The sequence below is a fragment of the Vibrio sp. genome (assembly GCF_984391705.1).
The window spans coordinates 1-57,671 of sequence record NZ_CFHWOM010000013.1 but is presented as its reverse complement, the minus strand read 5'-3'; the positions used below and the strand labels follow the sequence as shown (position 1 = coordinate 57,671).

Here is a 57,671-nt window from a genome sequence, read left to right as displayed (position 1 = left end):
ATAAAAACTCACAACGTCAGGCTTGGCGGTTTTCACAAGCCGCCTTATACTTTCTCGCTCTATTTACTCAAAGATAAGAAAGCTTAATCATGTTTGATATCGCCCTTTACGAGCCCGAGATCGCCCCTAATACAGGAAATATAATTCGCCTTTGTGCTAACTGTGGTGCGAACTTACATTTGATTGAGCCACTAGGGTTTGATTTAGAAGAGAAGAAAGTGCGCCGAGCTGGATTGGATTACCATGACCTTGCGCGAGTGACTCGCCATAAAGACTACCAAGCCTTTGTTGAGTACCTAGAGAAAGAGCGTGGTGACTACCGCATCTTTGCTTGTACAACTAAAACAACAGGTCACCATGTAGATGCCAACTTCCAAAAAGGCGATGTGCTTTTGTTTGGCCCAGAAACACGCGGCTTACCTGCTGAACTGATCGAAAGCATGCCGATGGAGCAGCGCATTCGTATTCCAATGATGCCAGATGCTCGTAGCTTAAACCTATCTAACGCCGTAGCCATCATAGCATTTGAAGCGTGGCGCCAAATGGGCTTTGAAGGCGCTCAGTAACTGGGCTGATACACAAAAAAGCGGACTCCAATGAGTCCGCTTTTTATTAATCTAAATTGTTAACTCTATGGACGAGCCACAAAGCCAACCGCCTCGTATGCTTTCTTCAGCGTTTCTGCTGCGCGAGCTGATGCTTTCTCTGCACCTTGCTTCATCACTTGATCCATGTAGGCACGGTCAGCACGAATACGGTGGTATTCAGATTGAATTGGCTCAAGCATAGCAACCAGTGCTTCACCAACATCTTTCTTAAATGGACCGTACATTTCAACGCCTTTGTACTTCGCTTCAATCTCTTCGAAGCTCATACCCGTTGCCGCAGAGTAAAGACCCATTAGGTTAGAAATACCCGCTTTATTGTCCCAGTCGTGAGCAATACGCGGTGGAGTCTCTGCGTCAGTTTGAGCTTTGTTAATCTTCTTGATGATTGATTTCGGCTCTTCTAGCAGAGTAATCACGTTCTTACGGTTATCGTCAGACTTAGACATCTTCTTCGTTGCATCTTGCAGGCTCATTACACGAGCATTCACTGTCGGGATGTACGGCTCTGGTACTTGGAAGATTGGCTGCTCTGGTGAGTAGATGTTGTTGAAGCGGTTAGCGATATCACGCGCTAGCTCAAGGTGTTGCTTCTGGTCACTACCTACTGGCACTTGATGCGCACCGTATAGCAGGATATCTGCTGCCATCAACACTGGGTAATCGAACAGACCTACGTTTACATCACCAAATTGGCTAGATGAGTCTTTTGAGTAACGTGCTGACTTATCTTTAAACTGAGTCATACGGCCCAGTTCACCCATCTGGGTATAACAGTTAAGAAGCCAACCAAGTTGAGCATGCTCTGGTACATGTGACTGAACAAATAGCGTGCTCTTTTGCGGATCAACACCAACAGCCAGACAAATTGCTAACGCATCTAGAGTCGCTTCATGCAGGGCTTTCGGATCTTGACGAACCGTAATTGCGTGAAGGTCTACAACACAGTATTGGCAATCGTAATCGTCTTGCATCTGCTGCCATTGACGTAGAGCACCCAAGTAGTTACCGATACTTAGTTCACCTGATGGTTGAACACCACTCAATACGATGGGTTTGCTCATGGGAATAGTTCCTTTGACTTCTTAATCTAAAAAATGAAAAACCGTGTCGATTTAGGCACAAACCTGCCAGTGACACGGTTTACTCAGTGTACTCATTGACGAGTATTTTGGAAGATCTTTTGTTGCTGTTACGCTGAAACAGCGACCGCTTCGACCAAATCTGCGATGGTGTCCGCGACAAAATCTGGGTTAGAGGCCGCGATTGGCTCTCCATGGTTATAACCGTAAGTTAAACCAAACGAGTAACAGCCTGCATTTTTCGCCGCTTTGATGTCATTACTTGAATCCCCAACCATCAACATCTCTTGTGGCTGACAATTGTGTTTCTCAAGCAACCAGTTCAACGCCATTGGATTTGGCTTCTTCTCAGGGAAAGTATCGCCGCCAATCACATCAACAAAATACTTATCGATACCATGCTTGGCTAAAACTTCTGGAACAAACTTCGATGGCTTGTTGGTCACAAGCGCCATGGTAAAGCCAGCCTTATGTAACTCAGCTAAAGTCTCTTTTACCGCGGGGTAAAGATGACTCAGTTTATGGCCGCTTTGCTCATAGTAGTCGTCAAACAAAACACGGGCTTTGGCATGTAGCTCAGGATCAAGATCAGGAGAAACCGTCAAACTGCGGCTCAATGAACGACCGATAAGCACATCAGCACCGTTACCGACATAGTCGCGTACTTGCTCTTCAGTTACTGCTGGGTAGCCCAATGCTTGTACTGCTTGGTCCGCTGCAACCGCCAAATCTGGCACACTATCAAGCAGCGTACCATCTAAATCAAAAGCGATAAGTTTAATAGTGCTCATCGAATTACTTTACCTGTTCTAGCTCAGCGCGCATTTGATCGATCACTTCTTTGTAATCCGGCTGATTAAAGATAGCTGAGCCCGCTACGAACATATCCGCGCCCGCTTCTGCGATCTCTTTGATGTTCTCAACTTTAACACCGCCATCGATTTCCAAGCGGATATCGCGACCAGATTCATCAATCATCTTACGTACTGCACGTAGCTTATCGAGAGTCTTGGGAATAAACGACTGGCCACCAAAACCTGGGTTTACTGACATTAGAAGAATCAGATCCACTTTATCGATGATGTACTCAAGGTGAGACAGAGGCGTTGCCGGGTTCAGAACGACACCCGCTTTACACCCGTGCTCTTTGATAAGTTGAAGTGTGCGGTCAACGTGCTCAGAAGCTTCGATGTGGAACGTGATCATCGACGCACCCGCTTTCGCAAAATCAGGGATGATACGATCCACAGGTTTCACCATTAAGTGAACATCAATTGGCGCTGTAATGCCGTAGTCACGTAGTGCCTGACAGATTGGCGCACCGAAAGTCAGGTTGGGTACGTAGTGGTTATCCATTACGTCGAAGTGCACCACATCAGCACCGGCTGCGAGTACTTTTTCTACGTCTTCACCAAGACGAGCCATGTCTGCAGACAAAATTGATGGAGCGATAAGGAAATCTTTCATACCTGACCTCTAGGTTTAATTGGGCATCATTGCACACTGAAGAATCTTTGTGCGCAATTCTACCTAAGCTAAAGGTCAGAAGATAGGGAGGTGTGATGAAATGTGATTATTCGTTGTCTGTTGGCTTGAACAATGCCAGCAACTCATCGACTTTATTACGCCCTGCCCCATTGCGACTAATGGTTCGTTTCACTTTAACCACATTCAGCTCTGCGCCATGATACAAGCGGCGCGTTAAAGTTGTATCGTGGTTCGAGATCAGGACGGGGATGCCTCGCTCAGTAGCAGCTCGCTCAGCGACATCCGCCAATGCAGCTTGATCATCTAAAGTGAATCCATTACCCGCATAAGAAGTAAAATTGGCCGTCGTTGATAGCGGCGCATAAGGGGGATCGCAATAGACAACACTGCCTTTACGAGCACGTTTGAATGTATCGTGGTACCCCTCACAAACAAAGGTCGCCTTCTTTGCTTTTTCAGCAAAAAACTCTAACTCAGCTTCTGGGAAATAAGGCTTTTTGTATGAGCCAAATGGCACATTAAAACCACCTTTCTTGTTGTAACGGCATAGGCCATTAAAACCAAAGCGGTTCATGTATAAAAAGGCCAAGGAGCGGTACATTACATCGTCGGTTGCATTAAACTGCTCGCGAATATGCAAGTATGCCTCTTTACGATTATTCTCTGCACAGAACCAACGCTTCGCTTCAGAGATATACTCCGTTGGGTCCTCTTTGAGAAGATTGTAGAGATTGATAAGATCCGGGTTAATGTCCGCAAGCAGGTATTGATCGTAATCGGTATTGAGGAAAACGGAACCAGCACCAACGAACGGCTCCACCAGCTTACGTGCTTCTGGCAAGTGACGCTGGATATCTTCGACAAGTCCGTATTTTCCACCTGCCCATTTCAGGAAGGCACGCTGCTTCTTCATCTACTGCTCTATCTATCAACCACAAATCGAGGCTGCGGAATGTAACATATTTTGCGTCGAATCTCAGACTATTTTCCGCGTTCAATCTCTCGGTGAACTTGGCTGAGTGATTTTGCCCAAGGTTCGAGCTGTTGTAACTCTTCAGATAGCCCCGCAACAGCGTCACGAGCGACTTGAATGGTTGGAAAGTTATCGTAGGTGATAATAAACCACTCAACATCATTACGGACCGTTGGGTAGATGTAGACTTTCTGCTTGACCTGATAAGTATCGAGGAACTTCTGTACGTCCGATAACTGAGTAACTGCCGCTAATTGCAATGTGTAACTGCGCGGAGAAAACGCCTTCAACTCATCTTTAGTAAAGGAAAAGTTCACCACTGATTGAGGAGCGGATTCGGTTTCTGGCTCCACTTCAACTGCTGCATCATTAACCTCAGCAGGAATAGAGTCCTCAACCACCTGCTCTATCGCACTGGTATCAACGCTTTCCGGTTTATCATCAAGTAGCGCGTCCACAACTTCAGATGTAATCACAACACGTTGATGCCCATCGTCACTACTGCCAACACTGGTCACTTCGTTCGTGACCGCTGGTGGCAGTGATTGAGAATCATCTTCCGCCCCTGCTAGCATTGGGTCAATAACGGGATCTGGGACAATAATATCAGCGGAAGAGGTAGTGTCCGCCCCCGAAACGGTCTCAGGTAAAGTAGGAATGACCGTCTGCTCAATCGATTGAGTGATCTGCTGCGCTTTATCATCTGGTGAAGGCTGAGACATCATCCACCAATAGCCAGCCCCAATAACCACTAGCAAAATGAGAACAACCAAGGCGATATTAATAGGTGAGCCGATAATTGAACGGATAATGATCCTTTTTTCCACTTTGTGATCCCCTAATGCCATTATTTCGCCAGGACGGCGAGCAACTGAGCGATACGCATTACGTACACGCTTTTCCATGTCATCTTCGACATACCTAACCACCAATTGTTCAAAGAATCGCTCCGCTTCCTGCTCCGAAAGCGTTTCGATTTCTAAATCAATTGGTTTATGTTCTTGCCCATAACTCAAGCGCGTTAGAAGTGCATCCAATGAGTTCACTTGAGCAAACAGCAAAACATTGACGGTCCAAAGTGGGTTCTGCTGTGACTCCAGCACCAGCATCCACAGCTCGGATATAAATGATTCACTCAGCAAATGAGCATCATCTATAGTAATCACTATGTCACAAGCTTCGCCGTCCATTAGGCGAACGAAAGACTCAGCCAATGAGTCAGCCGGATTAAATAGAGGTTCCGACACTAATTGGGAAAGTATCGTCATTCGACGTTGTTCGTCATCTTGATTAGGAAAGCAAAGTAGCAACGCTTGGTTCTTTTCCAGTGCCCAAGCTTCCAAGTAACGCTGTGCAAGCCACGTTTTGCCTGCACCACTATCACCAGCAATCGTAACTAAGTTAGAACCAAAGTTGGTTAGAAGTTGCAAACGTTCAAGTAATTCAACTTGTGTATCCAACTCCAACACATGCGAATCATGCGCCATGCTCATTTCGCCATCCTAAAGACAATACTTAAAGATACCAACTCAGCGGCTTGAACAACGAATTGTTAACCCGTTTTCTGGGTTGGCATCACACCAAGATAAGATTAAATATCACGCCCAAAATCAATTGCTTGCTTGATGATGGATTCAGGCACGCCTTTGACAACGTCCGCCGTACCTATGCTAGTTGGAAGAACCAGTCTTAACTCACCTGCTAAGACTTTTTTGTCTCGCATCATGTGACGCATAAAGTCTTCGAAGCTCATTTGTTCTGGCGTATGAACAGGCAGTTGAGCTCTTTTCAGTATAGAAACAATTCGATCAACTTGCTGTTCTGAAATAAGGCCTTGTAGCTGGGCTGTTTTTGCTGCCATCACAGTTCCTGATGAGACCGCTTCACCATGAAGCCAATTGCCATAACCAAGCTCTGCTTCAATGGCATGACCAAAAGTATGGCCAAGATTTAACAACGCTCGGATACCGGATTCTTTCTCATCCTGTGCCACCACTTCTGCTTTGATTTCACAGCAACGAGCAATAGCGTAAGTTAGAGCCGCCTCGTCCAACGCGTACAACTTATCTAGATTGTCTTCTAACCAAACAAAGAAGTCCTGATCATAAATAATGCCATACTTGATCACTTCAGCAACCCCAGCGGCAAACTCACGTTCAGGTAAGCTCTTCAAGCAATCCGTATCAATCACTACCGCTTTTGGCTGGTAAAAAGCGCCAATCATGTTTTTACCTAACGGGTGGTTTACTGCCGTTTTTCCGCCAACCGATGAGTCAACCTGAGATAAAAGCGTTGTTGGGATTTGAATAAAATCCACACCGCGTTGGTAACAAGCCGCTGAAAAACCGACTAAATCTCCAATCACGCCACCGCCTAGTGCAATCACTACGACGTCACGTGCAAAGTTACCTTCAAGTAAGTAACTCATTACGGTATTGAACGTATCTAGAGATTTGTATTGCTCACCATCAGGTAGCTCTAGCAGTGATGCATCACAACCTAACTGGTCTAAAAGAGAGAGGATTTTATTAGCGTAGAGTGGTGCTACAGTGACATTAGAAATCACCACCACTTTTTGTTTTTCCGCTAAGAAAGAAAGGTGGGCCGGATCAGTAAATAATCCGGCACCAATTGAGATTGGATAGCTACGTTCGCCTAAGCTGACCGTAATCCGTTCCATGGGTATTCTCCAATTGCTAAAAGTCTTAACGTTCTTCTAGCATTTTTACGATCTGGTTGGCTACCACTTTTGCACTTTGATCGTCTGTACGTACTGTGTAATCCGCAATTTCTTCGTAAAGTGGGTTGCGCTCTTCAGATAAAGACTCTAGCACTTCACGTGGATTATCAGTTTGTAATAATGGGCGCTTCTTGTCGCGGTTAGTACGAGCAAGTTGTTTTTCAATCGTTGTTTCTAGGTACACAACGATGCCGCGTGCAGAAAGGCGATTGCGGTTTTCTTTGCTCTTGATTGAACCACCACCTGTAGCAAGTACGATACCTTGCTCTTCGGTTAGGTCGTTAATCACTTTTTCCTCGCGATCACGGAAGCCTTCTTCACCTTCTACGTCAAATACCCAAGCGATATCTGCGCCTGTACGTTCTTCAATAACGGTATCAGAATCAACAAACTCCATGTGAAGTTGTTGAGCTAGGTGTCTACCGATTGTGCTTTTGCCGGCACCCATTGGGCCAACAAGGAAAATATTGCGTTTCTCAGCCATGTTTAGCAGTAATTTACAACGTTAATTCAATGACATCGCCACAAGAAATGCCAGTATATAACTAGCGATGAAGATGCTTGTGGCACCGATTCCTCACAGATAATTCGTGATAAGACCCGAAATTATCTAGATATGGTGCCACTAATGCAAATTTATTTTTTTAAAGTCGCCAATTCTTACTGAATCACCACTTTTGGAGTGACGAAAATAAGCAGTTCACTTTTACCCATTTGCTGGTAAGAACGCCTAAATAGCGCCCCCAATAAAGGTAAATCTCCGAGTAAAGGCACTTTATCAACCGTATCCGTCACACTGTGCTGGAATATCCCGCCTAACACGACGGTTTCTCCATTATCCACCAGCACTTGAGTGCCAATTCGCTGAGTATTAATCGCTACCGCTTCCCCTGTTCCTGTTTTCACCACATCACCAGGTCGGTCTTGGGTAACATTTAAATCAAGAACTAAGCGATTATCAGGGGTAATCTGAGGGGTCACTTTCAAACTCAGTACCGCTTTTTTGAATGTCACCGTGGTCGCCCCACTAGACGAAGACTCCAAATAGGGAATCTCAGTACCTTGCTCAATATACGCCGGCTTCTTGTTGGTCGTAATTAAACGAGGGCTTGAAATGACCTCTGCTTTCGACTCACGCTGTAAAGCGGACAGCTCCAAATCTAACAGCATATCAGAGCCTAGCTTTGCGACCTGGAAAGCAATCGAGGAGGCATTCGCAGACGTCGCCGCTAAGTTAACGTTGAGAAAATCATCTACAGGTAAGTTATCTCCTTCCAGCAGCCCTGCTTGGAAAAGGTTACTCTCAATTGAACCACCAACTGTATTGTTACCATTGGTTGAGGTAAAGCCCCAACGCACACCCAGCTCATCAAGATTCCCTTCATTGACACTGACAATACGAGCTTCAATTTGAACCTGCTTTATCGGAATATCTAACGTATCAATGATGTCACGAATCACATCGATGTTTTCTTTAAGATCTCTAATTAACAACGCATTAGTTCGCTCATCAACGGTTAATGAGCCCCGCTCTGACAACATACTCGACGCACCATCGCCACCAATCATGTCTGCAATTTCAGATGCTTTAGCAAACTTAATTTTGATAATCTCAGAGCTAAGATCGCCAAGCTCTTCTTCAAGACGCGATTTTTCCAGCATCTGCTGTTCACGCAAATCCAATTCAGCCTTTGGAGCAACCAAAACCACATTGCCATCGATACGCTTATCTAAGCCTTTTACCTGAAGGATAATATCAAGTACCTGCTGCCAAGGCACCCCATCTAAACGAAGTGTTAAACTACCTTGAACCGAGTCAGAGACCACCAAATTGAAGTCGTTGTAGTCGGCAATTAACTGCAGCACGTTCCGAACAGGAATGTCTTGGAAATTGATTGATATCTTCTTGTCACTCTTTTCAAGAATACTCTTCTCTTTCGGCTTCTGTTTTGGGTGCGGCTTGGTCACCAACACTTCTAGATAATTGCCTGTTAGGTGATACTCATAGCCATACTCTCCTTCTACTGCGGTGAGCAAGATGACCCTATCGTTTTTCCGGAACACCTCGATAGAAGAGACATTGGTAGCGAAGTCTTTTACATCCAACAAATAAAGTTTGTCATCAGTTACTGACGTATCCATTAATTCAATGCTTAACCCTTCTTGAGCCTTATGGATATCTACCGCGACATGTGGCGTCGCTAACTCGACCACAATTTTGCCGTTGTGCTGAGAATCGACTCGGAAATCGATACTTTCCAATTGGTTCAGTGATTGTTCATCAGCAAAGCTAGTCGAAAGAAACAACCCTCCCCCAATAGCCAACACGGTTTGGAGCACAAAGCTCAATGACTGTATTAATCCTATCATTTCAAAAAGTGGTCCCTACTTAAGCGCCAACTTAACGCTACGTTTATTCCAACAACCTAATCCATCGGGAAGGGTTTCATTTATTTTTAGATAGCTTTCGGCCACATAAGCGACCTTACCGTTATTTAGACCAATGTACTGGCCAGAATTTACTTTCACGACATTACCCTCCGGCGTTTGCACCAGAGCAGAAACTCGACCGCCACTGCCCATGACACCTTTTAGGCGCAATTTACTAAGAGGAAAACGCTCCAGCTGCCCTGTTTTTTGGCGCTCGTTCGGCTGCCAACAATCTGCTTTTACGATAGGTTGATTGAGGACTAATGCCGCTTGGGGGAGTACAAAAGGTTCACGCTGCTGATGTGATTGATAATGAGACACCTCAAAGTCAAGTACTGGCTTAAGATCGACAACATCTTGCCTCGCTTTCTGCTCTACTTGCGTAATGAAACCGTCCAACGAATCTTCATTGGCTTGGCACCCCGCCAGAGCCGCAATCACTATCGGTACTAACCAATTATTTTTCATCTTCCACCTCCGGTTTAAACTGGTAGGTATAAGCTCTTACCCGGAAGTGGAGCGTACTGCTCTCTTGGCTGACCCGCTGCCAATCTATGTCGTCAAAATTAATGATGCGTGGCAACTCGGCGATAGCCTGACTAAAGTCACCAATACTGTGATAGTTTCCCGTGAGTTCGATATTAAGCGGCAAACGATAGAGGAACTCTTGATTCTGCTTTTGCCCCCAATCAATACGTGTAAAAGTGAGCGAATTTTTTAAGCCAACCTCATTGACAGAAGCCAGCATTGAAGCCAATTCCTTTTGCACTGGCAGTTGACGAGATAGGTAGTCATAGCGTTCGGAGAGCTCATCGAGTTGCGCTTGCAATTTAGGTAACGTCGCCACTTTGTTTGCCTTGATAGTGGCAGTGGACTTCAATGTTTGTTCTTGTTGACGCAGTGTCTCGATATGCTCCACTTTAGGCTTAAGATAAAACCAATAGCCCGCGGCTTGAACCAAACACCCTAGTAAAACAATCACCACTAACTGCGGCAATAAAGGCCACTCCGCCATTTCTTCAATGTCTAAGTCGTTGTAGTTAGCCATCCTGCTTATCTCCTTCTAAGTTCGCTAGAGGTCTTGGCACAACAAAAGAGAACGACACATTGAAGGTTTGGAACTTTTTACCAAAGCGCGGCTTATCGTGCACAATTGAGTGCATTTCGACGTTACGAATGTGAGTGGAACTTTCTAAGTTATCTAGCATGGTTGCTAATCTAGAGGTGGTATCACTGATTCCGGATACTCGAACTTGTAAACCATTCATTTTGATCTTATCGACGTACACACCTTCAGGAATAAGCAACGGAAGGGCATTCATAAAATCGGTGGTTTTATTACGGTGATTCTGTAACTTCTCAACCACGGAAAGCCGCGTTAGTAGAGCTTTGTGCTCTTGCTCTACCTGCTTAAGATCATTGATCCGTTTATCTAACTGAGCGATGTACGAATTAAGATAGTTGAGTCGGGCTTGTTGCGACTGAGTCTGCTGCTGAAGATAACTCGCAGCCGCCCATTGAATCCCGACAGCGATAATGATGCCGATCGCGAGCATACTAAGAAATCGATGTTTATGACGATCGCGCAATTGCTCTCGCCAAGGAAGTAAATTAACACTATGCAGCATGAGTTTGCTCCAGCCAGTCTAATCCTCGCAAAGCTAGTCCCGCAGCTGTGGTATAGACGTGACCACTCGAATAATTGGCTGCATTCTTAGCATTGCGCGCTTCAAATAAATTCAACGGATTGAACAGTTCACACTCGATACCAAGTCGCCTAGCAATCTCTTCAGCTAGCATTGGGGTAACTGCACCACCGCCAGAGAGCCAGATGCCCCGGACAGCAACTCCATGAACCGACGTTAGCAACTGAATACTGCGTTGCAACTTCTCGACCAACGCAAAAATGAAACGCTCGGTGCTACCATGAATGAGATGATCAAATTGAGCTTCAGAGTCAATCAACTGAGTACCTAAGGCGATATCTTTACAAAAAGGCGCTTTATCTTGTAAATCCATACAAACGGATGTCTGACTCAGTCCAACATCTACCAGCAACCAATCAAACTTATGTTGGGTTCGAGAAGCCATCTGCCAAATATGAACCAAACTATGGGCTTGAACATCAAGTAACACTGGTTGATAACCGGCTTTGGTCACCGCTTGAATACGGCTCTCTACGACCTCTCGTTTGGTCGCATAAACTTGGTAACTACTCATCGGTTGAGTCGAGCTAGATTGGTTCAAATGAACAAAATCGAGATTAAGTTCTTCAACCGGAAATGGGGACTGGTGGGCAAATGCCTGAAAGATTGCATACTCTCGCTCTTGAGCTTCTAGTTCGCTATCTATTTGTAAAACCTTACTTATTACAGCATTGTCTGGTATAGCTAACGCAACTTTGCGACTAAATAGCGGTAAGGACTTCCTTAGTTCTTTGAGTTTCTTTACAATTTTCTGATAATTTAACATATGGTTATCAGTGAAAATGTCGGCTTCGATTGGCAACTCTTGGTAACTCACAAGTGTAAATGTGCTTTTTGAGGGTTTGAGAGCGACCGCTTTAATACTGTGGTGACCGATATCAACGCCAATAACTAGAGATTTACCCATGCTTTGCTCCATGCTGTTGCTTAGCTCTATTTTCGTAAATTGATGGTTTCTACCGCACATTAACCAGACGAGCTAAGGTTTTAGCTTAAAGTACAAGGGTTTGCATATAGTGAACCTAATTAATCAGGGATTCTCCGGTGAAGTTCATAAAGCGATTGTTCATTTTCACACTGGTTTGCATGATTCTTGGAGTCGGTACAATTTTCGGCTTCTATTTGTATGTCAAACCAGAGCTACCAGATGTAGCGACCTTAAAAGACGTAAAGCTGCAAACGCCTATGCAGGTGTACAGCCAAGACGGCAAACTGATCTCACAGTTTGGTGAAAAACGTCGTATACCTGTTAGCTATGATGAGATTCCACAACATCTTGTTGAAGCCTTAATCGCGACTGAAGACAGCCGTTTCTATGATCACCCTGGTATCGACCCTATTGGTATTACCCGTGCAGCCGTCGTAGTTGCGATGTCAGGTTCGGCGAAACAAGGTGCCAGTACAATTACCCAGCAGCTTGCGCGTAACTTCTTCTTATCTAATGAGAAGAAAATCATGCGTAAGATTAAAGAGATCTTTATTGCTATCCATATTGAACAGCTGTTAAGCAAGCAAGAGATTATGGAGTTGTATGTCAACAAGATCTTTCTCGGCTACCGTTCTTACGGCTTCGGCGCAGCAGCGCAAACCTATTTTGGTAAGGAGCTTAACGATCTGACTTTGAGCGAGATTGCTACGCTAGCGGGGATGCCAAAAGCACCGTCTACCATGAACCCTATTTACTCTGTTGATCGTGCAACTAATCGTCGTAACGTCGTTTTGTTACGTATGCTAGACGAGAAGTACATTACTCAAGAGGAATATAACCAGGCTCGCGCTGAAGAGATTGTTTCCCGTTACCATGGTGCAGAAATCGAGTTGAGTGCGCCATATGTCGCTGAATTAGCACGAGCTTGGATGGTTGCTCGCTACGGTGAAGAGGAAGCATATACATCGGGGATGAACATCTACACTACGGTAGATTCAAAACTGCAAGCCGCGGCAAATAAGTCTGCGATTAGCAACCTTATCGCTTACGACGAACGACATGGTTACCGCGGTGCAGAGAAAGTCCTATGGAAAGCAGACCAACCTGCTTTCGACTTAGATGAAATCAACAAAACTCTACGTAAAGTGCCAAGCTACGGTCAGCTAGTTCCAGCAGTAGTTACCGACGTAACGACTAAGCAAGCTACGGTTGTCGTTAAAGGCCAAGGTAGCCAAACTTTAGCGTGGGATGGAATCAAATGGGCGCGAAAATTCATTAATGATGATCGCCAAGGCGCTGCTCCTAAATCCGCCTCTGACGTTCTAGCGGTCGGCGAACAGGTTTGGGTACGCCAAGTAGAACATGTCACAAAGGATGAAGAGTCAGTACTAACGTGGCAGTTAAGCCAAGTGCCAAACGCCAACACAGCATTCACTGCAATGAACCCAGAAAACGGTGCTGTTCTGGCGCTAGTGGGTGGTTTCAACTTTGTCCATAACAAGTTTAACCGTGCGACCCAATCTGTGCGTCAAGTTGGTTCAAGTATCAAACCATTCATTTACTCTGCAGCAATCGATAAGGGACTCACACTTGCAACCCTAATTAACGATGCACCAATTAACCAGTGGGATCAGAGTCAAGGTACTGCGTGGCGTCCGAAAAACTCACCACCGACATACGTCGGCCCAACACGTCTTCGTATTGGCTTAGCGCAATCTAAAAACGTTATGGCCGTTCGCGTTCTTCGTGAAGTGGGTCTGGATGAGACGCGCCAATATTTAACACGCTTTGGTTTTGATATGGACCAACTGCCTCGTTCTGAAACTATCGCCTTGGGTGCTGGCAGTTTAACACCAATGAAGATGGCGCAAGGTTACTCTGTGTTTGCTAATGGTGGCTACTATGTGGAACCTTTCTACATCAGTAAAGTGGAAGGGCCATTTGGTGATTTAGAGTTCGAAGCAACGCCAAAAGTTATTTGCCGCCAAGACTGTGAACTAACAGAGATTATCGCGGAAGAAAATGAGTTCCAAGAACAGGATGTCACCATTGATGCATCAGATGAACCTCAATACGCGCCTCAGGTCATCTCTGAGCAGACCGCTTTCTTGATGCGTGAAATGATGTATAGCAATATTTGGGGCGGTGGTAACTGGCGTGAAGGCACCGGATGGAACGGGACTGGCTGGCGAGCTCAGAAACTAGAACGTCGCGACATAGGTGGAAAAACCGGTACTACTAATGATTCGAAAGATGCGTGGTATAACGGGTATGGACCAGGCATGGTCGCGGTTGCTTGGGTAGGTTTCGACGATCACACTCGTAAGCTTGGCCGTACGACACCTAATAGCAACCTAGGTAAAGGCCAGACTTCCGGTGCTGAGGCGGGGGCAAAAACTGCGCAACCAGCTTGGGTTGACTTTATGCGTGATGCTCTAGATGGTACGCCTCAAGTCAGCAAGGTCATTCCACCTCATATTGTTCGCGTGCGCATTGATCGTGATTCAGGGCTACTTACTAATAAGTTTGATGGCAGCTCGATGTTTGAGTACTTTGCTGAAGGTACCGAACCAACCGAGTATATAACCAATGAGATCACTGACAGCATCTATACCTCTGAAGACGGTAGTGAAGAGCTGTTCTAATCATTAGGGTTATAACGCAAAGAGGCTGATGCAAAACATCAGCCTCTTTTCTTTTGTCTAATTGCCGCGTCTTAATACCAATCAGCTAGCTTTCGCCAAATCAATATTAGAAAGTTGCTGCTTAATCGCTTCTGCTAACTGTTCAAATCGAGCACGTAACGGAGAGCCTGGTCGATATACCAAAACGATGCTGCGCGATGGTACTGGGTTAATCGCACGAACGTAGCACACTCCATCTTTCTCTTTTTCTCTTGGCAGCGAAAGTTGTGGCAACAGTGTAATGCCCGCTCCAGCCGCAACCATATTGCGTAGCGTTTCTAAGCTGGTTGCTTTGAAACGCTCATCATCTTGTGCGCCTGCCGCAAAACAAAAGCCCAAAGCTTGGTCGCGTAAGCAGTGACCATCACCAAGTGCTAATACTGTTCGTCCATTCAACTCAAGCATCTCAATCTCTTCTAGACTTGCCCACTCGTGATCACATGGAACAGCGACGCTCATTGCTTCGTTGTACACTTCAATCTCTTTAAACGGCTCTGTTTCAGCAACAGACGCCAATACCAAACAATCAAGCTTGCCATCTTCAAGCTGCCTAACTAACTGATGGGTTTGCGCTTCATGTAAAAAAAGCTCCAACTCGGGAAACTGCTCTTTCATCATCGGCACTATTTTTGGCAGCAAGTAAGGGCCAACGGTGGGTATAAAACCAATATGCATCGGACCAACCATTTCTCCAGCTTGACCACTCGCCATATCTTTGAAGGTTTTCACTTCCGTTAAAATACGTTTTGCTTGATCCACCAACTGCAAGCCTGCGTCGGTAAACAAAACACGACGACTGCTTCGCTCCAACAATGCGGTCCCTAATTCATCTTCTAGTTTTCGAATCTGGCCACTTAGTGTCGGCTGACTTACAAAACACGCTTCAGCCGCTTTTCGGAAGTGCTTATGCTCTGCAAGCGCTACTAAGTATTCAAAGTCCCGAATATTCATTGTTGGTTATCTCCCACTGTAAGATAGAAAGAATCTATCAAAACCATAGCATTAAACGATTAGAGCTATCAAAGAATTTCTTTAATAATAACTTCATCGAAACAGAGCACAGTCAACTTACTGATAAGACTCACCAAAGAATTTAGTAAAATCATAAAGGAAACTATCATGTTCGTATCGAAAGAAGGTCAAAGCGTTCCACAAGTTACTTTCCCAACTCGCCAAGGTGACGCATGGGTTAATGTAACCACTGATGACTTGTTTAAAGACAAAACTGTGATTGTATTTAGCTTGCCAGGCGCGTTCACTCCGACGTGCTCTTCAAGTCACCTACCACGTTACAACGAATTATTCTCAGTGTTCAAAGAGCACGGTGTGGATTCAATCCTGTGTTTATCAGTCAATGACACATTTGTAATGAACGCGTGGAAAGCGGACCAAGAAGCAGAGAATATTACCTTTATTCCTGACGGTAACGGTGACTTTACTGACGGCATGGGCATGCTAGTTGATAAAAACGAATTAGGCTTTGGTAAACGTTCATGGCGCTACAGCATGTTAGTAAAAAACGGCGTGGTGGAGAAAATGTTCATTGAAGCAAACGAACCTGGTGACCCGTTTAAAGTGTCAGATGCGGACACCATGCTGAGCTACATTGCACCAGACTACAAAACGCAAGAGTCGATCACTGTATTCACTAAACCTGGCTGTCCTTTCTGCATGAAAGCGAAACAAAATCTCATTGACCACGGTCTTCAATACGAAGAAGTGATTTTGGGTAAAGATGCGACAACCGTCAGTCTACGAGCTGTAACAGGTCGAGCAACGGTTCCTCAAGTCTTCATCGGTGGCAAACACATCGGCGGTAGCGAAGAGCTAGAAGCGTACCTAGGCTAAACATCTAAACCCAACCCTCAGTCTCCCGGTGTCTTCGTGACCCGGGGGACACTTTAAACACTTCTGACTAGAGTCTAGATAAGTAGTGATCTCCAAACCGTCTCACCACTTATCTAGATTGATACTAAATTCACTTATCCAAGCGTTGCTCCCTCAGCTTGCTTGGCGAAAATAAGCGAGAACCCATTATGAAACAGTTAAATGTCGATGTTGCCATTATCGGTGGTGGTACTGCAGGTCTAGGCGCTTATCGCGCGGCAAAAGCTCACACAGACAGCGTTGTGATGATTGAAGGTGGCCCATACGGCACAACGTGTGCACGTGTCGGTTGTATGCCGTCAAAGCTACTCATAGCTGCAGCAGAAAGTGTACATCAAATTGAAAAAGCACCTGGTTTCGGTATTCACCCTCAAGGTGAGATTGTCATTGATGGCCGTGAAGTAATGGACAGAGTTAAACGCGAGCGTGATCGTTTCGTCGGCTTCGTGCTTGAGGGTGTTGATGAAATACCGTCTCAAGACAAAGTGTCTGGCTACGCAAAATTCATTGATAACAACACCTTGATAGTCGATGACCACACACAGATCCGTGCTAAACGCATTGTTATCGCGACAGGTTCTCGCCCTGCTTACCCTGGTATTTGGAATGAACTAGGCGATCGCCTTGTCATCAACGATGACGTGTTTGATTGGGATGACCTGCCAGAATCTGTTGCCGTTTTTGGCCCAGGTGTGATTGGTTTAGAACTTGGCCAGGCGCTGCACCGCCTAGGTGTAAAAGTGAAACTGTTTGGTCTTGGTGGTCAAGTAGGTCCACTGACTGATCCAGACGTCATGGCTTACGCAGATAAAGCATTCAAAGAAGAGTTCTACCTAGATGCCGACGTCAAGGTAGAGAGCATGAAACGCATCCCTTCACTGCAAGAAGGTGAGAACGATAAAGTCGAGATTCAGTTCATCAACCATGATGGCGAATTAGAAACGCTTGTCGTGGACTATGTATTGGCTGCAACAGGACGTCGCCCTAATGTCGATAAGCTAGGTCTTGAGAATACAACGCTTGAGTTGGATGAACGCGGTGTTCCGACAGCCGAGTACTACACGCTGCAAACGTCGGTTGAGAATATCTTTATCGCGGGTGATGCAAGCAACCAGATTCCATTACTGCATGAAGCTGCGGATCAGGCACGTATCGCAGGTGACAATGCAGGTCGATTCCCGGATATTCGCGCGGGCCTTCGTCGCTCAGTTATTTCTGCCGTTTTCTCTGATCCACAAATTGCTTTGGTTGGGGAAACTTACAAACAGTTAACGACACGTTTGGGTAACTGCGGCTGTTTTGCAACAGGAGAAGTTTCATTTGAAAACCAAGGTCGCTCTCGCGTGATGCTGCGTAACAAAGGTATTTTGCATGTCTACGGTGAACAAGGTACGGGTCGCTTCTTAGGCGCAGAGATGATGGGGCCAAACGCGGAGCATTTAGCCCACCTATTGGCTTGGGCACATCAAAATAAAATGACCGTGTCTGAAATGCTGGATATGCCTTTCTACCACCCTGTGATAGAGGAAGGAGTTCGTACTGCACTGCGTGATCTAAATGCGAAGCTGCATTTAGGCCCAGAAATGATCAAGCATTGCTTAGACTGTGGTCCTGGTTGTTAATAGGATTAAAAAGAAAAAACGAGCCAAGTGGCTCGTTTTTGTCTCTAGCATAAGATGATGAAATTATTTTTCAGCTGCAATCACTGAGATCTCAACCAATAGCGCTTCACGTGCCATATCACCCGTGACACAAGCTCGAGCTGGAGCATGTCCCTCTGGTACCCAAGCATCCCATACGGCATTCATCGCTTGGAAATCCTGCATATCTTTTAGGTAGATGGTCGCAGATAACATATGTTCTTTATCACTACCCGCTTCAATGAGCAGCTGTTCTACTTTATCTAGCATAGTTTGCGTCTGCTCTGTAATCCCTTGGGTCGCATCAGCGCAAACTTGGCCACACAAGTAGATAGTGCCGTTATGTTTCACAATTCGACTCATGCGTTGCTTAGTATGTTGGCGTTCGATCATTTTTCTCACTTTCTCATTGGTTTGCGATATTCTAATAGACACACAATGTTACCTAATTCGTACCATCATGACATGTCCCTACTGCAAAGATAATTGGTTTTGGCAAAAGATTGGCCGCTGTAAACGCTGTATGGATCAACTCACCGTCCTTTCCGTACTGTGTTGGATCGTATGGTGGTTTCTGTATAGAGATAACCCAAAAAGTATTGAGTCTATCGCGCTATTGATGGCAGGGTTTGCCTTTAATGCTTTATTGGCGCTTCACTTATGGATGCGCTTTGTCATCATTCCTTGGCAAAAACGCAATAAAAATAAACACTAGCGAAGCAAAGCAGAAGCATAAAAAAAGCCCCAAAGACATTTTGTCTTTGGGGCTCTCTTAGATTCTTCTAAGAAAAAGCAGTGGTACTTTAATAGACCGAGCTTTTTCCAAAAGGTTCCCAAACTAAACGATCTTTTTTGATCTTTTTTTGAACACCTTTCAAGTCAGTAACTTACGCCACATTAGATCGAGCGATCGATTTTTCAACAAGATTCACCTCTAACGCAACTTCATCACACGCATGCTGACGTGGGCATTGTTCGCAATCTTTTAGCACCTTTTCGGGCAATAGTGACTTAGATGTTGGTAAGAAGCTCTGCTTCATAAAGAACTCAGGAGTGCGGGTAAGAACAAACACTTTCTTAATCGCCATCTGACGTGCTTTCTCAACTAAATACTGCACAATCGCACTGCCTTGCCCTTGACCTTGCCATCCCGCTTCCACACCGAGTGAACGCACTTCCGCCAAGCCAGAGTCATACACATACAGTGACGCACAGCCAGTCACTTCTCCATGATGCTCCGCGACTGCAAACGAGCCAATATCACGCACCAGTTCATTCCGCGAGCGAGGTAGGTTTTCACCCATATTCGCCCAGTAAGTCACCATACCTTCAAGCGCTTCAATATCCGTCAAGCGTGCCGGGCGAACTTTCACAGTCGACGTATCACGCTGGGTCAAACGAGATTCAGCCTGTTCAACCGCATGCGCCACTTGCTTCGGTGACACACCACCTAATGCACTACGCTTCTCTAAACAGGACTCGATCGTCAAGATGTCATACACATCTTCCTCAATCACCTCTGAGAATTCTTTTAGCTCAGCGATAGACAATTCTTCCAGTGCACAACCTTTAGCAATTGCCCCCACTACAGCAACGCCAACAATATGGTGTGCCTCGCGGAATGGAATCCCCTTCGCAACTAGGTAGTCAGCCAATTCTGTTGCATTGGCATAGCCTTGTTTCGCCGCCTCAAGGGTACGCTCGCTATTTACTTTGATACCATCAAAACAAAGTGCGGCCATTTCCATACAGTCGTTCCATGTATCAAGCGCATCAAACAAACCTTCTTTGTCTTCTTGCATGTCTTTGTTGTAAGCAAGAGGCAGGGCTTTTACCGTCATCATCATGCCAGCAAGTGAACCGTAGACACGGCCAGTCTTACCACGAATAAGTTCTAGCGCATCTGGGTTTTTCTTTTGTGGCATCAATGACGAGCCGGACGTTACTGTATCTGCTAGTTCGATGAAGTTCGATTCGCCCGAGTTATAGAAAATCATATCTTCTGCAAGACGAGAGAGGTGCAGCATGGAGATCGACGCAATCGACATCAACTCCATCACATGGTCACGGTCAGACACCGAATCAAGAGAGTTACGAGTCGCACGACGGAAGCCAAGGCTATGCGCAAGCTCTTCACGATCCATTGGGTAAGCGGTGCCAGCTAAAGCTCCTGAGCCAAGAGGGCAGGTATCTAAACGATGAATCGCGTCACTTAAACGCGAGTAATCGCGCTCAAACATTTCAACATAAGCCAAGCACCAATGAGCGAAAGTAACAGGTTGAGCGCGCTGCAAGTGGGTATAACCTGGCAAAACTGTATCTTGATGAACTTTAGCAACAGAAACCATCTGCGACTGCAAACGATCGAGTGCCATAAGAAGTTGCTGCCCTTGCTGGCGACACCACAATTTTAGATCAGTAGCAACTTGGTCATTACGTGAACGGCCTGTATGAAGCTTCTTACCCAAGTCACCCACTTTTCCGATAAGCTGCTGCTCAACCCAAGAGTGAATATCTTCTGCATCAGAACGTAAAATCTGATGTGGATCTTCCATCACTTCAAGTTTGAGTTCGTTAAGGGCTAATTCGAGTTTTTGTTGCTCTTCTTCCGTTAGTACATTGACCGAAAGCAACGCCTTAGACCAAGCGATAGAGCCTACAATGTCTTGTTCAGCCAATCGGTAATCAAAGCGCAATGAGTCATTAAAGTCTTTGAATCTCGTATCTGCCGCTTGGGTAAATCTTCCGCCCCATAATGCCATCGCGTATCTCCTGATCACCAGTGCTCACTATTTGTACTAGTAGCTACATTGCTTAAAAAGACTCTGAATTTAATTCAGTATTTTATGATGGTTCAAAGTTACGGCAAATCAAATTAAAAATAAAGTATTAATTCATTATTTTTACATATTTATTCAAAGTAATTTTATCAATCACGATTCTTTACTCCAACAACAAGAAAGCCCACTTGCAAGCAAGTGGGCTTTTTGAATTCATACAATAAAGTGATTACTTTTTCTGACTGTTTAGTGCACGGATACGGCTTGATAGTGAGTAAAGACGGATAAAGCCTTCAGCATGGCTTTGATCATACACTTCATCTTCACCGAAGGTCGCAAACTGTTCACAGTACAAGCTGTTTTCTGAACGTTTTTGCGTCACTGTTGCTTGGCCTTTGTAAAGCTTAACCACAACTTCACCATTCACATCTTGAGCCAGCTCCTCTGAAGCGGCCAAGATAGATTTACATAGTGGCGTAAACCAACGGCCATCATAAACTAGGTGAGATGCTTTTACGCCAAGCTCTTCGCGGAACTCAAAGGCTGTTTTATCCAATACTAGCTGCTCTACGGCACGTAGTGCTTCCATCATGATGGTACCACCAGGAGTTTCGTAACAACCACGAGACTTCATGCCGACTAGACGGTTTTCTACGATATCGATACGGCCAATACCGTGCTTAGCGCCTTTCTCGTTCAGGTACACTAGCGCGTTGTATGGTGTCATTGCTTCACCATCAACACCAACCACTTCACCTTTCTCTACTTTCAGAGTGACGGTTTCCGCTTCATTTGGAGCTTGTTCTGGATCAACCGTCCAAGCCCAACAATCTTCATTAGGTGCATTCCAAGTATCTTCAAGCACGCCACCTTCCGTTGAGATGTGCCATGCGTTTGCATCACGCGAGTAGATCTTAGTTAGTGACGCGGTACATGGAATGTTACGCTCAGCAAGGTAATCTAGACACTCTTCACGGCTAACTAGATCCCATTCACGCCATGGCGCAATAACATGTAGGTCTGGTGCTAGGGCAGCAAAAGCGCCTTCGAAACGTACTTGGTCATTACCTTTACCTGTACAACCATGACAAAGAGCATCAGCCCCCACTTTACGCGCGACTTCAACCTGAGCTTTGGCAATGATAGGACGTGCCATTGACGTACCTAGCAGGTATTTGCCTTCGTAGTAAGCACCTGTTTTCAGCGTTGGGTAGATGTAATCTGCCACCATCTCTTCTTTTAGGTCTGCGATATAGCATTCAGATGCGCCAGACGCTTTCGCTTTTGCCTCAATACCTTCTAGCTCTTCTTCACCTTGGCCAACATCAGCAACGAATGCCACTACTTCACAATCATAGTTTTCTTTTAACCATGGAATGATTACTGATGTATCTAGACCGCCAGAGTATGCGACAACTACTTTATTTACTTGAACTTTGCTCATTTTCTTTCTCCAAATCCCGGCGCTGCGCTTGGCGGTCAGTGCTACGGGTTACATCCTAGTTATTCTGTCTATCGTGATGCTCTGTGCATCACAATCAATTCTTTATTACTGCTTTGGTAGGAACTGGGTTCCAATGCTTTTACCTGCGAACAGCTCCACCAGCTTGTCTGGGTAACGCCATGTCGCGACTTCAATTGGGCGTCCTAAATCGTTCGCGGCCTCCAGTGCGGCGTTCACTTTCACGATCATTCCATCTGTAATGACATGGCCTTGAATTAAGCTTTGCGCTTCTTGCTCATTTAAGCTCTTAATCAAATGTCCTTTACCGTCCAATACACCACTCACATCAGAGAGCAGTACAAGTTCCGCGTCGAGGGCACCTGCAACTGCCACTGCTGCTTGGTCCGCATTAACGTTCATCATCTGCCCTTGAGCCGTCAAACCAATTGAGCTGATGATAGGCAAAGATCCACTTTCTAGAATCGCTTGCAATACCATAGAATTTCCCGGAGTTGCCTTCCCTACCGCACCGAGCTCTGGGTCTAGCTCTTCCACATGACACAAACCACCATCGGCTAGACATAGCCCTACTGCGTTTAAGCCATCTTTAATCGCTTGACCTTGAAGCATCTTGTTTGCGGTTCCCGCCAAAGCACCTGCAATCACAGGGATCTGCTCATACGGCGTGACTCGCAAGCCATCTTTTTTAACCGTTTTAAGTTGCAGTTGAGCCATTAGATCGTCCACCAGATAACCTCCTCCGTGGACGATCACAATTCGTCGCTGAGCTTGCTTTTGGTAATTGGCTATCGCACCAAATACTTGGCTAAGAGTCTCAGTACAAGACAGTGCTGCACCGCCTAATTTGATCACTAATGGAGTTTGTTTGTTATCTGTCATACTCGTCCCTTTACCTACTTGCTTAAGCGTCTTCATGCCTAAATAAGGGCAGTTAACTCTGGAAATCCGTAGTGGATGTTTAAACACTGCATCGCTTGACTTGATGCACCTTTGAGTAAGTTATCAATCGCCGATACTACGATGACGTGCTCACCCTGAACCTTCCAGCCAATATCGCAGAAAGGTGAATTTTCAACATTTTGAATCGATGGCAATACCGATTCTAATAAACGTACCGCAGGTTTGTTTTCGTATGCTTCAGTAAACGCTTGTGCCACTTGCTGCTCTGTCACACCTTTTGCCAACTTCATTGTGATAGTCGCTAAAATACCGCGTTTGAAATTGCCCAGATGTGGTGTAAAAATCACATCACGGCCCAGATGGCTAGCAATTTCAGGTTGATGGCGATGATTAAACACTCCGTATGGTTGCAAACTCACTTCGCAGAAGCTGTTGACCAACGTCGCTTTTCTTCCTGCTCCTGAAACACCACTTGTCGCATTGATAATCGGCCACTGCACTGGGTCTAAGAGTTGCTTCTCGATCAATGGTTTGATCGCTAACTGAGACGCTGTTGGGTAGCAACCCGGCACAGCAACAAGCTGAGTTTGCTTGATCTCTGAGGCATTCCACTCCGCCAAACCGTATGAGGAGTTATCCAACAAATCTTCATACTTATGCTCAAAACCATAAAACTCGGTGTAAAAGCCCTCTTTCTTAACGCGAAATGCTCCTGAAAGATCAAATACCTGACAACCTTGCTCTAAAAACTGAGCAGCCAGATCGTGGCTCACTTCGTGTGCTGTAGCCAAAAAGACAACATCACACGCTTTTGCTGCGGACTCGACATCTTTAAGTGGCTGAACTGGCTCGTTAATCACTCCAGCAAGTTTACGATGTAGTTCGGAAATGCTTTTACCCGCATCAACACTATTGGCGGAAACATATAAACCTGTTAGCGTAAGTTGTGGGTGTTTTTGCACCATAAGCGCTAGCTCAGCTCCGGTATAACCGCTCGCGCCAATGATTGTGGTTTTCAGCATTTCGACATCCATTCCTTATAAAAACGCCACTTAGTGAGTGACTACAAATTTACCAAAACATGGCTTTTAATGGTTTTTTATTCATTAAAAGTGATTTATTATGTGTTTTACCTTCTAAATTGATTTATGTCAACAGGGAAAGCAAACTAAATATGCAATTGCCGAGTTTTAAAGAGGTCTATCAAGGCCTAATTTCTACCTCTTCTATTAGCTCGACCGACCCGAGTTGGGATGAAGGTAATGCGCAAGTTATTGAGAAACTTGCCGGATGGTTAAAGGATGTGGGCTTCCAAGTCGAACTCACAGAGGTTGAATCAGGAAAATACAATCTGATAGCTAAGAAGGGGTCTGGTGAAGGCGGCCTGTTGCTCGCTGGTCACAGCGACACCGTGCCATTTGACGAAGGGCAATGGAATTTCGACCCACACGCACTAACGGAAGCAAACAACCGATTCTACGGCTTGGGTACGGCGGATATGAAGGGCTACTTTGCTTTTATTATAGAAGCCGTCAAGAAAGTCGATTGGAGCAAGCAAACTAAACCTCTTTATGTCTTGGCCACCTGTGATGAAGAAACCACCATGCTTGGTGCTCGCCACTTTACTGAAAATGCACCATTTAAGCCGGATTACTGCATCATTGGAGAACCTACAAGCTTAGTGCCAATTCGTGGCCACAAAGGGCATGTTGCCAACGCTGTAAGAGTCACAGGGCGATCCGGACACTCATCCGATCCTGCACTGGGTGTCAATGCTATCGAAATCATGCATGAAGTGCTGTTTGCCTTAATGCAGCTACGTGACAAGTTAATCAAAGAGTATCATCACCCTGGTTTTGCGATTCCAAGTCCTACCCTCAACTTGGGCCATATTCACGGAGGTGACAGTGCTAACCGAATTTGTGGCTGCTGTGAATTGCACTACGACGTGCGCCCATTACCAGGCATTAGTTTAGATGGTTTAGACAATATGCTAAGAGGCGCGCTTAAGGAGGTTGAAGCGAAATGGCCGGGCCGTATTGACATCACTCCATTACATGAACCTATCCCGGGCTACGAATGTGAGCACAACCATCCGTTTATCGGCAGTGTAGAAGAGATATGCGGTACTGACTCAGAAACCGTCAACTACTGTACCGAAGCGCCTTTTCTACAGCAGCTTTGTCCTACACTCGTACTTGGCCCAGGGTCTATTGACCAAGCTCATCAACCCGATGAGTTCTTAGCGTTTGAATTTATTGATCCGACCATCGATGTTTTGTCTAAAGCTATGCATCGGTATTGTTTTAATTAAACACGAACAACCACAGGGCTAACATGACGATGTTAGCCCTTTTTGTAATAAATTTTCAGCACACTTCACATCAATCTGTTGCGTACTTGGGTTACATTCATTTTCATAATATTTGCAAACTTTGCATGCGATAATTGACTCCGGACGACATTTTTCGCTAGATTGTTTGCTTAACAAAAGAACATTGGATGTAATTTTTTTACAAGGCAGGATGACAATGAATGAGAAATACTCTGCTCTAAGAAGCAATGTGAGCATGCTAGGACACTTGCTCGGCAACACCATCAAGGATGCCCATGGTGAAGAACTTCTAGAGAAAGTAGAAACAATTCGTAAGCTTTCCAAGTCCGCCCTAGCTGGTAATCAAGCTGATCGTGACAGCCTGATTGAGGAAATCAAGAACCTACCTAATGAGCAACTCACTCCTGTTGCACATGCTTTTAACCAGTTCCTCAATCTGACCAATATGGCAGAGCAGTACCACACTATCTCTCGTCATTGTGATGCTCACGTCTGTGAACCAGATTCTCTGAACACGCTATTCTCTAAGCTTAGTCAGAATGACATTAGCAAGCTTGATACGGCCCAAGCTGTGCGTGAGCTCAATATTGAGCTAGTACTGACAGCACACCCAACTGAGATCACTCGCCGTACCATGATCAACAAGTTAGTTAAGATCAACGAGTGTCTTTCAAAGCTTGAATTAGGCGATCTCTCAGCTAAGGAACGCCAAAAAACAGAACGTCGCTTGGAGCAATTAATCGCTCAAAGCTGGCACTCAGATACCATCCGCAAACAGCGCCCAACGCCACTTGATGAAGCTAAATGGGGCTTTGCCGTGGTAGAGAATTCCCTATGGGAAGCAGTGCCTGACTTCCTACGTGAAATGGATGGTCGCCTAAAAGATTATTTAGGTGAAGGTCTCCCAATTGACGCTCGCCCAGTCCACTTCTCATCATGGATGGGTGGTGACCGCGATGGCAACCCATTTGTCACTCACACTGTAACACGTGAGGTTATGCTCCTTTCTCGCTGGAAAGCAGCAGACCTTTACCTCAACGATGTCAACGAACTAGTTAGCGAACTGTCGATGACGCAGTGTAACGATACAATTCGCGCGTTAGCAGGTGAAGACGAGCACGAACCTTATCGCGCAGTTCTAAAAGAGTTACGTAACCTACTTAACGAAACCAAAGAAATTCTCGACGCAAAAGTTCACGGTCAAAAACTGGCAGTTAAAGCGCCTCTACAACGTATAGAGCAACTTTGGGAGCCTCTATATGCGTGTTACCAATCACTGCATGAATGCGGTATGGGTATTATTGCCGATGGATCTCTATTGGATACATTGCGTCGCATCAAAGCGTTTGGCGTCCACCTAGTACGTTTAGACATTCGCCAAGAAAGCACTCGTCACTCAGATGTTCTCTCTGAGCTAACTCGCTACCTAGGTATTGGTGATTATGACCAATGGAGTGAGCAAGACAAAGTTGCCTTCCTAACTAATGAACTCGCGTCTAAACGCCCTCTGCTTCCTCGTGATTGGGAGCCGTCAGAAGCAGTCAAAGAGGTGCTAGACACTTGTAAGATTGTGGCAGCTCAACCTCGTGAAGCCTTTGGTGCTTACGTAATATCCATGGCTCGCACGGCTTCAGATGTACTCGCCGTTCACCTACTGCTCCAAGAATCTGGCTGCCCTTACCGCATGGACGTTTGTCCACTGTTCGAAACGCTAGACGACTTGAATAATGCAGAGTCAGTGATTAAGCAGCTGATGAGTATTGACCTTTACCGCGGGTTTATCCAAAACCATCAGATGGTTATGATTGGTTACTCTGACTCAGCAAAAGATGCAGGTGTAATGTCGGCAGGCTGGGCCCAGTACCACGCGATGGACTCACTGGTTAAGGTTGCTGAAGAAGAAGGTGTGGAATTAACGTTATTCCACGGCCGCGGCGGTACGATTGGCCGTGGTGGTGCACCAGCTCACGCTGCATTGCTATCTCAACCACCTAAGAGCTTAAAAGGTGGCCTGCGTGTGACTGAGCAAGGTGAAATGATCCGCTTTAAGCTTGGTTTACCAGATGTCGCAGTAAACAGCTTCAATCTATATGCTAGCGCCATCTTAGAAGCGAACCTTCTACCGCCACCAGAACCAAAACAAGAGTGGCGTGATCTGATGGATGTACTATCTGAAGTAAGCTGTGATGCCTACCGTAGTGTCGTACGCGGTGAACCTGACTTCGTTCCTTACTTCCGTCAAGCAACACCTGAGCTAGAGCTAGGTAAACTACCACTAGGCTCACGTCCAGCAAAACGTAATCCAAATGGCGGTGTAGAAAGCCTGCGTGCAATTCCATGGATCTTCTCTTGGAGCCAAAACCGTCTGGTTCTTCCTGCATGGTTAGGGGCTGGTGAAGCCATTCAATACTCTGTCGACAAAGGTCACCAAGCGTTGCTTGAAGAGATGTGTCGCGAGTGGCCGTTCTTCTCGACGCGCCTAGGTATGCTTGAGATGGTTTACACCAAATGCAACATGGAAATCTCTCGCTACTACGATGAACGTCTTGTAGAGAACAAGTTGCAACCACTGGGTGATCGTCTTCGTGAACAACTGCAACAAGACATCAAATCAGTTCTTAACGTAGAGAACAATGAGAACTTGATGCAGAGTGACCCATGGGGACAAGAATCAATTCGCTTACGTAATATCTACGTTGAGCCATTGAACATGCTGCAAGCCGAGCTACTTCACCGAACTCGTCAAAGTGAAGAATCATCAACAGAAGAGCTTGAAGAAGCGCTGATGGTGACTATTGCTGGCATCGCTGCAGGTATGCGTAACACCGGTTAATATTTCCAAAGACGGACGATAAAAGGGTTGGCTTTAAGCTAACCCTTTTTTATTCTCATCTACCGGTCAATTAATAAGCAGACAAAACAACCACCCAAAAGACAGGAATTACCACAATGCAGTTTTTAATACCAAAAAATACAATTATTGAGAAAATTATCAGTTTTTTGGTATATTTTGTCCTTCTATTCCACTTTATGCTTATTATTTAGATATACTACTCGTCCACTGTATGTATATAACAATTCCTACCATACAGTATCTTCGATTCCTTCGTGTTTCGATCTAGGTGATAAACGGCTTTTTTAAGGTGACATGGCCAGCATATGTTGGCGCTGCTTAAAGATTACCATTTCGGTATTCCACTGATCATTAAGTGCCATAGAAGCACAACAGTAACTAAGCAGTCGTATTTTGAGTTTATTGACCATTTGGATTGAAGACATGTCATTACCACACGTTATCCTGACAGTACTAAGCACACGCGATGCTACTGGCTATGATATCACCAAAGAATTTTCGGCAACTATCGGCTACTTCTGGAAAGCAAGCCACCAGCAAGTTTATCGTGAGCTAAACAAGATGGCTCAAAACGAGCTCGTTACTTGTGTTCTTGAACCTCAAGAAGGTAAGCCAGATCGTAAAGTTTACTCCATTACTGACGCAGGCCGTACAGCGCTTGGTGAATGGTTCGACCAACCAACAGCACACCCAACAGTACGTGATGAGTTCTCAGCTAAATTGATGGCTTGCGCAGTACAACCATCCGCACCTTACCGAGTGCAACTTGCAGAGCTTGTTGAAGAATCTCGCAAGCTTGTTACTCACTACCAAGAAATTGAAAGCGCGTACTATTCAACGCCTTCTACGCTAGATAAGCAGCAGCGTCTTGAGCGTTTGACTTTGCGTCGCAACCTTTTGGTTCGCCAGGCTTGGATTGAATGGGCGGATGAAGTCCTAACCGAGCTTGCAGAGTTAGGTTAAGTTTCAGTAGAAATAAAAAAAGGTTGGCCATCGCCAACCTTTTTTGTTTTTTGAAATCGGGCTCTAAATACCATCGCCACCAATAAAGCTTTGTGACTTGCCGTTAAACTGTTGATCCATATCCAAAGAGGGTTTGTCTGTTTTTGGACGGCCGACAATTTTAGCTGGCACACCAGCAACGGTTGTGTGAGCAGGCACAGGCTGTAGAACCACTGAACAAGAGCCAATCTTAGCGCCCTCACCGACTTCGATGTTACCGAGAATTTTAGCCCCAGCACCAATCATCACACCTTCGCGAATTTTCGGGTGACGATCGCCGCATTCTTTACCTGTACCACCTAGTGTTACATCCTGAAGAATCGAAACGTCGTTTTCCACCACTGCCGTTTCACCGATCACAATTCCTGTCGCATGGTCCAGCATGATCCCTCGACCAATACGCGCTGCTGGGTGGATATCTACCTGACACGCAACGGATATTTGGTTTTGTAGATAAGTAGCTAATGCTACTCGACCCTGCTTCCATAACCAGTTAGCGACACGATAGCCTTGCAGGGCGTGGTAACCTTTCAAGTAGAGTAACGGCATTGAGTACATTGCGACCGCTGGGTCTCGATTGACCGTCGCACAGATGTCACAAGCCGCAGCTTCCGTAATTTTCGGGTCTGCATTAAAGGCTTCCTCAACCACTTCACGCACCGCCATGGCTGGCATAGACGCGGTGTTAAGCTTATTGGCAAGAATATAGCTCAATGCTGAAGCAAGGCTATCATGCTTAATGATTGTCGCATGATAAAAGCTTGCTAACATTGGCTCTTGTTCCGAGAGCTCTCGCGCTTCTCTTACAATCGCTTGCCAAACGTTCTGTTTTTCGCAATGTTTCATGTGCTTTCCTAGTATCCAATCCTTGTCGCTAGATACGATCTTTCTTTACCAGTTTGACTCTTATGCTTCTGCTTTCTTATCGCGTGCAAGCAAATCTTTGGCCGCCAAACGTGCATCTTTTCCTTGATACAATACTTGATAAATTTGGTCAACAATTGGCATCTCAACGCCCATGCGTTCCGCCAGTAAAAAGACTTCTTTGGTATTACGATAGCCTTCGACAACCTGACCAATTTCTTCTTGTGCGGTATCCACATCCTTACCTTGCCCTAAGGCTAAGCCAAAGCGGCGGTTACGGGACTGGTTATCAGTACACGTCAGTACCAAATCACCTAAGCCGGCCATACCCATAAAGGTTTCCGCCTGTGCACCAAGGGCAGCCCCCAGTCGGCTCATTTCAGCGAGTCCACGAGTAATCAACGCCGTACGAGCATTGGCACCAAAACCCATACCATCTGACATGCCGGCACCAATCGCAATAACGTTCTTCACTGCACCGCCAAGTTGCATACCCGTAAAGTCACTGTTTGCGTAAACTCGGAATGTTTTACTACAGTGAATTTTTTCCTGCAGGTCCGCCACAAATTCAGCGTCAGGTGAAGCGACCGAGATAGCCGTTGGCATCCCCATCGCAAGCTCTTTGGCAAATGTCGGCCCAGACAATACTGCAAGTGAGTACCCCTCACCTAATGCGTCATAAGCAACATCTTTAAGCAAACGGCCTGTTTCTGGCTCTAAACCTTTCGTCGCCCAACATATGCGAGTATCGTCGCGCAAAAAGGGCTTAACATTATTCAATACAATACCGAACACATGGCTAGGTACAACCACCAATAGATCTCGACTTGCTTGTACCGCTTTCTCCAGATCAGATTCAACGATCAAGCTTTCTGGGAAATCAATGCCAGGTAAGAACTCATGATTAGCTCGATCAGCTTCTAAGCGAGCCATATGCTCCGGCTCGTGACCCCAAATCACTACGTTCGCACCATTACGAGCTAAAGAAATCGCCAGAGAGGTTCCGTAAGATCCGGCTCCAAGCACTGTCATTGAAATCTCTTTTCCGTAGGCATTGTTGGTATTTTTATCTGTCATTGTTCCGCCTGATTGTCATGTAAGTGACTAGAATCCAGTTGTCATCGCCTTAGTAAGTAAGACGCTGAAAGCTCAACTCTAGGCCTATTAAAACAAAAAATGCACAGTGCATCTAATTCAAGGATGCTCTGTGCATTTCATTACCGCTCTGCAAATACAGAGTCAGCTAATTACGCTTCTGCTTGGCCTTCAGCCTGAGCTTGCTGCTGTAGGTAGTTCATAAACAGTGCATCAAAGTTAACTGGTGCAAGGTTTAGTTGAGGGAACGTACCTTTAACAACTAGGCTAGAAATCGTTTCACGAGCATATGGGAATAGGATGTTTGGACAGAATGCACCTAGACAGTGTGCAAGTTGACCAGCTTCCATCTTATCAGCTGTGAAAATACCACCTTGCTGAACTTCACATAGGAAAGCTGTCTCTTCAGCGTTCTTCACAGTTACAGTTAGGCGTAAAACCACTTCGTATACGCCTTCACCTAGTTCACGGCTTTGAGTGTCTAGATCCAGTTTTACATCTGGGTTCCACTCTTTTTGGAACATGTCTGGTGAGTTTGGCGCTTCAAAAGATACGTCTTTTAGGAAGATACGTTGAATTGCGAAGTTTTGAGCTTCTTGTTGCGGTGCTGCTTCAGCCATTATAAAAATCCTTTAATCCTTGAATTACTAGTCTGTTTCGAGACTAACCGAGAGCGCTTACGCTGACTAGGTTTCCACGCAATTCCGTGGCAGTCTTCACATCTCTCGGCGTTAAACGCTGACTTTTCAATCAACGTTCCAAGTATTCGTTACGTAAATTACTTCTTACCTTTAACTAAAGGTAGGTTCGCTTCATTCCAAGCGATCAGACCATTCTTAAGCAAGTTCACTTTTTCAAAGCCTGCTTTCGCTAGAAGGTTTGCACTTTCTTGCGCTGTCTGACCTGTCTTGCATACTACGATGATTGGGTCTGATTTACGGTTTTCAAGGCTACCAAAGTTACCTGCTTTAATATCAGACGGCAAAATGTGAACTGCATCGGTAATATGCCCCTTGCGGAACTCATCTTTTGCGCGGATATCAACCACAACACCATTTTCACGGTTCATAAGTGTGGTTACTTCGTTAGCGGAGATCTCTTTGTAGGCTGCTGTCGCAGACTTAACGATGTTCATGATAAGGGCGACCAAAAGACCTACCCATACCAGAGATAGAATCATGTTCTCTTGAAAAAATGCGATGTACTCTTGCATGTCCTGTGCTCTTCGATGATAGAGCTGCCACTTCAGATATGAAGGATCTAGCAGCTCTAGACTAAAAATTCAGATTGGGAGTATAGCGAGGATACTGAGTCTAAGCGAGTCAAATGCTCTCACAATCAGCATCTGTTGCGCATTTCATCACGCTCTAGGGAACGGAAATGCGGTCACCTGATCAATATGATCACAACCGATCGCCAGCATGATGAGCCGATCAATACCTAAAGCAACACCAGCACACTCCGGAAGACCAGACTCCAAAGCGGCAATCAAATGATGATCAATAGGTTGCGGCTCTAACCCCATGCCAATGCGCTTAGCGTTGTCTGACTCGAAACGTTTCAGCTGCTCTTTTGGATTATCAAGTTCGTGGAAGCCATTAGCTAACTCAATCCCCTTGAAGTACACCTCAAAGCGATCAGCAACTCGTACATCATCTGGATTGATTTTCGCAAGTGCTGCTTGTGATGCAGGGAAGTCATAGACAAACGCTGGGGTTTGCTGACCAATTTTACCTTCCACCCCAATGCTAAACAGCAGCTGCAGCAAAATATCTCTGTCTTCTTCTGGTTCAGCGATATCACCTAAACCAAGGCTCCTTGCGACGACTTTCAACTCATCCATCGAGCCTTCTAGTGGGCATACCCCAAGCACATTGATAAACGCTTGCTGATAAGTCATTCGTTCCGCTTCGCCGCAACCAAGCACGAGTTGAAGAAGCTTGTTCATTTCATCCATCAGATCATGATGGTCAAAGCCAACTCGATACCATTCCAGCATGGTGAATTCTGGATTGTGATAACGGCCATTCTCTTCATTACGAAATGCTTTGTTAATCTGATAGATACAACCACTGCCCGCCGCAAGCAATCGCTTCATATGAAACTCAGGGCTCGTCATAAAATAGAGCTTACTACCATCAGCGTACCCAGGACCAACAAACTCAGTTTGGAACGTATGTAGATGAATATCGGTAACAGTTGCATGGCTCATCGCGGGTGTATCGACTTCCAATACATCACGCTCAGCAAAAAACTGACGAATCTGACTCAATAGTTTCGCACGCTGACGTAACTGCTCTATTGAAGCCGTTGGCTGCCAATCTTGGTTCATAGGAGGAATCTCTTACTTTTTTGTTGCCGGGAAAATATCAAGTTTGCCTAACTTTGCCTAGTCGATAGAAAAGATCTGCACTCCGTACTCAGAAAAATTGCCGTCATATAGCAGCATTTTTGAAGCAAGCATTTGTCGTAGTACAGCTCAAAAAACATCCGACATTAAGGCATTTATCAATGTCAGTAATGTTATGCAACAGCCACTTAACAAACTTGGTGTGTAGCTCAGAGAGCAAAACATTCCTTGCCGTGATTGCAGTCACATAACCTATAATTTTTATGCCCTTATATGCATTACCGGAGCAAAAACCTAATTACATCAATTTTTCTGAAAAAAAGCTCTTCTACACTAACCCTACCACTTTTGGGGAATTACCCCATGTAATTATAACAAGCGGATAATTCCGCAATTTCACACTGGAGGATAACTGTGCAAATTATCACCACAGATATCGCAGTGATCGGCGCAGGCGGCGCTGGTCTTCGCACTGCTATTGCAGCAGCTGAAGCAAACCCTGATTTAGAAGTAGCACTGATTTCTAAAGTTTACCCTATGCGTTCTCATACAGTCGCAGCGGAAGGTGGCTCAGCAGCAGTTATCAAGGATGAAGATAGCCTAGACAACCACTTCAACGACACTGTTGGCGGTGGCGACTGGCTATGTGAACAGGACGTTGTTGAATACTTTGTAGAAAACGCGACTCGCGAAATGATCCAAATGGAGCAATGGGGCTGCCCATGGAGTCGTAAAGAGAACGGTGAAGTCAACGTACGCCGCTTTGGCGGTATGAAAGTTGAGCGCACTTGGTTCGCAGCCGATAAAACCGGCTTCCACATGCTTCACACCCTATTCCAGACGTCGATGAAGTACGACAACATCAAACGTTTTGATGAGTACTTTGTTGTGGATCTGCTTGTTGATGAAGGTGAGGTCCAAGGCCTGATCGCGATTCACATGTCAGAAGGTGAATTAGTTACCATCAAAGCAAAATCAGTTGTTCTTGCAACCGGTGGCGCAGGTCGTGTTTACCACTGTAACACCAACGGCGGTATCGTAACGGGTGACGGCATGGCGATGGCTTACCGTCACGGCGTTCCTCTACGTGATATGGAATTCGTTCAATACCACCCAACAGGTCTTCCTGGTACTGGTATCTTGATGACTGAAGGTTGTCGTGGTGAAGGTGGTATCATCGTTAACAAGAATGGCTACCGTTACCTACAAGATTACGGTATGGGCCCTGAAACGCCAGTGGGTCAACCGAAGAACAAATACATGGAACTGGGTCCACGCGACAAAGTTTCACAAGCTTTCTGGCACGAGCAACAGAAAGGCAACACCATCAAGCACCCTCTTGGTGATGTGGTGCATCTAGACCTTCGCCACTTAGGTGAAGAGTACCTACAAGAGCGTCTACCGTTTATCTGTGAGCTAGCGAAAGCGTACGTGAACGTTGACCCGGCAAAAGAGCCGATTCCAATTCGTCCAACGGTGCACTACACCATGGGTGGTATTGAAACTAACGGCGAGTGTGAAACGCGCATTAAAGGTCTATTCGCGGTAGGCGAATGTGCTTCTGTTGGTCTTCACGGCGCTAACCGTCTAGGTTCTAACTCACTGGCAGAGTTCGTGGTATTCGGTCGCGTAGCGGGTGAGCAAGCGGTGAAACGCGCAGCAGAGTTCAAGGGCTGGAACGAAGAGTCTATCGCGGTTCAAGTGAAAGCAGTTGAAGAACGCATCGCAGCACTGATGAACCAAGAAGGTGATGAAAACTGGGCTGATATCCGCACTGAAATGGGTCACACCATGGAAGCAGGCTGTGGTATCTACCGCCAAGAAGATCTGATGCAAGCAACGATCGAGAAAATCACTGAACTGAAAGCACGTTACAAAAACATCAGCATCAAAGATAAAGGCAAGGTATTCAACACTGACCTTCTATACGCTATTGAAGTGGGCTATGGCCTTGAAGTTGCTGAAGCGATGGTTCACTCAGCAATCTTGCGTAAAGAGTCACGCGGTGCGCACCAACGTCTTGATGACAACTGCACTGAACGTGATGACGTGAACTTCCTGAAACACTCTCTGGCCTTCTTCAAAGAAGATTCAGCACCAACTATCGACTACAGCAACGTGAAGATTACTAAATCTCAACCAAAAGCGCGTCTATACGGTGAAGCAGCTGAAAAAGCGGCAGCAGAAGAAGCAGCGAAAGCGGCAGAGAAGAAAGCAGAGGAGCAAGCATAATGTCAGCGAATCGCATCCAAAAAGTAGAAGTTCTGCGTTACGATCCAGAGCACGACGCAGAGCCGCATTTTCAAACCTTTGAAGTGCCGTTTGATGAAACTATGTCAACGCTTGATGCACTAGGCTACATCAAAGATAACCTAGACAAAGACCTCTCTTACCGTTGGTCTTGTCGTATGGCGATCTGTGGTTCTTGCGGCATCATGGTTAATGGCGTACCTAAGCTTGCTTGTAAGAGCTTCCTACGTGATTACCCAAATGGCGTTAAAATTGAGCCACTAGCAAACTTCCCAATTGAAAAAGACTTAATCGTTGATATGACGCCGTTTATCGAGCGCCTAGAAGCGATCAAGCCTTACATTATTGGTAACGACCGCAAGCCTGAAGATGGCACTAACCTACAAACACCAGAGCAAATGGCTAAGTACAAGCAATTTGCTGGTTGTATCAACTGTGGTCTTTGCTACGCGGCATGTCCTCAGTTTGGTTTAAACCCTGAGTTTATCGGCCCTGCAGCACTCACGCTTGCTCACCGCTACAACTTAGATAGCCGCGATAATGGTAAAGCTGAGCGTATGTCACTGATCAACGGTGAAAACGGCGCTTGGGGCTGTACCTTCGTCGGTTACTGTTCTGATGTTTGTCCGAAGAACGTTGATCCAGCGGCCGCGGTTAACCAAGGTAAAGTTGAGTCTTCAATGGACTTCGTTATCTCAATGTTCAAGCCTGACGGCACACCAACGAAAACAGCAGAGGAGGCGTAAGATGAGTAACCGTAAACCTTACGTTCGTGAAGTAAAACGTACTTGGTGGAAAAATCATCCGTTTTACCGCTTCTACATGCTGCGTGAAGCAACCGTACTGCCACTGATCCTATTCACACTATTCCTAACCTTCGGCTTAGGCTCATTAGTCAAAGGACCAGAAGCGTGGCAAACCTGGCTAAACTTCATGGCCAACCCAGTGATCATCGCGATTAACATCGTGGCACTCGCTGGTAGCCTACTTCATGCTCAGACTTTCTTTAGCATGATGCCGCAAGTTATGCCGATCCGCCTTAAAGGTAAGCCAGTAGACAAAAAGATTATTGTGCTGACTCAATGGGCTGCTGTGGCATTTATTTCACTAATCGTCTTAGTCGTGGTGTAAGGAGCGTTAACGATGAAACCTAATTACTCTGTTGATAGAGCTCCGAAACGTTCTGATGAGCCAATCTGGTGGGGCCTATTTGGCGCTGGCGGAACTTGGTTTGCGATGATCACACCAATCACTATCTTAGTGCTTGGTGTACTAGCACCACTGGGCGTTATTAACGCTGAAGCGCTTAGCTACGAGCGTGTGTCTGAGTTTGCAACCAGCATCATTGGTGCGCTGTTTATCATTGGCACACTTGCACTACCAATGTGGCATGCAATGCACCGTGTTCACCATGGTATGCATGACCTTAAGTTCCATACTGGTGTCGTTGGCAAAGTGGCGTGTTACGCGTTTGCAGGTCTAATTTCTGCACTGGCTGTTATCTTTATCTTCATGATTTAAGACGCTGACGAAAATGAAAAAAGCTGGCAACTTGCCAGCTTTTTTATTGCCTGTTATTTGTATTTGTCGTCAGCACTATTCATTTCAGACACTATTCAATAAAGGTTGCGATTTCATCCAGTGACTTTTTGTGCATTGCATGTTCCGGAATGGTCGCATCTTCTTCCGGATAACCGGTCACAATCAACATATACGGACGGTCGACATCGTTGTCTCGCCCACAAATCTTACTCAAGAAACTCATCGGCTTTGGCGTGTGCGTCAAGGTACCCAAACCGGCGTTATGCAATGCTTGAAGCAAAAAGCCCGTCGCAATCCCGACTGACTCGTGCACGTAATAATTAGTTTGCTCCCCATCGTTACTCATACCGCCTTTCTTCTGTGAAAACACAGCGATCAGCCACGGCGCTTTTTCCAAATACGGCTTACTGGCATTCGTGCCAAGTGGTTTGAGTGCATCTAACCATTCTTGCCCTGCTCGACCTTCATAGAAAGAACGTTCTAGTTCTTCAGCGGCTTGACGGATCTGCCCTTTCACTTCTGCACTGTTAATCGCAACAAAATGCCAAGGTTGATGGTTTGCCCCACTAGGTGCCGTACCCGCTGCTCGAATGCAGTGCTCAATGACTTCTTTCGCCACTGGGCGATCAGAGAAACTTCGAATCGAATGACGGCGCTGAAGTTGCTCAAGGTTGTGTACAGCTCTTGCTGCCATTTCTTGCGGAGAGTATTCCACAAAATCATTGAGTGGATGGTGTTGCTCTTGAGTCGACATAGTGCTTCCTTGCGCTTGTTGGGTGTTAAATCACTATAGCCACAAACGCCTGACACCCCAGCCTATCTTTATGACGTCAATGCGATATTGAGATAGAGCGCAAATATTCATCAACGAATAACAAACAAAAAAAGAGGCTGATAGTACATATCAGCCTCTCTTTATCCTGACGTAGATAACATCCAGAGCTTTGGGTTACCTATGATCCTTTTACTTTTCAGCGTTTAACTATCGATGCGGTTACTGCTGGACTACCTTCTTGGTTTGATCCATTAGACCTAGAGCACCAAAGCCAGTAATCACATCCAAGTTAGTTTTTAGCCCAGTATCGTCACTGCCACCAATGTAGTTTTGAGGCATTTGAACTTGGAAGTTTTGCAGGTTGTTATACAAGGAGTTTGCCACTTCTCGATTCAATTCTGCTAGGTACACTTCGCGGTTGGCACCTAATGCCGCGTACTTCGCTTTCAAAACTTCAGCTTCTGCACGCCCCTTCTCTAATATCGCCTTAGCTTCAAACTCAGCAGACAAAGCATTCGCTTTTTGGATCGCTAAATTTGCTTCTGCAATCGCAAGCTCTTTCTCTTTTTCTACCTCTGCTAGGCGTTTCGTTTTCTCAACTTCAACAATTTCACGCTCTGCGATTTGTCTGGCTACTTCGACCTCTTTCTGCTGAGAAATGATCGCCAACTCTTTTTGTCGCTGAGCATCTTGAACTTCACGAGTTCGCTGAATTTCTTTACGTAACTGCTCTGTTTCTGCTTGCGCTTTAGAGGTTTCTTGCTCTTGAATCGCTCGAATACGATCGGCGACTAGACGCTTCTTATCCGCTAATAACTGATCGAGTTGCTTCTCCGGCTGAGGATCGCCAATCGTCACCTGAGTCACTTGGATGCCGTATTGTTGTAGTGGGTTATCTTGACGAATCGGTTGACCCGTTTCATCGACAACTGGGACCGTTTTCCATACAAGTTGATTGGTGCGTTGCAACTGGTTCGCATTCGACTGATCCACACCCACAGGCGCAAGGTCTAACTCTTCTACCTCGACCTGACGACGCTCCGTGGTATAGATACCATCACGTAGCTGATCACCCAGTTTTGACTTGAACTGATTCAAACCACCCTGGAAGAACTCTTCCCCCGTGTATTGAGTCGCAGTAATTACAGTCACATTCCGTGCATTCTTCACCAATAGAGCATCAATTAAGTTGCTGTTATTACGAAACTCCCGGTGCATTTTCTTCACCGCTTCGGGGTCGTTGCTAAGTTTGAAACGGAAGGTTACTGGGATTTGACCAATATAAGTATCAGCAAAACGCACTTGTACAGGATCAAGACGTTGATAGAAGTCTTCACCTTTACTATTGCCAAATGACACAGTGATCACTTGATCATATTGAGTAATCTTGGAAAGAAACGGCATTCGAAAATGAATTCCCGGCTCAGTAAATACATCCAACTCACCCGTAATATTATTTTGGTGCACATAGCTATAACCAGCATCGGTCATCAAGACTGAGCTATTGATCGTCAAGCCGAATGCGAGTAACGGCACACCAATGATTGCCGCTTTGATACCTCGGTGTAACATCTGACGACGCTGTTCCACCTTTGTAGTTTGTCCTAAGCCAATATCGTTCATTCTAATTCTCCTTTGTGTTGAATGAGGGTTCTCAAAACCAAATAAAAACAGACTGTTATAGAGAAGCTCATCAACATTTATAAATGTAACAAAACATTTAACTAAGGAATAATCGAAAGATTCACAATTTAGGTATATTTTTTCCGAAGTATATAGAGATTTTATAAGTGTATGACAGGTACAAAAAAGCCGACCATTGGGTCGGCTATATCTCGAAACTTGTCGATTAAAGAATAAAGCGGCTTAGATCTTCATCTTCAATCGTGTCACCCAATTTCGCTTTCACGTACTCGGCATCGATAGTCAGCTTAGAGCCTGCTTTGTCTGTCGCTTCGAATGAGATCTCATCCATTAAGCGTTCCATAACAGTATGCAGACGGCGCGCACCGATGTTTTCCGTTGTTTCGTTTACTGTCCACGCAGCCTCAGCGATTTGAGTAATGCCATCTTCGGTGAACTCAACATCCACCTCTTCCGTCTTCATTAGCGCAACGTATTGCTCAGTCAGAGAAGCTTTTGGCTCAGTCAGAATACGTTTGAAGTCATTGCTTGATAGTGCTTCTAGCTCAACACGAATTGGCAGACGACCTTGCAGTTCAGGGATCAAGTCAGATGGTTTCGCGATTTGGAATGCACCAGATGCAACAAACAAGATGTGATCTGTTTTCACCATACCGTGCTTAGTTGATACTGTACTACCTTCAATCAGAGGCAGTAAGTCACGCTGAACACCTTCACGAGATACGTCTGGACCCGAGCTTTCACCGCGCTTACAAATCTTGTCGATTTCATCGATGAATACAATGCCGTTGTTTTCAACGTTAAAGATTGCCTGCTCTTTCAGCTCTTCTTGATTAACCAGCTTCGCCGCTTCTTCTTCGGTCAATGCTTTGAATGCATCTTTGATTTTCAGCTTGCGCTTTTTCTTGGTGTCACCTGCTAGGTTTTGGAACATGCCTTGCAGTTGGTTGGTCATCTCTTCCATACCAGGAGGAGCCATGATTTCTACGCCCATTTGCGGCGCAGCAACATCGATTTCAATCTCTTTATCGTCTAGCTTGCCTTCACGTAGCTTCTTACGGAAAATTTGGCGAGTATTCGATGAGCTTTCATCTTGCTGTTCGTTCTGACCCCAAGCATCACGAGCTGGCGGCAGTAGTGCATCAAGAATGCGCTCTTCTGCTTGCTCTTCCGCGCGGAATTTCACTTTTTCCATCGCTTGCTGGTGCGTCATCTTAATCGCAACGTCTGTCAGGTCACGGATGATGGTTTCGACTTCCTTACCAACGTAGCCCACTTCGGTAAACTTAGTCGCTTCAACCTTAATAAAAGGTGCATTCGCTAGTTTAGCTAGGCGGCGAGCAATTTCAGTTTTACCAACACCCGTAGGACCAATCATTAGAATGTTCTTTGGCGTTACTTCAACACGCAAGCTCTCTTCAAGCTGCATACGGCGCCAGCGATTACGTAGCGCAATCGCGACAGAACGCTTTGCATTTTCTTGACCAATGATATGGCGGTTAAGTTCATGAACAATTTCGCGAGGTGTCATTTCAGACATAATCAATTTCCTTAAATTCTGTTAACACTATCTTTGCTTATTCAGCGCGTTTACTCGGCTTGAGTGGCTGGGATTTCTAGTTCTTCGATAGTGTGGTGATGGTTAGTGAACACACAGATATCACCAGCAATGGTTAGTGACTTCTCTGCAATTTCACGCGCATCTAATTCTGTATTTTCAAGCAATGCGGTTGCTGCCGCTTGAGCGAAGTTACCGCCTGAACCGATCGCAATCAGATCGTTCTCTGGTTGAACTACGTCACCGTTACCCGTGATGATCAAAGATGCCGTTTCATCGGCTACGGCTAATAGCGCTTCAAGCTTACGTAGCGCTCGGTCACTACGCCAGTCTTTCGCGAGTTCTACTGCAGCCTTGGTTAGGTGGCCTTGGTGCATTTGCAGCTTGCTCTCAAACTTTTCAAACAGAGTGAAAGCATCTGCTGTACCACCAGCAAAGCCTGCTAAAACTTTATTGTTGTAGAGGCGACGCACTTTGCGCGCATTGCCCTTCATTACTGTGTTACCCAGAGATACTTGTCCATCACCAGCGATGACGACTTTATTATTACGACGTACAGATACAATGGTAGTCACGAGTAGGGCCTCATAGTTGTTTTAATCTCAGTGTTAAAAACTATATGAGGCTCTGAATGGTGGAATTCAAGGGAAAAGGATAGAGATAGAAACGAAAAACGAACCCCGAAAGGTTCGTTTTGTTGTGATTATTGCGTTTCTTTCCAAATCGCACACGGCTCAATTTTCGCTCGCTGCAATTTGTGCTTATCACGCTCAGCATCACGCTTAAATTTGTATGGCCCTAGTACCACTCGGTACCAACTGCTGCCCTCTTTCTTCCGAATCTTACTGTTAATACCTTGGAAGGCAATATCCAGTTTACGAGCTTCCGCTTGCTGAGCATTCTTATACGCACCACACTGCATTATGTAAGGTATGTCAGATACGACTTGCTCTTTCGCTTTCACTTCCACTTCACGATTAGGCAAGCTTTCAACGTAATCCCACTTTTCCTCTGGAGGAGGTGGCAACGTTGCTTTTGGTTTAGGTTTTGGCTTAGGCTTGGTTTCAACAACAGGTGCTGGCGGCTCAGGATCCGTGCTTAGTATGTATAAGCCATACCCAAAGACACTAACCAATAGGATAGCGATCAATCCACTGCGCCATGGTTTTCGACTAGGAGCCGCTTGCTTACGCGTTGGTTTGCGCCCGCTATTGCCCCGACCACGTTTTACATAATCTCTGTTTGCCACTGTTGTACATCAATCATTTGTGAGCCACTGCCAGTATGTTAATGCAGAATGCCACGCGATGACAGAGGGGAAATGGAAGCGGTACATCAAAATGCACCGCCTATCACTATCCGCTATAGGACTCTTGGAGGTGCCGCACTCTCACGAATTACGAGCTTGGTTTCTAATAGTCTAGAACCAGCACGTACATCATGACCACGAAGCAGCTCCAACATCATTAACATAGCTTGACGACCAATCTCATAACGAGGCTGAGAAATAGTGGTCAACGGCGGATCGCAATATTGCGCAAACTGGATATCATCAAAACCAACCACTGATAGGTCTTGAGGGACTCGTAAACCCAATTTCTTCGCTTCTTGAATCGCACCGATAGCCATCGCGTCGTTATGACAAAAAACGGCAGTGGGGGCATCTGAGAGTGATAGCAGCTGTCGAATCGCTTTAGCACCCGCTTCAAAAGTGAAGTCACCATTGGTGCAATAATTTGGATTCATCGTAATACCTGCTCGACGCAGCGCTTGTTGATAACCCTGATGACGGAACTGACAAAGCACCGCAGACTCTGGACCTGAGATCTGAGCAACTCGCTTGTGCCCCATCTGAGTCAGGTAGTTAACCGCTTCAAACGCAGAAGTGAGGTTATCGATGTGTACCGTAGGTAATTCAAGCTCTGGAGCAAACTCACAAGCCATCACCATCGGTGGTAGATTTTTCTGTTCAGGCTTACTTACATCGAATGGAAGATCAGTGCCAAGCAGCAGCATTCCATCAGCTTGCTTAGTAAAGACTAGATTTACAAATGAGCTCTCACGCTTTTTCTGCTGACCGCTGTCACCCAGCAAAACAATGTAGCCATGCTCCATTGCTGCATCTTCGATGCCACGAATGATCTCGGTATAATAGGGATCACAGATATCAGGAATGATAGCAATGATGGTTTTTGACTCATTGCGACGCAAGTTACGCGCCAAAGAGTTTGGTGAATATCCAGCTTCTAGCACGGCATCTTCAACTCTCTTTCTTGTTGCTGAAGACACTTTTTCTGGGTTCATCAACGCGCGGGAAACCGTTGCTGTCGAAACTCCTGCTAGCTGGGCAACATCCTTCATTGTCGCCATAAAATTTTTACCCTCTTCAATTTCCAACATTGGTAGCGCGGTGCCACCTAAACCTTGCTGAATCACACACATATTTCTTGTGACTGTGTGTGTCGATGATGAGCTACAACTCATTCTTATCGTTCATTTGCACAAAGCAAACGTTTAACCTGCCGTTATTTAACGTGCAGAGTTAAGCAATACTTCGTCTAGTTTATTCATTTCACAACACAAAGTTACGGGAGATTTAACAAAACGGGCAGCCCAAACCAGATCTGAATCACAAATAAATGAAAAACATGCAACTCATTAATCTTGCGACAACTAATTCATTGCACTTCAATAACTCTCAGTGATGTGACCGATGAATCACTAGCTCAGATCCTGAGGCTCAATATCCAGTGTCCAGCGTACTTTTTTAGCGCTAGGCAACAGCTGGATTGCTGGTTTAGCACTCGACAGCAACTTTTGCATTGTGGAACGATGCTGGGTTTGCAACAACAAATGCCAACGATATTTGCCCGCACGCTTCGCCAAAGGTGCAGGTGTCGGTCCAAGAACTTGGCAGTAGTCGTCAAATAGAGGGTGCGCTTCTAATGTATGCCGAACTTGGCGCAAAAACTCTTCTACCTGTTCACTGCTGTTTGCCTCAGCTCGGAACAAGGTTAAGAAAGAATAAGGAGGTAACATCGCCAACTTACGCTCTTCAAGCGCCGTATCAGCAAAGTGACGATAGCTCTTGGTTAACAAAGCCTGCAATAAGCTATGATCAGGATGATGGGTTTGCAAGACCACCTCACCAGGCTTACTCGCTCGGCCTGCACGGCCGGCAACCTGAATAAAGAGTTGAGCCAGACGTTCAGAAGCTCGAAAATCGCTGCTATATAAAGAGCCATCGACATCTAACAAACCAACTAAGGTCACGTCAGGGAAATGGTGTCCTTTAGCTAGCATTTGGGTTCCAATCAGAATCTGATACTCACCGTTTCGAATTGACGAAAGTGCGGCTTCTAAGCTGCCCTTTCGGCGAGTACTGTCTCTGTCGATACGAATGGCTTTGTAATCTGGAAACAGTTGCGACAGTTGGGTTTCAAGCTGTTCGGTTCCGACACCAACCGTGACTAAATGGGTCGAACCACATCCTTGGCATTGGTGAATAATCGGTTGCTGAGAACCACAATGATGGCAACGAATCTCATTGTTGTACTGATGATAGGTATAATAGGCGTCACAACGCTTACATTCGGCAATCCATCCGCACTCATGACACATTAATGCTGGCGAGAAACCGCGGCGATTGAGAAACAGCATAACTTGATTCCCTGCCTGTAAGTGCTTGCGCATTTCGGCAATTAGGGGAGCCGAAAGACCACTCTCAAGGTAGAGTCCTTTAATATCCAAGACTTTATTGGTTGTTGGGGTCGCATTTCCGGCTCGCTTAGATAAGACTAAATGATGATATTTACCGACCAAGGCATTATGAAGTGTTTCTAATGCTGGAGTAGCTGAGCCAAGGATAATAGGAATTTGCTCTTTGTTAGCACGCATCACCGCCACATCACGAGCGTGATAACGCAAACTATCTTGCTGCTTATAAGAAGAATCATGCTCCTCGTCCACGATAATAATGCCCAGATCGTGGAAAGGTGTTAGTAATGCCGATCGCGTACCAATCACGATACCAGCCGCATTGTCTCGAGCAGAGAGCCAAGCATTAAGTCTTTCCGTATCATTTAAGCCCGAATGAATCACTTCGACAGGTACATTAAAGCGTTTTTTGAATCGATTGATAGTCTGTGGCGTTAATCCAATTTCAGGGACCAGAACTAGCGCCTGCCTTCCTTTCTCAAGAACGGGTTTTATCAAGTTAAGATACACTTCCGTTTTACCCGAGCCAGTCACCCCTTCCAACAAAAAGCACCCAAATTCCTGAGTACTATTAACCGTCGCAATAGCTACTGCTTGCTCGGTGTTGAGTTTCGGTTTCTCGACTTGGGCTTCAACTTCATGGCTCCAATCTCGGATGACAGGCTTTCTCTCTATCGACTCTATCCACCCTTTGTCATGCAGGGTTTTCAAGACACTCGAACTGATTTCTTGGTCAACGAACTCTTGGTGAGGTACAGGACCCGCTTCTAGCATATGCATTGCTTTTGCTTGCTGAACCGCTCGCCCAAAGCTTTGCATCAATTGATTACGGCCAGCCGTCGTCAACTGCCATTCCACCAGCGCCGCAAAATCCGCTGGTTTTCCTTTCCTTAATGCACTCGGCATCGCGTTCAACAGAGTATCGCCCAAAGGATACTGATAAAACTGACTACACCAATGGAGCAAAGAATAAAGCGTTTCTGGCCATACAGGCTGACTATCAAGCACTTGCTTAATCGGTTTGAGCTTATCAAGGCTAAATTCAGATTCATTGACCATAGCAGTCACGACACCAACCAGTGTCTGACGACCAAAAGGGACTGATACTCGTCCACCGATGATGGGAAACAAGTGTGATGGAATCTGGTAATCAAACTGTTTGTCCAGTGGAACAGGTAACGCTACTCGCGCAATCGTTGGTCGCATATAAGCCATTGAGAATGTGTAGATAGAGACCAAAACAGTGTAAGGGAAAAGGTGATAAGTAGGAAGGAAACGAATTTCTCCCTCGAAAATGCCTGTTCCATGCGCTCAATAACTCACTCGACTAAGTTAGGCTAAAAAAGTAGCAATTTTCTCTGCAAACTGGTTGATTCAGAGACATGGATTCATTACTATATCGCGCCTTAGAGATATGGCTCGCCTGATGGTAGCGGTATCCCTAAATACTATTTTTTAAACTACGTGTGGTGTCCGGCATAGAATCGGATGGCGACACGGCCCATATATTGAGGTTATCCCATGAAAGCTGGTATCCACCCAGAATACAAAGCTGTTAAAGCAACTTGTTCTTGTGGCAACTCTTTTGAGTTCAACTCAACTCTAGCTAAAGAGTCAATCCACCTAGACGTATGTGACAAATGTCACCCATTCTACACTGGTAAGCAACGTATCGTAGATACAGGCGGTCGTGTTGATCGCTTTAACAAGCGTTTCGGTGCTCTATCAAGCAAGAAGTAATTTCTGCTTAGCCGAATCTAAAAAGGACGCCAAGGCGTCCTTTTTTGTTGCCTGCAGTATATCCCTCAGCGCTCGCCCTAGCGTATTGTTTTAATAAAACAGAGTTTTTCTAGCGATATCTCTATTCATCTGGTCTTATCTCCAGTCATTTGCCACTTTTTGTCGTCATGGGTCGCATTCTGACCTTTGCAGCTTGACTTAGTTACTCTAGAATGGATTTCCCCTTTCCAATTATTATTAACGAGTACCTACACCTATGTCAGACGACAATCACCAAGAATTATCCCCTGAAGAGCAATTCCGTCAGCAAGCTCTGGATTACCATGCATACCCAACTGCAGGTAAAATTTCTGTCGAACTAACAAAACCTGCAGAAACAGCTAATGACCTTGCCCTAGCCTACAGCCCAGGCGTAGCGGAACCTGTTCGTGAAATCGCGCAAAACCCTGATAATGTTTATAAATACACCTCTAAAGGTAACATGGTTGCGGTGATTTCTAACGGCACAGCAATTCTTGGTCTTGGTAACTTAGGTCCACTAGCCTCAAAGCCTGTAATGGAAGGTAAATCGCTTCTATTCAAACGCTTTGCTGGTCTAGACTCGATTGATATTGAAGTGAAACATCGCACAATTGAAGAATTTGTTGATACCGTCGCCAACATTGCCGACACCTTTGGCGGTATCAACTTAGAAGACATCAAAGCTCCTGACTGTTTTGAAATTGAAAAACAACTTATCGAACGTTGTGATGTGCCAGTTTTCCACGATGACCAACACGGCACAGCGATTGTTACTGCTGCTGGTATGCTTAATGCGATCGAGCTGCAAGGCAAAAAGCTAGAAGATGCAACGATCGTTTGTTTAGGTGCAGGTGCTGCAGCCGTCGCTTGTATGGAGCTACTGATCAAGTGTGGTGCCATGCGTGAAAAGATCTACATGCTTGATCGCAAGGGTGTCATTCATACTCGCCGCGATGACTTAAATGAATACAAGCAACTGTTTGCTAACAATACTGACAAGCGTACTTTGGAAGATGTAATTGAAGGTGCAGATCTGTTCCTAGGCGTATCTGGTCCGAATCTACTGCCAGCAGAAGCGCTAAAACTGATGGCTGACAAACCAGTTGTGTTTGCGTGTTCAAACCCTGATCCAGAGATTAAACCAGAACTAGCCCATGAAGTTCGTGATGATCTTATTATGGGTACAGGTCGCAGCGACTACCCGAACCAAGTAAACAACGTACTCTGCTTCCCATTCATTTTCCGCGGCGCACTGGATGTCCGAGCAAGCGAAATCAACGATGAAATGAAGCTGGCAGCCGTTGATGCTATTCGCCAACTTGCAAAAGAAGACGTACCAGCAGAAGTATTAAAGGCAGCAGGCGTTGATCATTTGGAGTTTGGTCCTGGCTACATCATTCCAAAACCAATGGACTCTCGCTTACTACCTCGTGTAGCCAAAGCGGTAGCACAAGCCGCTGTAGACTCTGGCGTTGCGCGCATCGAAATGCCAGAAAACTACATGGAAGCCTAGTCGCTAGATTAGAACCAATAAAAAACCGCTGTTACTACACAGCGGTTTTTTTATAACGATGATCGGCTCTCAGCGAAAACTAGGTGCTTTATTGTTTTTGTTATTCTTCGTCAAACGCTTCGTATTCGATTCCCATCTCTTCCATCAATTTTTTAACTTCTGCTGGAATGTCGTCAGGGCGATCTTTTCTTAAATCTTCATCAGTTGGCAGTGGTTGCCCAGTGTAGGCATGCAAAAATGCTTCACACAATAGCTCGCTATTTGTTGCATGGCGCAGGTTATTAATCTGACGACGCGTGCGCTCATCGGTTAATACCTTTAATACTTTCAATGGAATAGAAACAGTAATCTTCTTTACTTGTTCGCTTTTCTTTCCATGCTCAGCGTATGGGCTAATGTATTCGCCATTCCAGTCTGCCATTGCGCACCTTTAATAATTCTTTGTGTTTAATTGAGTAAAGCGCAATTTTAGCGGTATTTATAGCCACAAGCAAAGACATATAGACGTCTAGAAGTGTTGACGTCTCAAAAAATGAGAAGTAAAGTGATGAGATATGGAGATGGAATAACATATATCTAACATCCAACAGGTATAACGTATTCCCTACAAGTTGTCATCACTGTTCGAAAGGAAACACTTATGAGCGCCCGTAAGCCAGCCACCATCGCCGTACGTACTGGTATTGAATCTGACACTCAACACCACGCCGTTGTGCCACCTATTTACCTCTCGACCAACTATGGATTTCCTGCATTTGGCGAAGTACCTCAGTATGACTACACTCGTTCGGGAAACCCAAACCGCGGCTTGCTCGAAACGGCGCTGTATGAACTAGAGTCCGGAAAGGGCGCTGTGGTAACGAATTGCGGGACCTCTGCGCTTAACCTGTGGGTGTCAGCATTCCTGGGCCCTGACGATCTCATCATTGCACCTCATGACTGTTACGGCGGTACGTATCGTCTATTTAATACACGCTCACAAAAAGGCGATTTCAAAGTGCAATTTGTCGATCAATCCGACGAGAAAGCACTCGATGCAGCCATTGCTCTTAAGCCAAAGCTGATTTTACTTGAAACACCATCCAACCCCTTGGTTCGCGTCGTCGATATCGCAAATGTATGTGACAAAGCAAAACAGGTCGGCGCACTAGTCGGTGTAGACAATACCTTTTTGACACCTGTGTTCCAAAAACCTCTTGAGCTAGGCGCTGACTTCGTTATTCACTCAACAACTAAGTACATCAATGGTCATTCCGACGTGATAGGTGGCGTGGTAATCACTAAAACCGAGCAGCATGCCGAAGATTTAGCTTGGTGGGGCAACTGTATCGGCGCAACAGGTACTCCATTCGATAGCTACATGACTTTACGCGGTATTCGCACTCTGGGTGCTCGAATGAAAGTACACGAAGAAAGCTCGGCGCAGATCCTTGAGTACCTCAAAACACAAGACTTAGTTGGCACCATCTACCACCCAAGCCTCCCTGAACACCCAGGGCATGAAATTGCCAAGAAACAGCAATCAGGCTTTGGCTCAATGCTCAGCTTTGAATTTGCCGGCAGCTTTGAACAACTAAAATTCTTCGTTGGCCAGCTTGAGCTTTTCTCACTGGCAGAATCTTTAGGCGGTGTCGAGAGTTTGATTTGTCACCCGGCATCGATGACTCATAGAGCAATGGGAGAAGAAGCGCTGGCAGAAGCTGGGGTTACCCATCAGCTATTGCGTCTTTCTGTAGGCCTAGAAGACGCCGACGATCTAATTGCAGACCTTGATAAGGCGTTCGCTGAAACTAAGGGGGCATGCTAATGACTATTTCTCGCCAACTGCATAAATTCGGTGGTAGTAGCTTAGCCGACCCGGAATGTTATCGCCGCGTAGTTAATATCTTAAAAGAGTACTCTGCCAGTGAAGACTTGATTGTCGTCTCAGCCGCAGGGAAGACCACTAACCGCTTAATAGAGTTTCTAGAGTCACTCAATAAAGATGGTCGCTTAGCACATGAAGTGTTGCAAAGCCTACGCCAATTTCAAACTACTCTTATCGAAGAGCTGATCTCTATAGAAGAACAACAAACATTACTTGCCAAGCTAAACGACGAATTTTCTACTTTGGGTGAGCTTACGGCACCGTTGACTGAAGCAGAAAAGGCCTCTGTGCTTGGTCATGGTGAGGTATGGTCGTCACGTCTATTGGCTGCTCTCCTCAACCAGAATAACCTTCAAGCCGTTGCTCAAGATGCGCGAGCTTTCCTTCGAGCAGAAATCGGTACTCAGCCAGAAGTTGATCGCGGAGCATCTTATCCGCTCGTCAAAGAAGTACTAGCTCAACATGCCCATCATCGAGTGGTGATTACCGGGTTTATGGCACAAGATGAACAAGGGCAAACCGTGTTACTGGGTCGGAATGGCTCAGACTATTCAGCAACGGTCATCGGTGCTTTAGCGGAAGTCAAACAAGTAACCATTTGGAGTGATGTAGCGGGTGTATACAGTGCAGATCCTCGTATTGTTAGCGATGCCTGCTTACTACCACTCCTCAGGCTTGATGAAGCGAGCGAACTGGCTCGTCTTGCCGCACCAGTTTTGCATAGCCGGACTCTACAGCCAGTTGCTCAAAGCACCATGGATTTGCATCTACGCTGCAGCTACGAACCCGAATCTGGCTCTACTCGAATCGAACGCGTATTGGCATCTGGTCGTGGAGCAAAGATCATTTCATCACTCAACGAAGTGCTGCTAATCCAACTTAACTTCTCTGCAGGTCACGACTTCGCAAGACTTGAGAAAGAAGTACTATCTAGCTTAAAACGCGCTCAGCTCGAACCTTTAACCTATGAAGTACAAGATGACCAAAATACGCTTCGCTTAGCTTACACGGCTGAAATTGCCGGTGGTGCGCTAGAATATCTGCAAGACGCAGCAATTGAAGCCGAAATTAAACTAAAAGAAGGCTACTCTCTCGTAGCGGCGGTCGGCGCTGGTGTAACGAAAAATGCTAATCACTGCTACGGTTTCTATCAAAAGCTCAAATCATCTCCCGTTGAATTTATCTCTGAATCTCAATCTGGATTGAGTTTAGTGGCGATACTGCGTAAAGCTGACACTACCCAATTGGTCAAAGCCATTCATAGCCAGTTATTCCAAGCTCAGAAACGTGTCGGCATCGCATTGTGTGGTAAAGGCAATATTGGATCGAGTTGGTTAACTCTCTTTGCAGAGCAAAAAGCCGATCTAGAAAAACGCCGTGGTATGAGTTTTGAGTTAGTAGCGGTTATCGATAGTCAAACTTATTGGTTCAATCCTCAGGGCATCGATGCATCTTCAGTGAGCGAGCATTTTGACGAAGAAGCCATCGAGTACCAGTCTGGTGAGTGGATTGACAAGTTAGGAGCTATCCAAGGATACGATGATGTCGTGGTGTTGGATGTGACGGCAAGTAAAGAGTTAGCTGGCCAATACTTGAACATTGCGGAACAAGGCATGCACCTTATCTCTGCCAATAAAGTAGCGGGCTCCGCTTCGAGTGATTATTACCATCAAGTCCAAAATGCTTTCGCCAAAATTAATCGTCACTGGCTATACAACGCCACCGTGGGCGCTGGGCTGCCTATCAACCACACAGTGCGTGATTTACGTGAAAGTGGTGATGATATTCAAGCATTATCTGGAATCTTCTCAGGTACGCTCTCATGGCTATTTCAACAATACGATGGTTCAGTCCCTTTTGCCGAGTTAGTCGATCTAGCTTGGCAACAGGGCCTCACTGAGCCAGATCCTCGCAATGACCTTGATGGTTCAGACGTGATGCGAAAACTAGTAATCCTAGCCCGTGAAGCTGGGCTAGACATTGAACCAGAAGCCGTAAAAGTAGAAAGTTTAGTGCCATCAGAGTTAGCTGACCTGTCGCTAGATGACTTTTTAGATAAGAGTCAGTTGTTAAGTCAGCTTCTTGCTGAGCGCTTAGAAAAAGCGCAGCGCGAAGACAAAGTCCTACGCTATGTAGCCCGTTTAGAGAAAGATGGCCAAGCGAGTGTCGGCGTTGAAGCTCTGAATAAGGAACATGCGCTAGCGAATTTACTACCTTGCGACAACATATTCGCGATTGAGAGCAAGTGGTACAAGGACAACCCACTCGTTATCCGTGGACCAGGAGCTGGACGAGAAGTCACTTCAGGTGCAATTCAATCGGATCTCAATTTACTTTCTAGCTTCCTCTAAACATCTAGGGCTGCTTTTTGCAGCCCTTTTTTATCCTGACTCGCAAACTCTGTCTAAAATCATAGACAGAACACTCCAGTAAAGTGAACTTCAATATCACTCATGATCAACTTGAATAAAATTCATAATTACACTGTTGACATTAAATCGTATTCAATACATTCTGTGGACATATAGACGTCTAAACGTCAATTCAAGGATTTGCAGTTTAGTGGGCAGAGTTACCACAGGGAGAGAGTAAGATGGGATACACACACGCAGGTCATATCGACGCCTTAAATCAAAATATCGCTGAACTTTCTGACAACATTAATGTGTCATTTGAATTTTTTCCACCGAGCAGTGAAAAAATGGAAGAGACACTTTGGAACTCTGTACATCGCCTAAAAACACTTAAGCCTAAGTTTGTCTCTGTAACCTATGGGGCAAATTCAGGTGAGCGAGACCGCACCCACTCAATCATCAAAGAGATCAAAGCTGAAACAGGACTGATCGCAGCGCCTCACTTGACTTGTATTGATGCTAGCCGTGAAGAACTGATCCAGATCGCTGACGACTACTGGAACAATGGTATTCAAAGCATTGTGGCTCTTCGTGGTGATATTCCTCCAGGTGGAGGTAAACCAGATATGTATGCATCGGATCTAGTGACTCTGCTAAAAGATCGCCATGATTTCGACATCTCCGTTGCTGCATTTCCTGAAGTACATCCTGAAGCGAAAAGCGCTCAAGCTGATTTGTTAAACCTTAAACGTAAAGTAGATGCTGGCGCAAACCGCGCCATTACCCAGTTCTTCTTTGATGTAGAGAGCTACTTACGATTCCGCGACCGTTGTGTTGCAGCAGGTATCGATGTTGAAATCGTTCCTGGTATTCTTCCAGTCTCAAACTTTAAGCAGGCATCACGCTTTGCTGCGCAGAACAATGTAAAAGTACCAAGCTGGATGGCAAAGCAGTTTGAAGGCTTAGATGACGACCCAACGACACGTCAATTGGTAGGTGCAAGCCAAGCGATCGACATGATTCGAGTACTGAGTCGTGAAGGCGTAAAAGACTTCCACTTCTACACACTTAACCGCGCAGAGATGACTTACGCTTTATGCCATACGCTAGGTGTTAGACCAAGTATTTAATGATGTTAAGAAATGCAAAAAGGTTGGCTTTCGCCAACCTTTTTATTTTGCTCTTAGGTAAGTTTATGAACTTACTCTACTTCATCCATCTTACCTAGAAGGTTACGGATACGATCTTGCCATGCAGCGTGCTCTTGTTGCATCTGCTGAGCTTTCTGCTCAAGTTCTTCGCGGCTTGAACGTAATTCATTGGCTTCAACTGCTAGCTTCTCTTTCTCTTCTTTTAGTTCTTCTACTTCCATCTGTAGCAGAGAAATAGTGTCAACAGCAGTTTGGATTTTTGCTTCTAGTTGTTCTAGTACTTCAAAAGACATCTTAGCCTACCTTTGGTTATTCATTTATGTGAAGGGCTCTCCACTCAATGCCTTCATTCTACTCAGCCCGAGAATGATAAACACGCCCTATATTCGATATTTTGCACCATTCGGTCAAAAAAACAGCACACACTGACAATCTCCTGACTGAAAGGGAAACACCAACTGATTTACATGGATTTCGACACTGTTTTGATCGAGTTCAATTCAAATCGCTCAAAATAGCAAACGTTTTCTTCCCATTGTGTTAGAATCCTGCCGATTTTCTCATTCCCCCTTACTTTGGAGTCATCATGAAACGCGATTTAGCAATGGCATTTTCTCGAGTAACAGAAGGCGCTGCTTTGGCAGGCTATAAATGGCTAGGCCGAGGCGATAAAAACGCAGCAGACGGCGCGGCTGTTGAAGTTATGCGTACCCTGCTTAATAAAACCGAGATTAGCGGTGAGATTGTTATTGGTGAGGGTGAAATCGATGATGCGCCAATGCTCTACATTGGTGAAAACGTCGGTATCGGTGGTGATGAAGTGGACATTGCTGTTGATCCTATCGAAGGTACTCGCATGACAGCTATGGGTCAATCAAACGCGCTGGCTGTGCTTGCTGCTGGTGAGAAAGGCAGCTTCCTCAAAGCTCCTGATATGTACATGGAAAAGCTGGTTGTCGGCCCTGGAGCGAAAGGTTGCATAGACTTGCACAAACCACTTAAAGAGAACCTAGAAAACATCGCTAAAGCGCTTAACAAATCTCTTGATACCCTAGTAGTCATTACTTTAGCAAAACCACGTCACGATGCAGTCATTGCAGAAATGCAATCAATGGGTGTACGTGTATTTGCGGTACCTGATGGTGATGTCGCTGCATCGATCCTAACTTGTATGCCTGACAGTGAAGTGGATGCTATGTACTGTGTAGGTGGAGCTCCTGAAGGAGTAGTCTCAGCCGCTGTCATCCGTGCATTGGACGGTGATATGAATGGACGACTACTGCCTCGCCATGAAGTTAAAGGGGACAGTGAAGAAAACCGCATCTACGGAGCTGCCGAACTCAAACGCTGCCAAGAGATGGGTGTAGAAGCGAATGTCGTCTTGAAGATGGAAGACATGGCTCGTAGCGATAATGTCGTCTTTTCTGCAACCGGTATTACCAAAGGTGATTTGTTAGAAGGCATCACGCGTCAAGGTAATATTGCAACTACCGAAACTCTATTGATTCGTGGACGTTGCCGTACAATTCGTCGTATAAAATCAATTCATTACTTGGAACGTAAAGATCCGGAAGTAAGAGATATTATTCTTTAATTAAAAAGGCCAGCGTCAGCTGGCCTTTTTATTGTTGCTCAATGACGATCCTATCTTTCCCGTTAGCCTTTGCTTGATACAACAACTGATCGGCACGACGGATCCCTTGATTAGACCATATGTGCATTGAACCTTCGAAATGGTTGCTCTTGTAAATAACCCCGCCTCCAGAGGCCGAGATAAATTTTTGATTCCCAGTTGGTAATCGATAAGGTTGTAGACTAATTTCTCTCTGTATACGCTCTAAAATAGAGCTGACCAATACGTCCGACTCCCCACTCACAGCAACAACAAACTCTTCACCACCAAAACGAGCAACAATGTCCTGTCGACGCACGCTATTAGTAATAGACTGACCAACATGCATGATAACGAGATCGCCTTCATCATGGCCATGTTCATCATTAATCCTTTTAAAGTTATCGATATCAAAAACTGCGATTGCGAAATACTGCGATTCCACCAGATTTTTAAGGCGGTGTTCAAAACCTCTCCGGTTCGCAAGCCCTGTAAGAGGATCTTTCATCGCAAGTTCATGCAAACGAGCGTGTTTGGTTTGGGTGTAGTTATACCATATGAAGGCCAGTCCAATAACATAGCCAAAAAACAGTAAGATAAGCGCGTCTTTATCGTGTTGAAGAATATGGAAAATGTGCTCCCTTTTCGGTTCATTAACATTCAAGTAAAGTCCAGTATACTGCTCACCGATTATTACTGGTGCCGAAAACGTAAAGCTAACCAAATCGCGATAATTGGGGCCCGGAGTGTCGGATAACTGATAGCCGGACATTGTGTCTTGAAGAAGATCATTGAGGTAACTATCGATTGCGAGTACCCCTTTAAACTCTCCGTCAATATAAACACCACGAGTTACGGTAACGACCTTTTCCCCCGTAAGATAGTCTTCATAGTTTCCGGTAAAGACCACTCTATCTTGTTGCTGAGTGAGGCCATAACGCACCGTGTTTATCCAGTAAGGGCGGTTCATCACAATACTATCGAAGGTGTCCCCTTTTATAGCTTGAGCAAATTCTTTTGGTGATGAAATGATGAACTTGTCTTTTGAAAGAAAATAGATGGATGAAATTTTTTCAAATGCGTTAGTAAAGTAAGCCATTGAAGGCGCGATAAATAATCGACGATACGCTTCTTGGTAAAGGCTAGATGAAGGGTCACACATAGATGCAGGGCCAGAGAATAGAAAGTCATAATCTTCACCTTGCTGGCTAACGCCACCAAAATTGCAAGTTATCCCCTGAAGATTAATTATATGAGGTAATACATACTGTTCATTATGTAAAGGATACAAAACCGATATGTTGTACTCGAGAGCATTCAGAACCTGGCTTAGTTCTTCGAGCCCTTTTTCGACGAATCGCTTTTCGTTGTAATACTCTAATTCAGACTCCTTTGCAGAATCTGAGGTCAATAGTATTACTGACAATGTAAAAAGTGCTGTAATCCCTAGAAGAGCTTTCTTTATCCCTATCTCATTATCTAAAGTCACTGACGACACTCAATATGAAAACAGGTGAGCATTGTAACAGGATGCTACACCTTATCAATATATCATTCCATATAATTCAACTAAGTTTAGTTTTTGACTTAATCAATCAGCATTGAACCTTTTGGAACCACTTGCTAGAAACATTATTTATACCTGGAATGACATAGGCAAAAAATTTGATTTTCCTTCTAGCATCATAGCAGGAGGCATTTGTCCTATTAGGAAAAACGAGATGCCAGTGACAATGTCAAACTAGGCTTTCTAAAAGTAGTGGTGAGACTCCAGTGAGTCCATGCAAAAACACTTTCTACACAAAGCTTTCGTATCAGGTTAACTAAGTGGCGAAATGGCTAAGGCACCCAGCTCGGGTTTGCGTTCAATTGGAGTCGCATACGAGCGAGAATCGATGGTCAGGTGTTCGGCCCATGAAATAAGCTCAGTACTTAAGAAGCGTTAAACGTAAACAAGCGCTGTCTTTCGTTGGGGACAACTAATCTGGAGCTATCCGGTAGAAGGACAGACATTCCAAATGATTCAAATACGAAAAAGCCCTGCTATTTCTAGCAGGGCTTTCGAAGAAGTGGCGGAGTGGACGGGACTCGAACCCGCGACCCCCGGCGTGACAGGCCG

At 45.4% G+C, this 57,671-nt stretch carries 52 protein-coding genes; 18 read left to right on the top strand and 34 right to left on the bottom strand.

Annotation, left to right across the window (positions count from 1 at the left end):
* Positions 1–89 precede the first annotated feature (89 nt).
* Positions 90–566, top strand: coding sequence for a tRNA (uridine(34)/cytosine(34)/5-carboxymethylaminomethyluridine(34)-2'-O)-methyltransferase TrmL (gene trmL, locus AC4MRV_RS10265; RefSeq protein WP_006881329.1), 477 nt, complete (start codon positions 90–92; stop codon positions 564–566).
* Positions 567–631: 65 nt separating this feature from the next.
* Here the strand turns inward: trmL and trpS are convergent, their stop codons facing one another.
* The 12 genes from trpS to pilM form a co-directional block, all read right to left on the bottom strand.
* Positions 632–1,669 carry a tryptophan--tRNA ligase gene (gene trpS, locus AC4MRV_RS10260; protein ID WP_491187249.1) on the bottom strand — a complete coding sequence of 346 codons (1,038 nt, stop codon included), beginning with the start codon at positions 1,667–1,669 and terminating at the stop codon, positions 632–634.
* A gap of 128 nt (positions 1,670–1,797) precedes the next feature.
* Positions 1,798–2,478: a phosphoglycolate phosphatase gene (locus AC4MRV_RS10255; protein ID WP_491187248.1), complete on the bottom strand. Its 681-nt coding sequence runs from the start codon at positions 2,476–2,478 to the stop codon at positions 1,798–1,800.
* A 4-nt stretch (positions 2,479–2,482) separates the two neighbouring features.
* Positions 2,483–3,154, bottom strand: coding sequence for a ribulose-phosphate 3-epimerase (gene rpe, locus AC4MRV_RS10250; RefSeq protein WP_491187247.1), 672 nt, complete (start codon positions 3,152–3,154; stop codon positions 2,483–2,485).
* A 106-nt stretch (positions 3,155–3,260) separates the two neighbouring features.
* Positions 3,261–4,088 (bottom strand): Dam family site-specific DNA-(adenine-N6)-methyltransferase, encoded by an 828-nt coding sequence (locus AC4MRV_RS10245; protein ID WP_491187246.1) that lies wholly within the window; start codon positions 4,086–4,088, stop codon positions 3,261–3,263.
* Between the two features lie 68 nt (positions 4,089–4,156).
* Positions 4,157–5,641: an SPOR domain-containing protein gene (locus tag AC4MRV_RS10240; RefSeq protein WP_491187245.1), complete on the bottom strand. Its 1,485-nt coding sequence runs from the start codon at positions 5,639–5,641 to the stop codon at positions 4,157–4,159.
* A 98-nt stretch (positions 5,642–5,739) separates the two neighbouring features.
* On the bottom strand, positions 5,740–6,828 hold the full coding sequence (gene aroB / locus AC4MRV_RS10235) for a 3-dehydroquinate synthase (RefSeq protein WP_491187244.1): 1,089 nt from the start codon (positions 6,826–6,828) through the stop codon (positions 5,740–5,742).
* Between the two features lie 25 nt (positions 6,829–6,853).
* Positions 6,854–7,372 (bottom strand): shikimate kinase AroK, encoded by a 519-nt coding sequence (aroK, locus tag AC4MRV_RS10230; protein ID WP_491187243.1) that lies wholly within the window; start codon positions 7,370–7,372, stop codon positions 6,854–6,856.
* 176 nt (positions 7,373–7,548) lie between these two features.
* On the bottom strand, positions 7,549–9,258 hold the full coding sequence (locus tag AC4MRV_RS10225) for a type IV pilus secretin PilQ (protein ID WP_491187242.1): 1,710 nt from the start codon (positions 9,256–9,258) through the stop codon (positions 7,549–7,551).
* A gap of 15 nt (positions 9,259–9,273) precedes the next feature.
* Entirely contained in the window at positions 9,274–9,786 is a 513-nt protein-coding gene (locus AC4MRV_RS10220) for a pilus assembly protein PilP (protein WP_491187241.1), read from the bottom strand.
* Positions 9,776–10,366 carry a type IV pilus inner membrane component PilO gene (locus AC4MRV_RS10215; protein WP_491187240.1) on the bottom strand — a complete coding sequence of 197 codons (591 nt, stop codon included), beginning with the start codon at positions 10,364–10,366 and terminating at the stop codon, positions 9,776–9,778. The genes AC4MRV_RS10220 and AC4MRV_RS10215 overlap by 11 nt, the downstream gene beginning before the upstream one ends.
* Positions 10,359–10,946: a PilN domain-containing protein gene (locus AC4MRV_RS10210; protein WP_491187239.1), complete on the bottom strand. Its 588-nt coding sequence runs from the start codon at positions 10,944–10,946 to the stop codon at positions 10,359–10,361. Before AC4MRV_RS10210 ends, AC4MRV_RS10215 begins: the two co-directional genes overlap by 8 nt.
* On the bottom strand, positions 10,936–11,931 hold the full coding sequence (gene pilM / locus AC4MRV_RS10205; RefSeq protein WP_491187238.1) for a type IV pilus assembly protein PilM: 996 nt from the start codon (positions 11,929–11,931) through the stop codon (positions 10,936–10,938). Before pilM ends, AC4MRV_RS10210 begins: the two co-directional genes overlap by 11 nt.
* Positions 11,932–12,068: 137 nt before the next feature.
* On the opposite strand from pilM, the gene AC4MRV_RS10200 reads away from it, so the two are divergent.
* Positions 12,069–14,597, top strand: a complete 2,529-nt coding sequence (locus AC4MRV_RS10200; protein WP_491187237.1) for a penicillin-binding protein 1A — start codon at positions 12,069–12,071, stop codon at positions 14,595–14,597.
* An 81-nt stretch (positions 14,598–14,678) separates the two neighbouring features.
* On the opposite strand, the gene oxyR is transcribed toward AC4MRV_RS10200, so the two are convergent.
* Positions 14,679–15,587, bottom strand: coding sequence for a DNA-binding transcriptional regulator OxyR (gene oxyR, locus AC4MRV_RS10195; RefSeq protein WP_491187236.1), 909 nt, complete (start codon positions 15,585–15,587; stop codon positions 14,679–14,681).
* A 168-nt stretch (positions 15,588–15,755) separates the two neighbouring features.
* On the opposite strand from oxyR, the gene AC4MRV_RS10190 reads away from it, so the two are divergent.
* Together AC4MRV_RS10190 and AC4MRV_RS10185 are read left to right on the top strand one after the other, a co-directional pair.
* Complete coding sequence (locus tag AC4MRV_RS10190; protein WP_491187235.1) at positions 15,756–16,484, top strand: redoxin family protein; 729 nt, start codon at positions 15,756–15,758, stop codon at positions 16,482–16,484.
* Positions 16,485–16,672: 188 nt separating this feature from the next.
* Positions 16,673–18,145 (top strand): dihydrolipoyl dehydrogenase, encoded by a 1,473-nt coding sequence (locus AC4MRV_RS10185; protein ID WP_491187234.1) that lies wholly within the window; start codon positions 16,673–16,675, stop codon positions 18,143–18,145.
* Positions 18,146–18,208: 63 nt separating this feature from the next.
* On the opposite strand, the gene AC4MRV_RS10180 is transcribed toward AC4MRV_RS10185, so the two are convergent.
* Positions 18,209–18,556, bottom strand: coding sequence for a RidA family protein (locus AC4MRV_RS10180; RefSeq protein ID WP_038141263.1), 348 nt, complete (start codon positions 18,554–18,556; stop codon positions 18,209–18,211).
* Between the two features lie 67 nt (positions 18,557–18,623).
* Between AC4MRV_RS10180 and AC4MRV_RS10175 the strand changes: the two genes are divergently transcribed.
* A complete protein-coding gene (locus tag AC4MRV_RS10175) occupies positions 18,624–18,878 on the top strand; it encodes a DUF3624 domain-containing protein (protein WP_491187233.1) in 255 nt (84 codons plus the stop codon).
* Between the two features lie 172 nt (positions 18,879–19,050).
* Here AC4MRV_RS10175 and argH read toward each other — a convergent pair whose 3' ends face one another.
* The 4 genes from argH to argC form a co-directional block, all read right to left on the bottom strand.
* Positions 19,051–20,925 carry an argininosuccinate lyase gene (gene argH, locus AC4MRV_RS10170; protein ID WP_491187232.1) on the bottom strand — a complete coding sequence of 625 codons (1,875 nt, stop codon included), beginning with the start codon at positions 20,923–20,925 and terminating at the stop codon, positions 19,051–19,053.
* A 247-nt stretch (positions 20,926–21,172) separates the two neighbouring features.
* Positions 21,173–22,387 carry an argininosuccinate synthase gene (locus AC4MRV_RS10165; RefSeq protein ID WP_159739501.1) on the bottom strand — a complete coding sequence of 405 codons (1,215 nt, stop codon included), beginning with the start codon at positions 22,385–22,387 and terminating at the stop codon, positions 21,173–21,175.
* 105 nt (positions 22,388–22,492) lie between these two features.
* Positions 22,493–23,287, bottom strand: coding sequence for an acetylglutamate kinase (gene argB, locus AC4MRV_RS10160; protein ID WP_491187231.1), 795 nt, complete (start codon positions 23,285–23,287; stop codon positions 22,493–22,495).
* Positions 23,288–23,325: 38 nt separating this feature from the next.
* The gene (gene argC, locus AC4MRV_RS10155; RefSeq protein WP_491187230.1) at positions 23,326–24,330 is read right to left on the bottom strand and encodes an N-acetyl-gamma-glutamyl-phosphate reductase; all 1,005 of its coding nucleotides are present in this window, start codon (positions 24,328–24,330) and stop codon (positions 23,326–23,328) included.
* A 152-nt stretch (positions 24,331–24,482) separates the two neighbouring features.
* Here argC and argE point away from each other — a divergent pair, with 152 nt between their 5' ends.
* Together argE and ppc are read left to right on the top strand one after the other, a co-directional pair.
* Positions 24,483–25,622 carry an acetylornithine deacetylase gene (argE, locus tag AC4MRV_RS10150; protein ID WP_491187229.1) on the top strand — a complete coding sequence of 380 codons (1,140 nt, stop codon included), beginning with the start codon at positions 24,483–24,485 and terminating at the stop codon, positions 25,620–25,622.
* Positions 25,623–25,839: 217 nt separating this feature from the next.
* Positions 25,840–28,476, top strand: coding sequence for a phosphoenolpyruvate carboxylase (gene ppc, locus AC4MRV_RS10145; RefSeq protein WP_491187228.1), 2,637 nt, complete (start codon positions 25,840–25,842; stop codon positions 28,474–28,476).
* A gap of 305 nt (positions 28,477–28,781) precedes the next feature.
* On the opposite strand, the gene AC4MRV_RS10140 is transcribed toward ppc, so the two are convergent.
* Entirely contained in the window at positions 28,782–28,922 is a 141-nt protein-coding gene (locus AC4MRV_RS10140) for a hypothetical protein (RefSeq protein WP_491187227.1), read from the bottom strand.
* Here AC4MRV_RS10140 and AC4MRV_RS10135 point away from each other — a divergent pair.
* The gene (locus tag AC4MRV_RS10135; protein ID WP_491187226.1) at positions 28,921–29,460 is read left to right on the top strand and encodes a PadR family transcriptional regulator; all 540 of its coding nucleotides are present in this window, start codon (positions 28,921–28,923) and stop codon (positions 29,458–29,460) included. The two genes, AC4MRV_RS10140 and AC4MRV_RS10135, sit on opposite strands and share 2 nt — an antisense overlap.
* A 63-nt stretch (positions 29,461–29,523) precedes the next feature.
* Here the strand turns inward: AC4MRV_RS10135 and cysE are convergent, their stop codons facing one another.
* The 5 genes from cysE to epmA all read right to left on the bottom strand — a co-directional run bounded on the left by cysE (position 29,524) and on the right by epmA (position 33,790).
* Positions 29,524–30,345 carry a serine O-acetyltransferase gene (gene cysE / locus AC4MRV_RS10130; RefSeq protein WP_491187225.1) on the bottom strand — a complete coding sequence of 274 codons (822 nt, stop codon included), beginning with the start codon at positions 30,343–30,345 and terminating at the stop codon, positions 29,524–29,526.
* Between the two features lie 60 nt (positions 30,346–30,405).
* On the bottom strand, positions 30,406–31,440 hold the full coding sequence (gene gpsA, locus AC4MRV_RS10125) for an NAD(P)H-dependent glycerol-3-phosphate dehydrogenase (protein WP_491187224.1): 1,035 nt from the start codon (positions 31,438–31,440) through the stop codon (positions 30,406–30,408).
* Between the two features lie 170 nt (positions 31,441–31,610).
* Positions 31,611–32,078, bottom strand: coding sequence for a protein-export chaperone SecB (secB, locus tag AC4MRV_RS10120; protein WP_159656199.1), 468 nt, complete (start codon positions 32,076–32,078; stop codon positions 31,611–31,613).
* A 158-nt stretch (positions 32,079–32,236) separates the two neighbouring features.
* Complete coding sequence (locus AC4MRV_RS10115; RefSeq protein WP_491187223.1) at positions 32,237–32,671, bottom strand: rhodanese-like domain-containing protein; 435 nt, start codon at positions 32,669–32,671, stop codon at positions 32,237–32,239.
* Between the two features lie 147 nt (positions 32,672–32,818).
* Positions 32,819–33,790: an elongation factor P--(R)-beta-lysine ligase gene (epmA, locus tag AC4MRV_RS10110; RefSeq protein WP_491187222.1), complete on the bottom strand. Its 972-nt coding sequence runs from the start codon at positions 33,788–33,790 to the stop codon at positions 32,819–32,821.
* Positions 33,791–34,222: 432 nt separating this feature from the next.
* On the opposite strand from epmA, the gene frdA reads away from it, so the two are divergent.
* The 4 genes from frdA to frdD are packed head-to-tail and all read left to right on the top strand — an operon-like array spanning position 34,223 to position 37,579.
* Complete coding sequence (frdA, locus tag AC4MRV_RS10105; RefSeq protein WP_491187221.1) at positions 34,223–36,040, top strand: fumarate reductase (quinol) flavoprotein subunit; 1,818 nt, start codon at positions 34,223–34,225, stop codon at positions 36,038–36,040.
* Positions 36,040–36,804 (top strand): succinate dehydrogenase/fumarate reductase iron-sulfur subunit, encoded by a 765-nt coding sequence (locus AC4MRV_RS10100; RefSeq protein ID WP_491187220.1) that lies wholly within the window; start codon positions 36,040–36,042, stop codon positions 36,802–36,804. The genes frdA and AC4MRV_RS10100 overlap by 1 nt, the downstream gene beginning before the upstream one ends.
* 1 nt (position 36,805) lies before the next feature.
* Positions 36,806–37,189, top strand: a complete 384-nt coding sequence (gene frdC, locus AC4MRV_RS10095) for a fumarate reductase subunit FrdC (protein ID WP_053441439.1) — start codon at positions 36,806–36,808, stop codon at positions 37,187–37,189.
* Positions 37,190–37,201: 12 nt separating this feature from the next.
* Positions 37,202–37,579, top strand: coding sequence for a fumarate reductase subunit FrdD (gene frdD / locus AC4MRV_RS10090; RefSeq protein ID WP_159739491.1), 378 nt, complete (start codon positions 37,202–37,204; stop codon positions 37,577–37,579).
* A 91-nt stretch (positions 37,580–37,670) separates the two neighbouring features.
* Here the strand turns inward: frdD and AC4MRV_RS10085 are convergent, their stop codons facing one another.
* The 7 genes from AC4MRV_RS10085 to priA all read right to left on the bottom strand — a co-directional run bounded on the left by AC4MRV_RS10085 (position 37,671) and on the right by priA (position 46,500).
* A complete protein-coding gene (locus tag AC4MRV_RS10085; protein WP_491187219.1) occupies positions 37,671–38,354 on the bottom strand; it encodes a nitroreductase family protein in 684 nt (227 codons plus the stop codon).
* A 240-nt stretch (positions 38,355–38,594) separates the two neighbouring features.
* Complete coding sequence (locus AC4MRV_RS10080) at positions 38,595–39,998, bottom strand: SPFH domain-containing protein (protein ID WP_491187218.1); 1,404 nt, start codon at positions 39,996–39,998, stop codon at positions 38,595–38,597.
* Between the two features lie 226 nt (positions 39,999–40,224).
* Positions 40,225–41,559: an ATP-dependent protease ATPase subunit HslU gene (gene hslU, locus AC4MRV_RS10075; protein WP_491187217.1), complete on the bottom strand. Its 1,335-nt coding sequence runs from the start codon at positions 41,557–41,559 to the stop codon at positions 40,225–40,227.
* A 50-nt stretch (positions 41,560–41,609) separates the two neighbouring features.
* Positions 41,610–42,152, bottom strand: coding sequence for an ATP-dependent protease subunit HslV (gene hslV, locus AC4MRV_RS10070; RefSeq protein WP_481087070.1), 543 nt, complete (start codon positions 42,150–42,152; stop codon positions 41,610–41,612).
* 128 nt (positions 42,153–42,280) lie between these two features.
* Positions 42,281–42,826, bottom strand: a complete 546-nt coding sequence (ftsN, locus tag AC4MRV_RS10065; RefSeq protein ID WP_491187216.1) for a cell division protein FtsN — start codon at positions 42,824–42,826, stop codon at positions 42,281–42,283.
* A 113-nt stretch (positions 42,827–42,939) separates the two neighbouring features.
* Complete coding sequence (gene cytR, locus AC4MRV_RS10060) at positions 42,940–43,947, bottom strand: DNA-binding transcriptional regulator CytR (RefSeq protein ID WP_491187268.1); 1,008 nt, start codon at positions 43,945–43,947, stop codon at positions 42,940–42,942.
* A gap of 351 nt (positions 43,948–44,298) precedes the next feature.
* Positions 44,299–46,500, bottom strand: coding sequence for a primosomal protein N' (gene priA / locus AC4MRV_RS10055; protein ID WP_491187215.1), 2,202 nt, complete (start codon positions 46,498–46,500; stop codon positions 44,299–44,301).
* A gap of 315 nt (positions 46,501–46,815) precedes the next feature.
* Between priA and rpmE the strand changes: the two genes are divergently transcribed.
* Both rpmE and AC4MRV_RS10045 read left to right on the top strand, forming a co-directional pair.
* Positions 46,816–47,034, top strand: a complete 219-nt coding sequence (rpmE, locus tag AC4MRV_RS10050; protein WP_004743259.1) for a 50S ribosomal protein L31 — start codon at positions 46,816–46,818, stop codon at positions 47,032–47,034.
* Positions 47,035–47,290: 256 nt separating this feature from the next.
* Positions 47,291–48,568 carry a malic enzyme-like NAD(P)-binding protein gene (locus tag AC4MRV_RS10045; protein ID WP_491187214.1) on the top strand — a complete coding sequence of 426 codons (1,278 nt, stop codon included), beginning with the start codon at positions 47,291–47,293 and terminating at the stop codon, positions 48,566–48,568.
* A gap of 100 nt (positions 48,569–48,668) precedes the next feature.
* Here AC4MRV_RS10045 and metJ read toward each other — a convergent pair whose 3' ends face one another.
* On the bottom strand, positions 48,669–48,989 hold the full coding sequence (metJ, locus tag AC4MRV_RS10040; RefSeq protein ID WP_038141179.1) for a met regulon transcriptional regulator MetJ: 321 nt from the start codon (positions 48,987–48,989) through the stop codon (positions 48,669–48,671).
* Between the two features lie 219 nt (positions 48,990–49,208).
* Between metJ and AC4MRV_RS10035 the strand changes: the two genes are divergently transcribed.
* The 3 genes from AC4MRV_RS10035 to metF all read left to right on the top strand — a co-directional run bounded on the left by AC4MRV_RS10035 (position 49,209) and on the right by metF (position 53,919).
* Positions 49,209–50,375 (top strand): O-succinylhomoserine (thiol)-lyase, encoded by a 1,167-nt coding sequence (locus AC4MRV_RS10035; RefSeq protein WP_491187213.1) that lies wholly within the window; start codon positions 49,209–49,211, stop codon positions 50,373–50,375.
* Positions 50,375–52,786, top strand: a complete 2,412-nt coding sequence (locus AC4MRV_RS10030; protein WP_491187212.1) for a bifunctional aspartate kinase/homoserine dehydrogenase II — start codon at positions 50,375–50,377, stop codon at positions 52,784–52,786. The genes AC4MRV_RS10035 and AC4MRV_RS10030 overlap by 1 nt, the downstream gene beginning before the upstream one ends.
* Before the next feature lie 242 nt (positions 52,787–53,028).
* Positions 53,029–53,919: a methylenetetrahydrofolate reductase gene (gene metF, locus AC4MRV_RS10025; RefSeq protein ID WP_491187211.1), complete on the top strand. Its 891-nt coding sequence runs from the start codon at positions 53,029–53,031 to the stop codon at positions 53,917–53,919.
* 71 nt (positions 53,920–53,990) lie between these two features.
* Here the strand turns inward: metF and zapB are convergent, their stop codons facing one another.
* Positions 53,991–54,233 (bottom strand): cell division protein ZapB, encoded by a 243-nt coding sequence (gene zapB, locus AC4MRV_RS10020; RefSeq protein ID WP_038217639.1) that lies wholly within the window; start codon positions 54,231–54,233, stop codon positions 53,991–53,993.
* Positions 54,234–54,526: 293 nt separating this feature from the next.
* Between zapB and glpX the strand changes: the two genes are divergently transcribed.
* A complete protein-coding gene (glpX, locus tag AC4MRV_RS10015; RefSeq protein WP_491187210.1) occupies positions 54,527–55,534 on the top strand; it encodes a class II fructose-bisphosphatase in 1,008 nt (335 codons plus the stop codon).
* A gap of 28 nt (positions 55,535–55,562) precedes the next feature.
* On the opposite strand, the gene AC4MRV_RS10010 is transcribed toward glpX, so the two are convergent.
* Positions 55,563–56,963, bottom strand: a complete 1,401-nt coding sequence (locus AC4MRV_RS10010) for a sensor domain-containing diguanylate cyclase (RefSeq protein ID WP_491187267.1) — start codon at positions 56,961–56,963, stop codon at positions 55,563–55,565.
* Positions 56,964–57,671 lie beyond the last annotated feature (708 nt).

Coding starts and splice junctions, on each gene's coding strand:
- trmL (WP_006881329.1), top strand. CDS start 90: ATGTTTGATATCGCCCTTTACGAGCCCGAGATCGCCCCTAATACAGGA.
- trpS (WP_491187249.1), bottom strand. CDS start 1,669: ATGAGCAAACCCATCGTATTGAGTGGTGTTCAACCATCAGGTGAACTA.
- AC4MRV_RS10255 (WP_491187248.1), bottom strand. CDS start 2,478: ATGAGCACTATTAAACTTATCGCTTTTGATTTAGATGGTACGCTGCTT.
- rpe (WP_491187247.1), bottom strand. CDS start 3,154: ATGAAAGATTTCCTTATCGCTCCATCAATTTTGTCTGCAGACATGGCT.
- AC4MRV_RS10245 (WP_491187246.1), bottom strand. CDS start 4,088: ATGAAGAAGCAGCGTGCCTTCCTGAAATGGGCAGGTGGAAAATACGGA.
- AC4MRV_RS10240 (WP_491187245.1), bottom strand. CDS start 5,641: ATGAGCATGGCGCATGATTCGCATGTGTTGGAGTTGGATACACAAGTT.
- aroB (WP_491187244.1), bottom strand. CDS start 6,828: ATGGAACGGATTACGGTCAGCTTAGGCGAACGTAGCTATCCAATCTCA.
- aroK (WP_491187243.1), bottom strand. CDS start 7,372: ATGGCTGAGAAACGCAATATTTTCCTTGTTGGCCCAATGGGTGCCGGC.
- AC4MRV_RS10225 (WP_491187242.1), bottom strand. CDS start 9,258: ATGATAGGATTAATACAGTCATTGAGCTTTGTGCTCCAAACCGTGTTG.
- AC4MRV_RS10220 (WP_491187241.1), bottom strand. CDS start 9,786: ATGAAAAATAATTGGTTAGTACCGATAGTGATTGCGGCTCTGGCGGGG.
- AC4MRV_RS10215 (WP_491187240.1), bottom strand. CDS start 10,366: ATGGCTAACTACAACGACTTAGACATTGAAGAAATGGCGGAGTGGCCT.
- AC4MRV_RS10210 (WP_491187239.1), bottom strand. CDS start 10,946: ATGCTGCATAGTGTTAATTTACTTCCTTGGCGAGAGCAATTGCGCGAT.
- pilM (WP_491187238.1), bottom strand. CDS start 11,931: ATGGGTAAATCTCTAGTTATTGGCGTTGATATCGGTCACCACAGTATT.
- oxyR (WP_491187236.1), bottom strand. CDS start 15,587: ATGAATATTCGGGACTTTGAATACTTAGTAGCGCTTGCAGAGCATAAG.
- AC4MRV_RS10190 (WP_491187235.1), top strand. CDS start 15,756: ATGTTCGTATCGAAAGAAGGTCAAAGCGTTCCACAAGTTACTTTCCCA.
- AC4MRV_RS10185 (WP_491187234.1), top strand. CDS start 16,673: ATGAAACAGTTAAATGTCGATGTTGCCATTATCGGTGGTGGTACTGCA.
- AC4MRV_RS10180 (WP_038141263.1), bottom strand. CDS start 18,556: ATGATCGAACGCCAACATACTAAGCAACGCATGAGTCGAATTGTGAAA.
- AC4MRV_RS10175 (WP_491187233.1), top strand. CDS start 18,624: ATGACATGTCCCTACTGCAAAGATAATTGGTTTTGGCAAAAGATTGGC.
- argH (WP_491187232.1), bottom strand. CDS start 20,925: ATGGCATTATGGGGCGGAAGATTTACCCAAGCGGCAGATACGAGATTC.
- AC4MRV_RS10165 (WP_159739501.1), bottom strand. CDS start 22,387: ATGAGCAAAGTTCAAGTAAATAAAGTAGTTGTCGCATACTCTGGCGGT.
- argB (WP_491187231.1), bottom strand. CDS start 23,287: ATGACAGATAACAAACAAACTCCATTAGTGATCAAATTAGGCGGTGCA.
- argC (WP_491187230.1), bottom strand. CDS start 24,330: ATGCTGAAAACCACAATCATTGGCGCGAGCGGTTATACCGGAGCTGAG.
- argE (WP_491187229.1), top strand. CDS start 24,483: ATGCAATTGCCGAGTTTTAAAGAGGTCTATCAAGGCCTAATTTCTACC.
- ppc (WP_491187228.1), top strand. CDS start 25,840: ATGAATGAGAAATACTCTGCTCTAAGAAGCAATGTGAGCATGCTAGGA.
- AC4MRV_RS10135 (WP_491187226.1), top strand. CDS start 28,921: ATGTCATTACCACACGTTATCCTGACAGTACTAAGCACACGCGATGCT.
- AC4MRV_RS10140 (WP_491187227.1), bottom strand. CDS start 28,922: ATGTCTTCAATCCAAATGGTCAATAAACTCAAAATACGACTGCTTAGT.
- cysE (WP_491187225.1), bottom strand. CDS start 30,345: ATGAAACATTGCGAAAAACAGAACGTTTGGCAAGCGATTGTAAGAGAA.
- gpsA (WP_491187224.1), bottom strand. CDS start 31,440: ATGACAGATAAAAATACCAACAATGCCTACGGAAAAGAGATTTCAATG.
- secB (WP_159656199.1), bottom strand. CDS start 32,078: ATGGCTGAAGCAGCACCGCAACAAGAAGCTCAAAACTTCGCAATTCAA.
- AC4MRV_RS10115 (WP_491187223.1), bottom strand. CDS start 32,671: ATGCAAGAGTACATCGCATTTTTTCAAGAGAACATGATTCTATCTCTG.
- epmA (WP_491187222.1), bottom strand. CDS start 33,790: ATGAACCAAGATTGGCAGCCAACGGCTTCAATAGAGCAGTTACGTCAG.
- AC4MRV_RS10100 (WP_491187220.1), top strand. CDS start 36,040: ATGTCAGCGAATCGCATCCAAAAAGTAGAAGTTCTGCGTTACGATCCA.
- frdC (WP_053441439.1), top strand. CDS start 36,806: ATGAGTAACCGTAAACCTTACGTTCGTGAAGTAAAACGTACTTGGTGG.
- frdD (WP_159739491.1), top strand. CDS start 37,202: ATGAAACCTAATTACTCTGTTGATAGAGCTCCGAAACGTTCTGATGAG.
- AC4MRV_RS10085 (WP_491187219.1), bottom strand. CDS start 38,354: ATGTCGACTCAAGAGCAACACCATCCACTCAATGATTTTGTGGAATAC.
- AC4MRV_RS10080 (WP_491187218.1), bottom strand. CDS start 39,998: ATGAACGATATTGGCTTAGGACAAACTACAAAGGTGGAACAGCGTCGT.
- hslU (WP_491187217.1), bottom strand. CDS start 41,559: ATGTCTGAAATGACACCTCGCGAAATTGTTCATGAACTTAACCGCCAT.
- cytR (WP_491187268.1), bottom strand. CDS start 43,947: ATGGCGACAATGAAGGATGTTGCCCAGCTAGCAGGAGTTTCGACAGCA.
- priA (WP_491187215.1), bottom strand. CDS start 46,500: ATGCGACCAACGATTGCGCGAGTAGCGTTACCTGTTCCACTGGACAAA.
- rpmE (WP_004743259.1), top strand. CDS start 46,816: ATGAAAGCTGGTATCCACCCAGAATACAAAGCTGTTAAAGCAACTTGT.
- AC4MRV_RS10045 (WP_491187214.1), top strand. CDS start 47,291: ATGTCAGACGACAATCACCAAGAATTATCCCCTGAAGAGCAATTCCGT.
- metJ (WP_038141179.1), bottom strand. CDS start 48,989: ATGGCAGACTGGAATGGCGAATACATTAGCCCATACGCTGAGCATGGA.
- AC4MRV_RS10035 (WP_491187213.1), top strand. CDS start 49,209: ATGAGCGCCCGTAAGCCAGCCACCATCGCCGTACGTACTGGTATTGAA.
- AC4MRV_RS10030 (WP_491187212.1), top strand. CDS start 50,375: ATGACTATTTCTCGCCAACTGCATAAATTCGGTGGTAGTAGCTTAGCC.
- metF (WP_491187211.1), top strand. CDS start 53,029: ATGGGATACACACACGCAGGTCATATCGACGCCTTAAATCAAAATATC.
- zapB (WP_038217639.1), bottom strand. CDS start 54,233: ATGTCTTTTGAAGTACTAGAACAACTAGAAGCAAAAATCCAAACTGCT.
- glpX (WP_491187210.1), top strand. CDS start 54,527: ATGAAACGCGATTTAGCAATGGCATTTTCTCGAGTAACAGAAGGCGCT.